The following is a 57,500-nucleotide window of genomic DNA, read 5'->3' as shown; positions in this document are numbered from 1 at the left end:
CGGTGGCCCGGATCACACCCCCGGATCGGCTCCGGGTCGGGTCGGCGCGAGCGTGGATCGGCGTCCGGCCCCCACCGGGGCGGGGCGGTCGTCTATCGTGTGCCCGGGCCGGAGTACTTCGGCGGGCAAAGGGCAGCAGGAGGCTGGCATGCAGGGTGGCTTGACGGTGTCCGTGCACACCCAGGGCACCTCTTCGATCGTCACGGTCGCCGGTGAGATCGATGTGGACAGCGCCGCCGCGGTGCGGGACCGTCTGTTCGAGTGTGTCGATCAGGGCAGTGTGCGTTTGGTGATCGACTGCTCCGAGCTCGACTTTTGCGATTCGACCGGGTTGAACGCGTTCCTCGCCGCCCGACTGCGTGCGCAGGCCGCGGGCGGAGCGGTGCACCTCGTGGGCGTTCAACCGGCCGTTGCGCGGGTATTCGAGATCACCGGTGCGGTACAGGGGTTCACTTTCCACGAGACCCTGGCAGAGGCGGTCGGAGAGTAGCCCGTGACTTCTGGTGTCCTCCAGCGGGATGCGGGCAACTATCACCGCGTAGCAGCGTGAGCGAGGTGAGCCAATAGATGTGCGCCATGCGATCGCAGGCGCCCGGCGACGGGGAGGCCTGTTTCTCCACCCCACCGCTTCGTCAGGTGCGCAGACTGCCGTTCGAGGGTGCGGCGGGGGCGGTGGCGCGCTCGCGGACGTTCATCCGCAACACGCTCCACGCGTACGGATGGAGCGGCTCCGAGGACGAGCAGGTGCTGCTGACCTCCGACGACGTGCTGCTCGTCGCGGTCGAGTTGGTCACCAACGCGTGCCTGCACGCGGGCGGCCCGGTGGAGCTGCGGGTCGTGCGGACCAGCGAACTGCTGAGGATCGAGGTGGACGACCGCAGCGAGGAGCCGCCACAGGCGAGGTCGCCGCACTCCGGAACGCGACCGGGGGGTCACGGACTGCACATCATCCGCCGGTTGACGCTGGACTGGGGCGTGGTCGTGCACCGGGAGCAGGGCAAGACGGTCTGGGTGGACATGCCCGTGCCCGAGGCGATGCGCTGAGCCGACGGGCCGGGGGCGTACCGGGCCGAGGCCGGTCCGGGCGGCCGATACCCTGGAGCACATGTCTGCCTCTTCGGTTCGTGTTCGCTTCGCTCCCTCTCCCACCGGCATGTTCCACGTCGGTGGCGCTCGTTCCGCGCTGTACAACTGGGCCGTGGCGCACAAGGCCGGCGGCGTGTTCGTGTTGCGGATCGAGGACACCGACGAGGCGCGCAACCGGCCGGAGTGGACCGACGGCATCCTGAGCGCGCTCGCGGCGATCGGGATCAGCTCGGCCGACCCGGCCTTCGAGGGCCCCTACTTCCAGTCGCGGAACACGACGCTGCACCGCGAGTCGGCGGTCCGGCTGTTCGAGGCGGGCCGCGCGTACTACTGCGACTGCACCCGCGAGGACCTGGAGGCCCGGACCGGCTCCAAGCACCTGGGCTACGACGGCTTCTGCCGCGAGCGCGGCCTGGCGGCGGGCGACGGGCGCGCGCTGCGCTTTCGTACCCCGGACGAGGGCGTCACGGTGGTGGCCGACCTGGTGCGCGGGGTCACCGAGTTCCCGAACGCCTCGCTCGAGGACTTCGTGATCGCCCGGGGCAACGGCTCGGCGGTGTTCCTGCTGGCGAACGTGGTCGACGATGTCGACCAGAAGATCACCATGGTGATCCGCGGCGAGGAGCACCTGTCCAACGCGGCCAAGCAGCAGCTCCTGTGGGAGGCGCTGGGCGCGACCCCGCCGCAGTGGGCGCACCTGCCGGTGATCGTGAACGAGAAGCGGCAGAAGTTGTCCAAGCGCCGGGACAAGGTGGCGCTCGAGTCCTATCTGGACGAGGGCTACCTGCCCGACGCGCTGGTGAACTACCTGTTCCTGCTCGGGTGGGGCCCCAAGGACGACATCGAGATCCGGCCGTACGCCGAGCTGGAGCAGCTGTTCGACCTGCGCGACGTGAACAAGTCGTCGGCCTTCTTCGACGTGAAGAAGTTGTCCTCGTTCAACGCGGACTACATCCGGGCGCTGGACGCGGACGCCTTCGTGCGCGCCTGCGAGCCGTGGCTGCTCGGGCCGAAGGCGCCGTGGGCGAAGGAGGCGTACGACCCGGCCGTGTTCGCCGAGGTGGCGCCGCTGGTGCAGACCCGGATCACGGTGCTGGACGAGGTGCCGATGTACGTCGACTTCCTGTTCCTGGCCGAGCCGGCCGACGACGAGGCGGCCTGGGCCAAGGCGATGAAGCCGGGCGCGGCCGACGTGCTCACGAGCGCCCGCGACGAACTCTCCCGGGCCGAGTGGAACGTCGACGCGCTCAAGGCCGCGGTCGAGGCCGCCGGCGCCGCCCACGGCCTCAAGCTGTCCAAGTCCCAGGCCCCGGTCCGCGTCGCCGTCACCGGCCGCACCATCGGCCTGCCGCTGTTCGAATCCCTCCAGGTCCTCGGCCGCGACCGGGTCCTGGCCCGCGTCGACCGCGCCCTGAAGCGCCTGGCCGAGGCCGAGTAGCCGCCGGCCCCGAACGGGGCGGGCCCGCACGGCGGACGGCCCCCGCGACCGAAGTCGTGGGGGCCGTCCGGGTGTTCGGGTACGCGGGTCAGCTGATCGAGAGGGTCAGGGTGCTGGTGTAGGTGCCGATGGCCTGGTAGGCCGGGACGGCGAGGGACAGGTCGGCGTCGGCGGAGAACGTGCCGCCCGTGCTGGCCCCGGCCGGGGCCGAGGCCAGGGTGGCGCCGGTGCCGATCGGGCCGGTGCTACCGGGCACCGCGGTGCTCGGCGAGCCGGTGCCGGTGGTCACCTTCGGGGTCCAGGTGAACTTGTCGGCGCCGATCTTGCCGCCGCTGCCGTTGGTGAAGTCGGACACCGAGCCGGTGAGGGTCCACCCGGTGTTGCCGCCGCGGAAGTCCTTCACGGTCACGGTGTTCAGTGCGCCGGTCATGTTCTGCGCCTGGCCGTTGAGCGTGATGTCCGACAGCTTGATGGCGCCGGCTTCCTGGGTGATGGTCAGACCGCCGGCGACGACGTTGCCGGTCACGGTCTGGCTCAGGTCGCGGCCGGGAACGGTGACGCGGAACGGCTTGGTCACCGTGGTGTCTTCCGAGCCCTCGTTCACCTTGATCGCGGTGATGTTGTCCTTGCTCACCACGAGGTCGGTGATGTTGATGGTCCCGTCCGCGGCGGCCTCGGTGTACGCGCTGACGTCGTCGTCCTGGACGTCGCCGGCCATGCCGTACGCCAGGACGTAGTTGCCCGGGGTCCAGCCGGAGCCGGTGATCACCACGGTGGTGCCGACCGGGCCGTGGTCCACGCTGAGCGAGATCTTGCGCTCGACCGCCTTGACCTTGACCACGCCGCTCAGCGCCTCGACGCCGCTGCCCTTGACCTTCACCTTGTAGTCGCCGGCGGCAACGTTGTTGCGGACCGTCACGGTGCCGGCGAGCTTGTTGCCCGAGCCGACGGCGAGGGTGTTGCCGGAGATCTTGGCGGCGTCGCAGGCCGAACCGTCGGCGGCGCACAGTTCCGGAGTCAATGTGCCGGCGGGCCAGTTGTTACCGGCGATGGTGATCTGCCCACCCGCGCTGACCTCGCCCGGGGTCGCGGTGACGGTCGGGTCCGCGGTGCTGGAGCCCTCGACGTTGATCGTGGTGCCGGGGGCGACGGGCGTCACCGGGGTGCACGCCGTGGCGACGTCGCTGCCGAGCCCGGCGTCCACGAACGACGTGTAGTTGCCGGGGGCGAGGTTGAGCGTGCCGGGCTTGGTCAGCGTGATGCTCGTCGTCATGTCCGACAGCTTCAACTCCTCGCCGGGCGCGGCGTCGGGGTTGATGCGCGGACCCTCCACCGGCACGGAGGCGGTCTGCGCGCCGGTGAGCAGGACCTCGCCCTTGGGCAGCGCCTTGTTCTCGCCGACGTGGATGCCGAAGGGGGTGTTGACCGGCACCACGCCGTACTTGAGCCACTTCCACGTCACGGTGACCTGGTCGCCGACCGTGTAGGTCGCCTTCGCGGGGGTGACCTGGATGTCCATCTTGAGGTCACCGTCGGCGATGTCGGCCAGGAACGGGTTGGTGCAGTGCGCGCGGTAGTCGACCGAGGCCGCCGAGGCGGACGGTGCCAGCGCGATCAGACCGGCGGTACCGGCCATCGCCAGCGTGCCGATCAGCGCGGTGCTTCTGCGTGGAGCGATTCTTCGCATTCGGGACACTATTCTCCTCGCCGGGATGGAATATGCCTACCGTCACTGTGGAGCAGAACTTCGACATCCGGGGAGAATGACCTGCGGCGTTTGTCGCCGGCGAGGGCGAGGTCGGCCGAACCCTCGTCCGGAATGTGCGGGGTGCGTGGCGGTGGTCGGCAATAGATGGTCCGACACCGTATTCATCCGGTAATCGCTGACAAAGTCAATAACTGTTCCGCGGGAATCCTGTTGGCACGTGTCAACAAGATCGACTTCCGGCGGAAGCGGGATGGGAATGGCGTATTCCGGTTCCGGAAACGCGGCGGAGGCCGCCGTCCGGGGTGGACGGCGGCCTCCGCGTGTGGTGCGTCGAGCGAGGTGCTTTCCGGTCGGGTCAGGTCACCTTGAACGGGGTCGTGGCCAGCCGGTCGGAGTGGAAGGTCTCCGAGGCGATGATCCCGGTCGTGTTCGACTTGGTGATCAGGATCCAGATGCTGAAGTCGCCGTTGGCGTTGGCCCACGCGCCGGCCCAGTCGCTGGTCTTGGAGTCACCCGCGAGACCGTTGACGTTGACCCACGCGAGCGAGCCGTAACCGTGCCCGGTGACCAGGACGAACGTGCACGGGCTGCCCGAGGTCTTGTCCAGCTCCAGCCAGCGGCGCTGCACGGTGATCGCGGTCAGCGCCGAGTTGCCGCCGCCGTCGCTGAGCTTGAGCTTGTAGGTGCCCTCGCCCACGTTGCCCGCGATCGTCACGTTGCCGGCCAGCGCGCCGTCGGCGGCGATGGTGAGCGGGCCCGAGCTGATCCGGGCGGTGCTGCACGCCGAACCGTCGGCCGCGCACAGCGACGCGGTGGCCGAGCCGTTCGGGGTCCAGTTGTTGCCGGACACCGTCACCGTGCCACCCGCGTGGGTGGACGCCGGCGACGCCGACAGGGTGGCCGGCAGGGCCGCGCCGATGGTGAACGGAGCGCTCACCAGGGTGGTTTCGTCGGTGCCCTCCATCAGGATGATCGAGGTGATCGAGCCCAGGCTCGCGACGAAGTCCGGAATCACGATGGAGCCGTCGGCGGCCGACTGGCCGTAGACCAGCGTGTCGTCGAGCAGGTTCCCGGCCGCGTCCCGACCGTAGGCCAGGATGTAGATGTTCGGGTTGAAGTTCTTGCCGGTGATGGTGACGCCGGTGCCCACCGGACCGCGGTTCGGACTCAGCGAGATGGTCCGGGCGACCGCGTTGATCTTGACCGGGGTGAGCGCCTCGCCGGCGCCGACCTTGACCTTGAGCTTGTAGTTGCCGGTCGGCACGGTCGCGACCGTGTTGATGTTGCCGGACAGCGCGCCGTTGGCCACCACGAGGCTGTTCGCCGCGATCCTGTTGGCGAGACACGCGGCGCCGTTCGCGTCGCACAGCTCGACCGAGGGGGTGCCCGCGGCCCAGTTGGCGCCGGACAGCGCGACCTGCGAACCGGCGTTGAACTCACCGGGGTTCGCGCTCAGTGTGGGGGCGCCCGTCGAGGGACCGTCCACGGTGAGGGTGCGCGAGACCGCGACGGGGTTGATCGGCGAGCACTTGGTCTCGACCTTTTGCCCGACCGCCGTGGTGAAGGTCGAGTAGATGTCGGGGGTGAGGCTGACCTGCCCGGCCTGGGTCAGGGTGAAGGAGCCGACCGGGTTGCTCAGGATCAGGTCTTGGCCGGGCAGCGCCTCGGGGTTGATCTGCGGCCCCTGGATGGCGAAGTTGCCGGTCTGCGCGCCCGTCAACTTCACCGTGCCGACCGGGTAGGTCGAGTCCTTCGGCACCTTCCCGACGACCGGGATCGACGGCGGCGCCTTCGGGTAGAGCTTCCACTGCCACTCGACCGAGACCACGTCGCCCACCTGGTAGGTGCTCTTGGCGGGGGTGACGACCAGGTCGATCTTGACGTTGCCGTCCGGCGGGTTCGAGTACGGGTTGGTGCAGTGCGTCGCGTAGTCGACGGTGTCGGCCTGCGCCGAGGGGGCGATCGCGACGAGCGCGCCGGTGCCGGCGACGGCCGCGGCCGCCGCGATGGCGACCAGTCTGCGGGAAGCGATTCTTCGTATTCGGGACACGGTTCTCCTAGCCGGGTGGGGAAGTGCCGAGTGACGCGTGGTGCGGAGGTCCGGCTCGCCCCGGCGGTGCCCGATGGCTGCCGATTCGCCGATCACCGCCACGTACGTCCGTCGGGTACGGACGTCGGAAGCGATGACCGAGAAGCGTGGAATGGGACGGGGAAGGCGAACTCCGACGTGGTGCTGGTGCCGAAGATCTAGCGAACAAAGCCACAGGAAGCAATGCGCAAATGGTGATCATCTTGGTGTCACGTGTCACCATGATCAACTTTGATAAACCATCGAAGGAAACCCTTTCCAAAGTTGACCGTGTCAATAGGTCGGGCTCTTCGAATGCTGGTTCTTGCCCGGTTAATTCATCTACAAAACCGTATTGACTTCTTCCGCTTACGCAGTTTCACTCATGGCTGTGCCGGAGGGGCCCCGAAGCGGGGCGAAGCGCCCCGACCCGGATCCCGATCACCTCGGCCGTCCCCTGTGGCGGTCGACGTCGGGATGCCCGCCGGCAGCCTCACCGTGTCCGCCTGCGTTCGCAGGCCAGGGAGAACGTGCGCCACCACCAGGTCTCAGGAAATCGACGACAAGGAGCTCCACCATGTCCCGTTCCAAGATCACCACCACCGGTATCGCCTGCGTGACCGTCGCGTTCGCGGCGGCGGTGGCCCTGTCCGGTACGGCGCACGCGGTTCCCGATTCCCGGGGGGTGACGCTGACCTGCCAGGACAGCACTGGTAAGACCTGGGTCACCGGCGGCGCCGGCACCCTGACGTCGAGCGACCCGGGCGGCACCAACCCGCAGAAGATGAAGCTTGCTTCGCCGATGGTGGCGCCGATCGCCATCCCGGCGAACTCGCTGGCCACCGTCATCCGCACGGTCCAGACCGGCGCGGGCGCGGGCACCATCCGCGACTTCGTCGGCACGGTCAACCCGCCGATGAACGCCGGCAACCCGATCACTCTCGGGGCGATCCCGGCCACGGCGCGCCTGGCCGCGGGCACCACCGTGCGTCTGCAGGACACCTCGGCCGGGGCGCCCAGCGCCACCAACTGGTCGATGAAGATCAACACCACCATTTCCGGTTCGTCGGTCGACATCTACTGCGCCGGCAAGCAGGACGCGGCCTCGGGCGACTTCAGCTTCTAATCGCCTCCCCGGTCGGGTGCTCCCGGCGAGCACCCGACCGGGCCGAGGACGCGGGTGTGACGGTCTGCTGCTGCAAAAGCCTGCCCGGGCGGTGTTCGCGCCGCCCGGGCAGGTGTTTTTCGTTTCCCGGGTCCCCGCCCCTTGCGGTGCGACAGAGGCGGGACGGAAATAGTGGGACCGTTTGAATCCGGTGTCACGTGTCACCGGCGGAAAATTCGATAAACCGCGATTCGCATGCAAGAAGCGGGTCGCGTATTCGCGTTCTCCGGGACAAGCCGGTCCGGGTGTGGTCCACGAGTACCCGATCGGCACGAACGTGGCTCCTCGGGCCCGTGTGTGGCTCGGTGCGGCAGGAAGGAATGGACTCGAGGCCGGACGTCCGCCGCCGGGAGGGCGGGATTGCCCGGCCGGCCGCGGGCCGCCCCGCCGATGGCCTCGTCGGAGGCGCTCCGGAAGTCGCCGATTACATGATCGGAAAGCGGTGGATCCGAGGGCCGAAGCCATCCGCGCGGCGCTCCCCTTTTTGTTTTGGATGGGCATTCAAACGACTGGAATCACAGTAAGTAATCGAGCCTGTATAGTGACGCGTGTCACCATGATCAAAATTATGTAATTGATGATCATTGGCAATGGGCGACAGGTCTTGGTCAATATGGTTGGAAGGTAGTCGATGATCACTTGGCAATGCAAAGATGGACAATAGGCATTGACTTCTTTTCGGCATCCCGCTTCACTCTCCCTTGCCGGGGAACCGAACTCGAAGCAATGCGGATCCTTCTGCGGTAACAGCGGCATCGCTGCACCTGTCGATGTCGAGATACCGGCCGGCGGTACCAAAGCCCTGCCCACCGCGGGTGGTCGGGCGGGCGTGTCTTCGTTCGGAAAGCCGTGAAAGGAGCACTACCTTCATGTCTCGTTCCAAGATCGCCTCGGTCGGCATCGCCTGCACGGCGGGTGCCTTCGCGGCCACGATGGCCCTCTCGGGTACCGCCTCGGCCCTGCCGCCGGAGAGTCACACCGTCAGCGGCATGACGTGTGTGGACATTCTCAGCAGCACCGTCTGGGCGTCCGGTGGTACGGGCACCCTTGCCTCCAGTGACCCGGGTGCGCCCAACGCGCAGAAGATGAAACTGACGTCGTCGATGACGGCGCCCGTCTCCATCGCGCCCAACACGCTCACCACCACCATCCTGTTCACCGGCGGGATCACCTTCTCCGGGACGGTCAACCCGCCGATGAACGGGCCGGTCCCGCCCAACCCGGGCAGCCAGATCACCCTCGGCCCGGTCGCCGCCGGCTCCCGGATCGCCTCGGGCACCACGACGAACATGGTCTCGACGTCCGGAACCCCGACCGCCACGAACTACTCGGTGCGCATCCAGGCGTCGTTCTCGGGTCTGCCGCCGGCCGACATCCGTTGCACCGGCAGCCAGGCCGGGACCTTCACGTTCTGATCCGACCGGCTCTCGACCAGGGAGCCGGAGCCCTCGGCTCCGAACGCACCGCGCGCCCGTCGTGGCGGCCTTCGGGTCGCCACGACGGGCGTTGCCCATGTATCGGCACTTCGCCGACCGCCTCGATGATCGGCCGACTGGGGGAAGGACCCCACATGATTCGTTCCAGGCTCGCCACAACCGCCGTCGCGTGCACCGCGGGCGCATGGGCCGCGGTGACCGTGCTGTCCACGTCCGCGTACGCGATTCCGCCGGAGTCGAGGTCGGTCGGCATCAGCTGCGACGACTCCAGTGGAATGGTCTTCGCCGGTCCCGCGTTCGTCTCCGGGGCGCTGACGTCGAGCGCGCCCAGCCCCTCCCTGCCACAGAAGCTCAAACTGGGCCTGACAATCAGCAACCCCGCGAACATCGCGCCCAACTCGGCCACGATGGTGTTCCGCACCGTGCAGACCAGCAGCGGCGGATCGGGCGTCGGGACGGTGTTCGATTTCGCGGGCACGACTCACCCGGCCTGGGGCCCGGTCCCACCGATGGTCATGGGCCCGCTTTCCGCTCCCGTGCGGATCCCCGCCGGCACCGCCCTGCGACTGAAGACCACCACCGGCACGCCGAGTGCCGCGAACTGGTCGATCAAGGTGCACAATCCGGTGGCGGGCAACGACATCTACTGCGTCGGCAGCCAGAACGGCGTTTCGGCGGACTTCACCTTCTGAGCCGGTCGCCGCACAAACGTCGGCCCCGGTATCCACTGCGGATACCGGGGCCGACGTTTGTGCGGCGCGGGCTACTTCACCGTGATGCCCGCCATGCCGAGCTTGTCGAACTTGAAGCTCGTGTCGATCTCGACCGCCGTGATGCCGGTGGTCTTCTTGCTCGTGACCAGGATCCACGAGCTGAACCTGCCGTTGCGGTCGGTCCAGGCCAGGCCGAAGTTGAAGGTCGGGTTCGCGCCCTCCACGCCGGCCAGCGCGATCAGCGTGTTCGGGGTGAAGTTCTCCCCGGACACCTTCACGAACGTCCACGGCCGCACCGTGCTCTTGCTGAGCGTCACCTTGCGCTGCGGGACCGGGACCTCGACCTTCTTCACGGTCAGCGGCGTGGTGGCGGTGCGACCGCCGTCGGTGACCTGGACGCTGTACGCGCCGTCCGCGGTGCCGGGGGCGACCGTCACGCCGCCGGAGAGCACGCCGTCGGCGCCGATACGCAGGCTGTTGGCGGAGATGCCCGCCGGGTTGCACGCGGTGCCGTCCGCGGCGCACAGGGACGGCGTGGGGGTGCCGCCCTTGGTCCAGTTGGTACCGGCGAGCGTGGTCTCCTTGCCGGCCTCCACGGTGCCCGGGGACGCGCTCAGGGTGGCCGTCTCGGGCGTGCTCTGCACGGCGATGCTCTGCACCACGCCGGAGGCGCCGGTGACCGCGCACGGCGTGGTGAAGTTGCCGTACGGCGTCACCGTGGCGGTGGTGGTCTTGGTCGGCGTCAAGTCGACGGTGCCGGTCGCGGTGGCCGGGATCTGGAGCCGGACCGAGAACGGCGGGCTCTGGATCGGCGTGTTCGCAGGGATGTCGATCGTGGTCTCGGCGCCGGCGAGGGTGACCGAGCCGGTCGCGCCGCCGGACAGGGCGAAGTCGATCGACGGCGTCATCTTGATGCCACTGAGCGCGGCGGGGCTGGTCGCCGGGCTCGGGCCGAGGGTGATCTTCAGGTCGACCGTCTCACCGGGCTTGGCGGTGGTCGGGCCGTCCACGGTGACCGACATCGGTCCGGTCTTGTCGCCCTGGCCGAGCGGCAGCGAGCACGTGACGGTCGGCGTCGCGGTGCCGGCGAAGGCGGCGGGGGCGGCGGCGAGGAATCCGGTGATCGCCAGTGTGCCCACGCCGAGTCCGGCGGTCAGGCGCTTGGTGCGCTGCTTCATGAGGTGCGGCTCCCTGTCCTGCGTTCCTTGCCGGCGGCGGGCGTTGGCGTCGCGTCGGCGGCATGGGGGCGGATACGCGCGTGGCTAAGTGGAACGTGTTCCAGAAGTGGGGCGGGTCACATTGATGCGCTTTCGCCTGTCGAAGTCAAGAGGTACGAAAGCCCCCGCCGGCCCTGCGGGAGGTCTTCGGCAGAGCCCTGACCTGCACTGACACGTGTCGTCCGGAAGCGGTGGAACAAGTTCCACTTTCCCCGGTCGCGAGGTGCCCCGGTCCGGACACGCGAACGGGGCGCTCCCGCACCGAAGGTGCGGGAGCGCCCCGCGTGGGGCCGACGTGCCGTCAGGAGACGGTCAGCGTCAGGGTTCCCGTGTACGTCCCGGCCGCCTGGTACGCCGGGACCGCGAGCGACAGGCCCGCGTTCGCGCTGAACACGCCACCGGTCTTGTGCGCCGGATCCGTGGACGCCGCCGAGCTGCACAGCAGCCCGCCGTTGACCGTACCCGCCGAGCCGGTCACGACCTGGCTCGCCGAGTTCGGCTCGGCCGCACACCGCGGTGTCCAGGACAACGCCGAGGCGGGCAGCGAGTAGCCGCCGTCCGCCTTGAAGTCCGAGACGGAGCCGGTGAGTTGCCAACCGAGCGTGCCCTTGCGGGCATCGGTGACGGTGACCGCGTTCAGCGAGCCCGTCATGGTCTGGTCCCGGTTCGCGAACGGCACGTCCGCGAGCAGGACGCCGGTCCCGGCCTGGGTCATCGACAACGTGCCCGGTTCCTCGCCGGGACCGCCGCCCTCGACGGTGAACGGGGCGAGCGCCATCTTGTTGCGGTCGTTCTTCTCCGCCGCCCGGATCTGGGTCGTCCCGGGTTTGGTCACCGTCAGATCGACGGCGAACGTCCCGTCGGGACCCGCGGCGACCTCGGTGCTGTCACCGGTGAGACCCAGGTTCGTGTCCAGGGTCTCCAGCACGACGGCCGCGCCGGGGGTGAAGTTGTGCCCCGTCACGTGCGCCTTCGTGCCCGAGGGGCCACGATCCGGGGTCGCGGTGATCGCCCGGGGCAGGACGACCGCCGAGGTCACCGTGACCGGTTGGGACACCGAGGCGATCCCCACGGTGACCTTCACCAGGTAATTCCCCGGCGGCACCTGCGTACCGAGCGTCGCCTGGGCGGTGAGCGCACCACCCTTGGCCACCGAACCGGTGCCCGCGGTGAACGCGGAACCGACGCAACCCGAACCGTCCTCCTGGCACAGCTGCACCTGAGGATTGCCCTGGCCGGTCGGCCAGTTCTCCCCGGACAGGTTCACCGGATCACCCGGCTTGAGCAGGGTCTGCGCGACCACCAGGCTCGGCTGGGCCGGCGCGCCCACCATGATCGACTGCGAGACGGCCGGCGTGCCGACGGGCGCGCCGCTCGACGCGATGGTGATCACCTTGAGGCCGTATCCCCCGGGCGTCAGGTCGATCCGACCCGCCTTGGTGACCTTGAAGGTGCCCTTCATGTCGTTGACCTTGAGCACGTCGCCGCCCGGGGTGGCCGGGTTGCCCTTGTCGCCGGTGACCTGTACGTCGCCGGTCTGCGCGCCGGAGAGCTTCACGGTGCCGCTGGGCGTCACCGTGTCCTTCAGCGCGACGACCCAGCTCGACGGGTTGCGCGGGTATCCGATCCACTTCCAGCCGACGGTGACCTCGTCGCCGATCTCGTACCACGTCTTGGCCGGGCTCACCGAGAGTGCGACCTCCGGTGACCAGTCGAACGCCGGGCCGTTGCCCCACGCCGGGGTGTAGCGCACGGTGTACTTGACCGGCTCGGAGTGCCGCATCGCGTCCTTGGCGACCGAGACCGGTACCAGGATCGACGTGGCGCCCGAGGCGATCCGCATCTGTCGCACGCCGTCCGACAGACCGGCGGCGACCCGGACCTGGCCCGACAACTTTCCGGAGGCGTCGACGGTGAGGGTGGAGCCCGACGCCCCTTCCGCTGCACAGGCGTTGCCGTTCAGGTCGCACAACTCGACACCGACCGGACCGACGGGCCAGTTCTCCCCGGTCACATCGATGCCCGCGCCCGGCCGGACCACGTTCCAGCCGAACGTCACGGTCGGCGCCTTGACCGCGCCGTCCACCGCGAGCGTCGCGCCCACGCCCGGCGTGCCGTTGGGCGTGCACGGCGTGTCCCAGCTGCCGAACATGTTCGCGGTGCTGGTGTAGCCGCCGGGGGAGAGCTTCAGCTCGCCCGGCTTGGTGATCTTGAGCGTGCCCGTCATGTTCGACAGCCACAACTTCTCGCCGCCGGGGGTCTGCGCGTTCTTCTGCGGACCCTCCATGGCGATCTCGCCGCCCTGCGCACCGGAGATGAGGACCTTGCCGCGCGGCTTGACCGCGTCGGCGTTCACGGTCACCGAGGACGGGTTCTTCGCCGCGTCCTTCCACGTCCAGGTGACGGTGACCTCGTCGCCGACGTTGTACTTCGCCTTGACCGGGGCGACCGTGAGGTCGACCTGGGCGTCGAAGTCGAACGGACCGCCACCGATGCTCGGCGGTACACAGTGCACGTTGTACGTCACCGGAGCCGCGTTCGCGGACTGCGCCCCCGCGCCCACGCCCAGGGCGCCGGCCACGAGGGCGGTGCCCAGTACGCCGGCGACGCGCTTGTTGCGGGATCCGGACCCAGTGCTTTCCCTGGTTCTTGGTCTGAGCATGTGGTGCTGTCCCTCCTCGGGATGCCTGCCTGGCCCGCCGGGGGAGCGAGCAGTCGAACACCACACCGGGACCGGTCCGTCGCCGTCGGTGACCCGCGCGGCGCGGGACGGTCGATTCGGTGCCGTGCGCCGATTTTCGACGTCGGCGGGGTGACACCCGACCCCGCCGCTGTCACCCGGTCTTTCCCTGCGATGAAACCTGTTCCAGAAAACGGCGCCTCCCATTGAGCCCTTGGGCGTTTGCGAAGTCAACAGCGGAACGCGTTCCGACGGCAACGATTTGTGTGCGCCGTCGGCCGGTGTCGTACACGCGGGCCCTATGGGCGAAAAGCGTTGGCGCGTACGGGAAATGGGCGACGGGACGCCCACCGCGCAGTGAGGGATTGCGGTGGGCGCCCCGTGCCGATCAGCCGGGCCGGCCAACCGTGACCGTGATCAGGAAATCGACAGGGTCAGCGTCGCGCTGTAGTCGCCGGCGCCCTGGTAGGCCGGAACCTTCAGGTCGATGTCGGCGTCGGCGGAGAAGGTGCCGCCGGTGTTGGTCGCGCCCTGCGGGACCGAGGCCAGGGTCGCGCCCGAGCCGATGGTGCCCGCGCTGCCCGCGACCGGGGTGCCCTTGGACTTCTCGTCGGCCTTGGCGGCCTTCGGCTTCCAGGAGAAGTGGTCGGCGGGAATGCTCTCGCCGGCCGCGTTCTCGAAGTCGGTGACCGAACCGGTCAGCGTCCACCCGGCGTTGCCGCCGCGCAGGTCGGACACGGTGACCGTGTTGAGCTTGCCGGTCATGGTCTGGTCCTGGGCGCTCACCGAGACGTCGGACATGCGGATGCCGCCCGCCTGCTGGGTGATCGCCAGGGAGCCGGCGGTGATCGTGCCGTCCAGCTTCTGGGTCAGGTCGCCCGGCTGGGTCGGGTCGACCTTCTTGCGGACCAGCAGCTGCGCCTGGCCGCTGTTGCCCTCGGAGTCGGCCACCGCGAGGGTGTGCGCGCCGTTGGCGACGTTGTCGGCGAGCTTGACGTTGCCGGTCAGGTTGCCGGACGCGTCCACCGTGAGGGTGGAGAACGCGATCCCGGCAGCCGCGCCGTCCAGCGTCGCGGTCACCGCGCCGGGGGCGAACTTGCTTCCGGTCAGAGACACTTCGCTACCCGGCTCGACCGCGGTCGAGGGCGCGTTCAGTACCGGCTTGTCGGCCGCGCCGACCTTGAGCGTGGCCGAGGGGGCGACCGTGTTCACCGGGTTGCACTTGGTCTCGGCGTCCAGGCCGAACGCCTTGGTGAAGGTCGAGTACAGGCCCGGGGTCAGCGTCACGTCGCCGGCCTGGGTCAGCTTGACCTTGCCGGTCATGTTGGTGAGCACCAGCTCCTGGCCCGGCAGGGTCTCCGGGTTGATCCGCTGCCCCTCGACCGCGACCGCTCCGGCCGCCGCGCCGCCCAGGGTGACGCTGCCCTTGGGCAGGGTGGAGTCCTTGTCCACCTTGCCGACCACGGGGATCTCCGGCGGCGCCTTCGGGTACGACTTCCAGGTCCAGGTGACGGTGACCTCCTCGCCGACGTCGTAGCGCGCCTTGGCGGGCGTCACCGACAGGTCGATCTTGAGGTCGCCGTCCGGGATCACCAGGTTCGGCACGATCTGGTTGACGCAGTGCGAGGTGTAGGTCACGTCGGCGGCGTTCGCGCCGGGCGCGAGGGCCACCATGCCGACGGTGCCGGCGATCGTCACCACGCCGAGCGAGGCGGCGAGTTGCCTGTTTGCCTTGAACATAGGGTGCGTTCCTTTTCTCGGATACCGCTCTGCCGGCGCCGGGGTGGGCGGGGCAGCCGAAACACCACGTCGCAGGACCGGGCGCGGGGGGCGGGACGCACACGTCCGCGCGGCCTCGACGGCGCATGCGCGTCCGGACGGGTGCCGTCGCGAAGTGCGGCCCCGCCGGTCGGTGGAACGTGTTGCAGAAATGATGCTTGATCATTCCGCTCCACCCGGTGTGCAAAGTCAAGGGATACGGCCGGAAAACCGGAAGGACGCCCTCCCCGTTCGAGCGAGGAGGGCGTCCCGGTGTCCGAGGGTGACTCAGCTCAGACTGAGCGTCAGATTTCCCGTGTAGGCCTCGGAGCGGGTGCCGCCCGGAAGGGACAGGCTCAGCAGGGCGTTGGCCTCGAACGCGCCGCCCGTGACGGCGCCGGTGCTCGGGTTCTGCCGACACAGCACCTCGGCGTCGCCGCCGACCGTGCCGGGCACGCCGGTGCCGACGGCGGCGGGCGGGCCCTCGACGGTGGTGCAGGCCGGGATCCAGGTCAGTCGTCGGGCCGGTACGACCTCACCGCCTTGGCCGATGAAGTCGCTGCTCTGCGCGGTCAGCGTCCAGCCGAGGGTGCTGCCGCGCCGGTCCTGGATGGTGACCGGGTTGAGCCGACCCTCCAACTCCTGTGTCGTGTCGCCGGGTCGGAACTCCGGCATGGTCACACCCGCCGAGTTCTGCCGCATGAACAGCGGCCCGGCGACGGCGTCGGCGGGGGTCTGCGGTACCTGCCCGGCCGGCGGGAGCGGGGGCACTCCGGGCGGGGGCGTGGTGCCCGCGCCCGGGATGCCCGCGCCCGGCGTGGCGCCGGTGCCGCCGAGGGTCGGGTCGCCGATCGCCCCGGCGGTGGGGCCGGTGGGCACGCCGCTCGGGGGCGGGGCGGACGGGGTGCCGCCGGAGCCGGCCGATCCGCCGGCCGACGGGTTGCCGGATCCGCCGGCGCCGCCCGGGCCGCCGGTGCCGGGGCCCGAGGTCGGGGGCGTGCCGACCTGGACGCTCGTCGAGACGGGCAGTCGGTCGGGGTGTACGGGGGTGCAGGGCGAGTCCTGGATCAGGAACTGCTGGAGTACGTACGCCCCGGGGGCCAGGTCGATCCGGCCCTCGGTCGCGAGGGTGAACTTCCCCGTCAGGTCCGCGACCGGCAGGGGTTGCGCGGCGCCGACGCCCGGGTGTCGGGCGGGGCCGGTGAGTTCGATCTCGCCGACCTGGGCGTTGGAGAGCCTGACGGTGGCTTTGGGGGTCTCGACGTCGGGGAGGACCCCGGCCCACGCCCACGGGTTGCGCGGCGGCGCGGCCCAGTGCCAGGTGACGGTGACCTCCTCGCCCACCTTGTAGGTGCCCTGCTTCGGCGGCGACACGGAGAGCTCGACCTTCGGCTTCCAGGTGAAGACGGGTCCGCCGGCGAGTGGTGGTCGGCAACTCACCTCGTGCTCCACGGGTGCCGCCTGTGCCGCGGGTGCGACCGCCGTGAGACCCGCCGCGCCGGCGACGAGGACGACCGCCGCCGGTATCGCGAACAGCCTCCTGCGGGGTGGAACCATGTGCGGGACGCTCCTTTCCGGGCCGACCCCGGGCTCGATCGAACGTGGTCGTCGATGTCCGGGCCGGCTTGAAACGTGTTCCATATATGGGCCAAACGCCCATTGATTCGGCATGCCTGACGTGGTGTCAAGGGATCCGGGCGGGCTGTGTCGCGTTCGGGACGTGCCGGCCCGCGGAGCTGTGCGGCGGCGGAGCGAGGCGCCGAGGGCGGGGTCGGGGTCGGCCCGGCGCAGGGCGGGAAGTCGGCGGGTTCGTAAGGGTTTGGCAAGGCGTGTGTACGCGACACGTGTCGAAAATGTGAGGTCATGTCAACCGTCTTGTCGACAGAGTGATTTCGCAGGTCGCGCGATATGGAACCGTGTCCGACGGATGCAGATTTTCTGCTTTTCGCTGTTGTCCGCTCATGCCACTTGTCGTACCGTCACCCGAAGATCTGACGTGACATCAAGTACTGGAACAGTCTCGATGTCTCCCGGATGCGCCGAGAAAGCCCCGCTCAGGGAAACGCAAGGCGTGTCCCCACCGGTGCTTGCGCGGTCCGGTTTTCCCGCCCGGTCCGCGCCTCGAAAGGGGGAAGTCGGGTGTGGCGACCGCGTGTACCCGATGAGTCGGGGCGCGTGCCGGGCCGGTGCAGGCCGACCCGCCGAAACGGCCCTGCCGATCGCGTGTCGCTCCGGCCGTTTCGATCAGGACTTCTCGACGAGCAAGAGATCCCCCCGAAGGGAGAACCACCGTATGGGCAGGCCCATTAAGCGAACAGCGGGCGGCTTGGCGGCGCTCGCCGTCATGGCGGGCGCCATGATGACTCTCGCGCCGCAGGCCGGCGCCGGGACATCGAACACGACGCTCAAGTGCGACTTCAGCGACCCGACGGTCAAGGCCGCCATGGGCGGCAAGGACTCGGTCACCGGCCCGCAGGCGTTCACCGTCACCGGTCCGGCAGACGGCACCGCCGGCGGCCAGATCAAACTGAACATCGACCCGGGGGTCAGCCCGGCTTCCTCGCCGCTCGGCACCACGGTCAAGATCACCCCGACGGTGACCTTCACCGCCAAGTACGAGGGCGGATCCGCCGTGCTCACCGCCGTGGGCGCGACGTTGGACCTGCCGCTCAAGGCCAACGCCGGGATCGACGTGCCCTCGTTCGCGGCCAACGTCGCGCTGCCCACGAAGGCCGCCGGCAAGGTGGACCTGCTGCCGAAGACCTTCGCGCTGAAGATCGACGTCGCCGATCCGAAGCTGACGCTGAACGTCCCGTGCGCGGTCACCGACGCCAGCCCCCAGCCCGCCTTCTCGGTCACCCTTCCGGCCGCGAGCACCACCGGGGGCAGCACCAGTTCGGGTTCGACCAGTTCGGGTTCGACCAGTTCAGGCTCCACCAGTTCCGGCTCCACCAGCTCCGGCTCGTCCTCGTCGAGTTCCACCAGCTCCACGGGAACCAGCACCTCGGGCACCACCGCCGGCAACGACTCGCTGGCCAAGACCGGTCCGATGGACGACGCGCTCTCGATGGGTCTGCTCGGCGGGACCGTCGGTCTGCTCGGCATCGGTGGCGTTCTGCTCGCGACCCGTCGGGTGCGCTCCTCGCGCAACGCCTGACCCGGACGCGGACGGTCGGCCTCCCGGCTCGGGAGGCCGACCGCGGCGCTTGCCGACGCTATTGACTCCGCGAGGCGATCGCGGGTGAATGGCTCGCCTGAATCTGTAACACGTTTCAGTTCACTGTGTGGGGTCCGTGTCCCGCAGGGGAATCGACGGACAGCGGGACGGCCGCCTCGGCCGTGTGCCACCGATCTCGAGCGAGGCGACCGCCCAGGTACGGCACCGGAGCGCCGGGCTCGTGGCAGTGCAGTGCTCCTCGGCACCCGCTCCGGTGCGGTGTTCGACCGCCCCGCCCCCGGTGGCGGCGGCAACCCCCAGAAGGGAGCAGCACCACATGTTCAAACCCAGCAGGAAGGTCACCGCGTCGTTCGGCGTCGCGATGATCGCGGGTACCGCGGGACTGGTCGCGGGTGCGCCGGCGGCGTCGGCCGCGTCGGTCAACCCGGACCTGACCTGCACCGAGCCGATCCTGCACTGGAACAAGTCCGGCAAGCAGACCTTCGACGTCACGCTCACGCCGGACACCGGTTCGGCACCGGGGACGGTGCAGGCCAAGATCGACGCGGGCGAGAACCCGTTGCGGACGGACACCCCGTTCAACGGCATCGGCTTCGTCGGCCAGTACACCTTCACCCTGAGCACCGGTGGCGAAGTAACCCTGACCGCACCGAAGTTCACCGCCGACATCAGTCCCACGAAGGGCATCGACCCGCCCGAGTTCACCGCCGACCTGGCCATTCCGCAGGCCGCGCCGGGGACCCGGATCGATCTGACGCTCAAGACCTTCGCGGTGGACGTCTACCTGCCCGGCAGCGCGAACAAGATCACCACCGCCACCTGCGCGGTGACCGGGAACAACGGCGTCGTCGCCTCGTACAAGGTCGCCGACGCCCCGCTCGACCCGACCCTGACCACCACCCCGGGACAGGTCAAGCCCGGCGACTCCCTCACCGTCGCCGGGGCGAACTGGCCCGCGGGTACGCCCGCGGTCGCCCTGTGTGACGCGAGCGGCAACGCCTGTGACTCGGCCAAGGTCACCGGCGCGCTCACCGTCACGGACGGCGCGCTGGCCGGTACCGCGACCATCGGCGCGACGGTCGCGGACGGCTCGTACCAGCTCAAGGTCACCGTGGGCGACACGTCCAAGACCTCGAACGTCACGGTCAAGGCGGACGTCCCGAGCAACCCGCGCAAGCTCACCTTGAACCCCACCCACGGGCCGGTCGGCACCAAGGTCACCGTCAACGGCGAGGGCTATACGCCCAACGCCGCCGTGTACGTGGTCCCGACCAACGCCGCCCACCAGCCGGACGTGCCCGGCATGGTGACCGCGACGGCGGGCGCGGACGGGAAGTTCACCGCCGAGGTCACGGTCACCAAGGCAGACACCACGCTGATCGCGGGGTCGGAGGACACCGCCAGCACGCTGTCCGCCGGCGCGCCGTTCACGGTCGACGGGGGCAACCCCCCGGCCGGCACGCTGAAGCAGGACCTCACCGGCTCGATCGCCGGCGGCGGCCTGACGATCTCCCAGGAGAACGGCGGGATCAAACTCTCCGACGTGACCCTCAACGGCACCCAGCAGAACATGACCGGCGCGCTGAACACGGTGACGGTCAAGGACTACCGCGGCGGCGCCACGGGTTGGACGCTGACCGGCGCGGTCACCGACTTCACCAACGGCTCCGGCGGCACCATCGCGGCGGACAAGTTCTCCTGGACACCGAAGATCACCCCGGGCGAGGGCTCGCCCAGCCAGGCCGTGGCCGGCAGCGCGGGTCCGATCGGCACGACCGGCGCCACCCTGGCCTCCGCGCCCAACGCGGCGGTCACCGGCGGTACCTTCGCGGCCGACGCGGGTCTGAGCCTGGCGGTTCCGGCCTACCAGGCGCCCGGCAACTACAGCGCGACGCTCACCCTTTCCATCTCCTGACCGACATCTCCCGCCGGACACCATCGGCGGGAGACCCAGAACGGCCCGGAAACCGGGGGCCCTTGGGGCACGGACACCATCCGTGACCCACGGGCCGCCGGCGGCGGGCCGCTGCGGATCGACGCAGAGCGGAGGGTGGGGCGGGCAGCCGGCCCGTCCCGCCCACACCGCACTCGGACGATCCGCGCACGCGACACCCAGGCACACAGCGCGGGCCCTTCGGATCCGCTCCCGAAGCCGGCCCATTCGATCCGCGGCACACAGACCAGCTGGAGACACCGATGACGGGCACCCCGGCCCCACCGATCCGCCGACAAGGCGGACGTACCCGATCCCTGGCCACCCTGTTCGCGGTGCTGGCCACGCTGTTCGCGTCCCTGACGCTGGTCGCCTCGGCGCCCGCGTCGGCGGCGGGCAACGGCGAGTGGTCGGTCGACCCGTACGTGCCGGACGGCACCAGCCAAAACGCCCGTCGCTACTTCTTCCTCGAAGGCGCCGCCGGCACCACCGTCCCCGACGTGGTGACCCTGCACAACACGAGCCAGGCGCCGCTGACGCTGAAGCTGTTCGGCGCGGACGCGTACAACACCGCGCGCGACGGCGGCTTCGCGCTGCGCACGGTCACCGACAAGCAGAAGGACGTCGGCACCTGGATCCAGGTGGCGCCGGAGAACCAGACGCTGACCCTGCAACCGGGGGAGAAGCGCCAGGTCCCGTTCAACATCGTCATCCCGCCGAACGCCACGCCCGGTGACCACCCCGGCGCCGTGGTCGCACTGAACACCGCGATCGAGGGCACCCAGCAGCAGGGGCAGATCAAGGTCAACATCCAGCGCCAGATCGGCGCCCGGGTGTACCTGCGCGTACAGGGCGACGCGCTGCCCGCGATGGACGTGCAAAAGGTCGAGGTCAAGCGCGACTCCGGCTTCCACGAGTTCTTCGGGTCGAGCAAGGCGACGATCACCTACCGGATCGTCAACCGGGGCAATGTGATCCTGCGGCCCAAATTCGACCTGAAGGTCGAGGGGCTGTTCGGCCGCAAGTTGATGGGCAAGACCGAGGAGGGCATCGAGATCCTGCCCGGCTCGACGGTGGAGAAGGTCGTCGAGTGGAAGGACGCGCCGCGCCTGGACCACGTCACGGTCAAGGTCGGCGCGGTGGCTCCGGACCAAAAGCTCGACGACTCGGCGAGCACCTCGTACACCGCCGCGCCGTGGCCGAGCCTGCTCACGCTGGCCGCGATCCTGATCCTCGCCGGTCTCGGCTGGGGCCTGTGGCGCAACGGACGCAAGGGCAAGGGCGGGGACCCGGCCGAGCCGAACGGGCCGGCGGGGCCGAACGACGATACGACGGTGCTGCCGCCGATTCCGGCCGCGCCCACGGCGTCCGCCGCACCGGGTGTGGCCGGGGCCGCGGCCGAGACGGCGGAGCCGGTCGAACTCGCGAAGGCGGGGGCCGCGGATGTGCCGGAGGCCGCCGCGGGCGAGGGGGCGGCGAACGAGGCCGTCGCGGGCGCGACCGGGGCGGGCGCGGTCGAGGCCGCGCAGGCGGAGGGGGCCGCGGCTGGGGACGAGCCGGACGAGGACGGGTCGGTCGAGGGCAAGGCCGTTGCGGCCGACGCCGGTTCGGACCCGGCGGTGGACGTGAAGGCGGCCGAGGGCACACCGGCCGCGGCGGTTGCGGCCGATTCCTCCAACGACGCGCCTGTCGCGGCCGAGGCGGCGGCTCCCGTCGCGAAGCAGTCCGCCCAGGACGCGGGTGACGCGGCCGAACCCGATGCCGACGCCGGTACGACAGCGACCCGGGAGAACGAGGTTGCGGCCGGCGCGGAACCGGCCGGCTCCGAGGCGGCCCCCGAGACCGGGGCCGAGCCCGCGAAGCAGCCGGCCGCGTCCGGCTCCGCGTCCGCCGCCGAGTCCGTACCCGTCGGGGACCGCGCGGACGCGTCGGTCGCCGAGGGCTCCGCCGACTCCGCGGGGGTCGGCCGTTGATCCTGGCCAACCGGGTCCGTCACGTGGTTCGAGTCGTCCGCCCCCGCGGGGCCGCGCTCGCGCTGATCGCCGTGTTGCTCATGGGCTGCATAGCCCTGGGCGGCACGGCGCCCGCGCGTGCCGCCGACCCCCCGCCGCCGGGAGCGGGACCGAGCGCGTCGATCGACCCGGGCAAGGTCGCGGCCGGGGACAAGGTGTCGGTCGTCGGTGGCGACTGGACCCCCGGATCCCTGGTCCAGGCAAGCATCTGCGGCGAGAACGGCCTGCGCGGCACCGTCAACTGCGCCGCCGCCAGTGCCGCGAGCGGAACGGTCGACCCCGGCGGCAACATCTCGATCACGCTGACCGCCGCCGTCCCGCCGTCCCCGTGTCCGTGCGTGGTCCGGATCGCGGTGATCATGAACGGCCCGCCGAAGGACGCGAGCGTGCCGCTGGAGATCGACGGCGCGCCCTACGCCCCGCTGCCGGTGACGGTCAAGACGCCCGGCCGACTGGTCTTCATCGACAGCGCCATGGTCGGCGAGGACTCGATCTTCACCTGGTTCGGCTCACCGGTGCAGCGCCGGTTCCGGATCGAGGTCGGCAACATGGGCCAGACCGCGATCATCAACCCGACCTTCCGAATCGGCTTCTACGAAGGCGTGTACGCCCCGACCTGGGAGAACTACGAGTCGCACGTCACCATCGCGCCCGGACAGCGCACCACCATCTCGCTCCCGGTGGAGCTGAACCCCCGCCAACACGGCACGTTCAGCTGGCGGGTGACCTACGACAACCAGATCGTGGACGAACAGGCCCTGGAGGTCGGCCGCCCCTGGGGCGTGTACATCTTCGGCGCGCTCCTGGTGATCGTGGTCCCGGTGGCGGCCTGGCGGCTGTTCGTGCGCGTCGTCGAGCTGGTCGGCGAGCAGCGGGCCCGGCGCACCGGTGAGCGCGAGCGCGAAGTGGGCCTGCCCGAGTCCTCGTTGCGCGCGACCAGGGCCGACAAGAACCGCACGTCGGCCGGGGATGCGGCGGATGACGGCGCGTCGGATTCCCGTACGGCGAACCGACGCCCGGCCGGGACCGACGTCGAGCCGGTCGACCTGAGCAAGCGCCCGATGCGCTCGATGGTCGAGACGATGGCGATCGGCGGTCCGCTGTACGCGGATTCCGGGCCCGGCGGCGGCGATCACCCCCGTGCCGGCGAGTCCGGGGGAGGGGATCGATGACCCCGCGACCCGGCAAGGGCGTCGGCGCCCTCGTCGCGATCACGGTCGTGGCGGGCACCGTGCTGGTGTTCCACTACGGTCCCGGCGGCGAGTTCGGGGCGTCGCGTACCGATGTCAGCGACCAGGCCGGACCGGGCGGCGGCGGTACGTTCCGCCCCGTGCCGACCGCCGGCGCGGACACGAACTCCGTCCCGCCGAGCACCGGTTCGACCGGGACGGACCCGTCCGGCGCCGGCCCGGCCGGTGACGGCACGAGCGGCGGCGGGAGCGGCGCGACCGGCGGCACTGGGACCGGAGGCCTCGACTGGGACACCAGGATCGAGCAACCCCGTACCCCCGACCGGGTGGACGGCAACGTCAACCCGGGCCCGCTGGCGGTCAGCACCCCGAACGCCGGGCAGAGCCGGCTCGTCGTGGACCGCAGCACCGGCACCGCCAAGGGCGCGCTGAACCCGATGCTCGTCCAGGACTTCCGCGGTTCGCGCAACGGGTGGACCCTCACCGGCGCGATGTCCGACTTCCGGGCGGAGGACGGTTCCCGGATCGAGGCGCACAACCTCGTCTGGGAGCCGTACTGCACGCCACACCCGGGGCGCGGCCCGTATCCCAGCTCGGCGAAGCCCGGAAACCGGACCCAGTCGAGCCGTACCGCGACCCTCTGCTCCACCTCGTCCTCACCGGGTGTCACAGGGGGTGAATTCGATGTCGGCGCGGATCTGACCCTGCGTCTGCCCGACCGCAACACGTCGGCCGAGAGCTATTCGGCGACTTTGACGCTCACGCTCAGCTGACCGAAACGACGGGGTGGGTCCCGCCCCGACGAAGGGAGCACAACCTGATGAGCAAGGCCAAGACAAGACTCGCCACCGCCGCCGTCGGCGGCATGTTGGTGGCGGGGGGCACGGGCATGATCGTGTTGGCACCCGCGGCACAGGCCGCTCCGGTCAAGGTCAACATGACCTGCAAGATCCCCTATCCGCCGAACTCGCCGGACGTCACCGACGACTTCAACATCTCGTTGGAGATGCCGGCCGCCAAGACCGCGCCGGGCGGCGAGGCCACGGTCAAGGTGAGCATGGGCGCCACTCCGGTCAACGGGCCGGAGACCCTTCCCCAGCCGGTGTCCTTCGCCGCGACGTTCGACGCGAAGGCGTCGGGAGGTTCGACCCAGGACCTCAAGATCGTCGGGGAGGAGGGCAAGATCCAGGTCACCAAGGGCCAGCCGATCACGCTTCCCGACTTCAACGCGAAGATCAAGGTGCCGTCCGACGCCAAGGGCGACATCGACATCACGCCGACCAAGCTGGTGCTGAACGCCGCCGGCATCATCAACGTGCCCTGCACGGTGAACGGCACGCCGAAGCTCGGCACCCTCCCGGTCGACGGCGGCGCCATCCCCTCGACCTCGGCCTCGCCGTCGACCTCCGCCTCGCCGTCGGCGTCCGCGTCCGCGTCGACCTCGACGTCCCCCTCGAACGAGCCGCCCGGTCCGCCGAACGGCAAGGAAGTGAACGTCGACTACACCTGCAAGACGGTGGTCGAGGACTTCCCGGTCGAGATCCCGGACACGACGGCGACCTACGGGGTGACCGTCACCGTGCCCAGCACCGCCTCGAAGGGCGCCAAGCTGGACATCTCGGCCTCGTTCAAGGACAACCTGGTCGGCAAGGCGCCGTCGAGCCTGCCCGGCAGCGACATCGACCTCAAGTTCGTGCCCACGATCACCATCGACGTGGCGCAGGGCTCGACCAAGGCGCCGCTGGAGCTGGTCGGCCCGGAGAAGGCGGTCAAGGTCAACGGGGGCGACCCGCTGAAGGTGGACGGGCCGATCACCGGCAAGTTCGACGTGTGGGGCGGCGGCGACTACACCTTCACGCCGGGCCAGTTGAAGATCGCGACCAAGGCGTCGCTGGGCTCCATCAACGCCAAGTCCACCACCACCTGCACGGTCACCCACACCGACGTCTCGGCCACCCTCAAGGCCAAGGGCGACGCCGGCACCCCGCCGCCCACGCTGACCCAGTCCCCCTCGGGCAACGTCGGTACCAACGGCGGCAGCAGCTCCACCGGCGGCAGCACCGGTGACCTCGCGCACACCGGTGCCTCCGGCGGCGGCATGACCGCGTTCGCGATGGCGGCCGGTACCGCCGTGCTCGCGGCGATCGCGCTGATGTTGTTCGTGCCCTACCGTCGTCGGATCCGCAACCAGGTCTGACGGCCGGTCGGTTCCGGGCACCACGACCGAATCCGGCCCGAACCGAAACCGCATGCGAAGGGTCCCCTTGCCGGTCCTCACCCGGCCGGGGGACCCTTCGGCCGTATCCCGCCCCGCTCCGCCCCGACTCCCGCCCGACTCCCGTTCGTCGCCCACGAGAAGGGACGCGACCCCCGATGGCTCTCTCGGCTTCACGCCCGGCCGGCGCCGCCCTCGCCCTGGCCTGCGCGGTCGGCCCGGTGCTCGCGCTCGCCGCGCCCGCTGCGGCGGAACCGCTGACCGTGCCGGTGCACTGCGTCATCCCGCTGGACCAGCCCGCCGTGGACGGTCCGCAGCAGATCTCCCTCGACGGCCCGACCGATCCGATCCGGCCGGGCGAGAAGGCGCGGATCAAGGTCACCCTCGGCGGCAGCCCCGCCACCAGCCCGCTGCCGTTCCCCGGCACCCCGCTGACCCCGTCGATCCAGCTCGTCCTCTCCGGCGGCGCCGGCGGCGAACTCACGCTCCAGGGACCGAAGATGCGTGTGGACATCCCCGGTACGCCCGCGCTGATCGTGGTGCCGCCGTACGAGGGCGAGATCACCGTGCCGCTCGACGCCAAGGGCGACATCCGGATCGCCCCCGGCAAGATGGTCACCACCACCGCGATCTTCGGCGACCAGATCACCACGTGTTTCCCGACCGCGCCCGCGCCGCCCGCGATGACGCTGCGGGTCGACCTCCAGGGAGCGGCCCCGGACGGACCCTCCGGCGCCCCTGGCGACCCGACGGCCGGAGCACCCCCGGCATCGGGCCAGGCGCCGGCCCAGACCCCGTCGGGGGGTACGCAGGACCCGACCGCGAGTGCGGCGCGCAGCCCCGACGCGATGGTCGAGAGCCGGGGCGGCGACGACGGCGAGATCTCCGGCGGAGCGATCATCTGGATCGTCGCCGGCGGGCTGATCCTGCTGATGGCCGCGTCCACGATGGTGTTCTCCTGGCGTCGCCACAAAGACGACGAATGGTGACGTGAACGCCGCCCTCCGGCACCGGTCCGTCGTCCTTCGGTCGGCGAAAAATGCCCGCCGATCCCGGGCTCCTTCGGCCCGCTCGTACGGAGCTCGTCAACGTGGCGCCCCCGCGTCAGTAACATCAAGGTCATGACCCGCGTACTGCTCGCCGAGGACGACGCATCCATCTCCGAACCACTCGCGCGTGCGTTGCGCCGAGAGGGCTACGAGGTCGAGGTGCGCGAGGACGGCCCAAGCGCTCTCGAATGCGCCGCGCAGAGTGGGGTGGACCTGCTCGTCCTCGACCTCGGTCTGCCCGGCATGGACGGCCTGGAGGTGTGCCGGCGGCTGCGCGCCGAGGGGCACGGCTTCCCGGTGCTCGTCCTGACCGCGCGCGCCGACGAAGTGGACACCGTGGTCGGCCTCGACGCCGGTGCCGACGACTACGTCACCAAGCCCTTCCGGCTCGCCGAACTGCTCGCGCGCGTGCGCGCGCTGCTGCGGCGCGGCGCGGCCGACGTCGGCCAGGGTGTGCACGGCGTGCGGATCGACGTCGACTCGCACCGCGCCTGGATCGGCGAGGAGGAGCTCCAGCTCACCGCCAAGGAGTTCGACCTGCTGCGCGTGCTCGTGCGCGACGCGGGCCGGGTGGTCACCCGCGACCAGCTGATGCGCGAGGTCTGGGACACCACCTGGTGGAGCTCCACCAAGACGCTCGACATGCACATCTCCTGGTTGCGCAAGAAGCTCGGCGACGACGCGGGCAACCCCCGCTACATCACCACCGTGCGCGGCGTGGGCTTCCGCTTCGAGAAGAGCTGAGCCGGAGCCGGGCCGACCTCGCGCGAGCCGACCTCGAAAAGCTGACGGGATCCACCTTGCGTCGCAGGCTCATCAACACCACGCTCGGCGTGGTCCTGGTCGTCGTGGCCGTACTCGGCGTGCCGCTGGCGTTCGTCGAGACGCACGCGATCGAGAACACCGCGGGCGACAGCCTCAAGGCCGAGGCCGCCCGCATCCTGGAGGTCGTCGAGCTGCGGATGGCCTCCGGCGAGCACTCCGACGCCGCGCTGCTGCGCCGCCAGGTCGAGCCGCATCGCTACGCGATCGTGCGGCTGCCGGGCGATCCTCCGCTGGTGATCGGCGACAAGCCGAGCGGCCGGGTGTTCGAGAAGACCATGCCCGGCGAGATGGGCGACTCGGTCACCGTCGGCGAGCCGCGCGAGCGGGTGACCACCAAGATCCGCGAATCGCTGCTGCTGATCCTGGGCGTGGCGCTGCTCGCGGTCGCGGCCGCCGCCGCCCTCGCGGTCTGGCAGGCGCGCCGCCTGGCCCGCCCGCTGACCGACCTGGCCGAGACCGCCGAGCGCCTGGGCTCGGGCGACCCCAGGCCACGGCACCGCCGCTACGGCGTGCCGGAGCTGGACCGCGTCGCCGAGGTGCTGGACCAGAGCGCCGAGCGGATCGCCAGGATGCTCACCGCCGAGCGCCGGCTGGCCGCCGACGCCTCGCATCAGCTGCGCACCCCGCTGACCGCGCTGTCCATGCGCCTCGAGGAGATCATCGCCACCGAGGACCCGGAGATCGTCAAGGAGGAGGCGGCGATCGCGCTCTCCCAGGTCGAGCGGCTGACCGACGTGGTGCAGCGGCTGCTGACCAGCAGTCGGCGCGGCACCGGCGGGCGCGACCCGCGCAACATGTCCGCGGTCACCGTCCGGGTGGACGACGTGATCCAGCAGCAGATCGACGAGTGGCGGCCCAACTTCCGCGAGGCCCGCCGCAGCATCCGGGTCGAGGGCGAGCGCGGGCTGACCGCCGTGGCCACGCCGGGCGCGTTGTCCCAGGTGCTGGCCACGCTGGTGGAGAACACGCTGATGCACGGCGCGGGCGCGGTGAACATCCGGACCCGGATCACCGGGACGTCCGTGGTGGTCGAGGTGGAGGACGAGGGCACGGGCGTGCCCGACGAGCTGGGTGCGCGGGTGTTCGAGCGGGCGGTCAGCGGCCACAACTCGACCGGCCTGGGGCTCGCGGTGGCCCGGGATCTGGCCGAGGCCGACGGGGGGCGGTTGGAGCTGCTCCAGCAGCGGCCGCCGGTGTTCGCGGTGTTCCTGGCGGCCCACCCGGAGGAAGGGCACGGCTGACGGTTCGTCGCGTCGTGGTTGGACGCGGTGCGCGGGGGAGGTGCGGGCCGGTTCAGGCCCGGGAGGTCTTGCTCTCGTCCTCGACCAGCCGCGCGGCCTCGGTGTCCATTCGGGCGCCGGCGGGTCCCGCCGGCCGATCGTCCGCGTCCTCGTCGCCCGGCGGCGCGACCACCCGGACCGGCTTGCGGTCGATGTCGTGGGTGCCGGTGAACACCCACGTGCGATACGACCAGAACCGGAACAGGGTGCCGAGCGGCAGGCCCACCGCGTACTTCGCGATGTTGTCCGCGAGCAGCGAGGTGTGGCCGAGCCAGTAGTGCGAGATCGCCACGGTGCCGGCCTCGATCGCCATGCCGACCCCGCTGAAGACCATGAACAGCACGAACTCGCGCCGACTGTCGTCGGAGGTGCGGTGCCGGAAGGCCCAGTAGCGGTTGCCGAGATAGTTCACCACGATCGCGACCGCCGTCGAGATCACCGACGAGCGCACCGAGGCCAGGCCCAGGTGGTCACGACACAGGTTGAACACGATCACGTTCACGATCACGCCGAACCCGCCGACGGCGCCGAACTTCAGCGTTTCGTGCAGCAGGTGTCCGACCCGGTCGTACCAATTCCGGAGCGCCTTCACGACATGCCACCTTCGGCGACCGGTACGGGGTCCGGCCGTTTGTGCTTGAACACCCATGTGCGGAATGCCCAGAAGCGAAACAGCGTGCCGAGAGCCATACCGACGATGTTCGCCGAGATGTTGTCGGCGAGCTTGCTCTCGTAGCCCATCAGGGTGTGCGACACGAACACGCTCGACGCCTGGATGCCCGCGGCGATCGCGCTGAACACGAAGAAGAGCGTGTACTCGCGCCCGACGCCGGTGCGGTCCCGATGTCGATAGGTCCAGTATCGGTTACCGACGTACGCGACGATCGTCGCCGGGATCGAGGACGTGATCTTCGCGCCGACCCCGCCCATCCCCAGGGACAGGCACAGGTTGAACACGAGGACGTCCACCGCGTAGGCCAGGCCGCCCGCCACGAGGAACTGGGTGACCTCGGAGCGCACCCGGGCGATCCGGCTCGCCGGCGGCCCGGCGGCTCCCTCGGACGGGGCGTCGACGGGCGAAGGCACGGACGCTCCTCTGGCACCACGGGTGCTACCGACTCGACGACTCACTCGACGAGGGTAGCCGTCGCGGCCGTTCGACATCGGCGCCCGGTCTCCCTCCCGTTGCACACTCTTTACCGGAACATCCCGCGTCACGTGTGGCGCGGGTCCCCCGGGGGCGTTCCGAAGCACCGAAGAACTCCGGGGCGGTGCGCGTGGCGCGGCGTCGTGCCGCCGTGACCGGCTTCGCGCCGCCCGGCGCCGCGAGCGTCGGCGGCGGGTCGGTACCCTTCCCCCGTGACGTTCCCAGTCGTCGGCATGGTCGGCGGCGGCCAGCTCGCCCGCATGACGCACCAGGCCGCAATCCCGCTCGGCGCCCGCTTTCGCGTACTCGCCGCATCCCCGTCCGAATCCGCGGCCCAAGTGGTCGGCGACGTCGTGCTCGGCAGCGAGGACGATCTCGCCGACCTGCGCCGCTTCGCGCAGGACTGCGCCGTGGTCACCTTCGACCACGAGCAGGTGCCCACCGCGCTCCTGGAGGCCCTGGAGGCCGACGGGGTCGCCGTGCGGCCGAGTTCGCGCGCCCTCGTGCACGCCCAGGACAAGGGCGTGATGCGGGCCAGGCTGGCCGAGATCGGCGTACCGTGCCCGCGCAACCGGATCGTGGCCGACCCTGCGGAGGTCGCGGCGTTCGCGGCCGAGGTGGGCGGCTGGCCGGTGGTGCTCAAGACCACGCGCGGCGGCTACGACGGCAAGGGTGTGTGGATCGTCCGGGACGAGGACGAGGCGGCCGTGCCGTTCGCGGCCGGGGTGCCGGTGCTGGCCGAGGAGAAGGTGGACTTCACCCGCGAGCTGGCGGCCTGCGTGGTGCGCTCGCCGCACGGCCAGGCGGTGGCCTACCCCGTGGTCGAGTCGATCCAGGTGGACGGGGTCTGCCGCGAGGTGATCGCGCCCGCGCCCGACCTGAGCGAGGAGCGGGCGGTCGAGGCCCAGCGGATCGCGCTGTCCATCGCGGGCGAGCTGGACGTCACCGGGCACCTGGCGGTCGAGCTGTTCGAGACCGCCGACGGCCGGATCCTGGTCAACGAGCTGGCCATGCGTCCGCACAACAGCGGCCACTGGAGCATCGACGGCGCGGTCACCTCGCAGTTCGAGAACCACCTGCGCGCGGTGCTCGACCTGCCGCTGGGCGACCCGCGCGCCCGGGCGCCGTGGACGGTGATGGTCAACGTGCTCGGCGGCGACTACCCCGACATGTACCGCCCGTACCTGCACGTGATGGCCCGCGATCCCGGGGTCAAGGTGCACATGTACGGCAAGGACGTGAAGCCCGGCCGCAAGGTCGGACACGTCACCGTGTGCGGCGACGACCTGGCCGACGTGCGCGAGCGCGCCCGGCACGCCGCCGACTACCTCCGAGGGGACATCACCGAATGAGCACGCAGCCCGTCGTCGGCATCGTCATGGGGTCCGACTCGGACTGGCCGGTGATGGAACTCGCCGCGCAGGTCATGGACGAGTTCGGGATCGGCTACGAGGCCGACGTGGTCTCCGCGCACCGGATGCCGCAGGAGATGATCGCTTACGGCACCGAGGCCGCCGGGCGCGGCCTGAAGGTGATCATCGCCGGCGCGGGCGGCGCCGCGCACCTGCCCGGGATGCTGGCCTCGGTCACCCCGCTGCCGGTGATCGGCGTACCGGTGCCGCTGAAGTACCTGGACGGCATGGACTCGCTGCTGTCCATCGTGCAGATGCCGGCCGGTGTGCCGGTGGCGACCGTCTCGATCGGCGGAGCGCGCAACGCGGGGTTGCTGGCGGTGCGGATCCTGGCCGCGCACGATCCGGCGCTGCTGGCCCGGATGGGCGAGTTCCAGGCGGAGCTGAAGGCGCAGGCGACCGAGAAGGGGCGCAAACTGCGGGAGCGGGTCGGGTCGTAGGGGGCGTTGGCCGGCTGTAGTCGGTCCCGGCCGGGTCGTAGCCGTCCACCGGGGCCGAGCGGGTGCTCGGCCCCGGTGGCTTGCGGCTCAGGCCGGGCCCGTACTCGTACTCGTACTTGTGCTCGTCATGGTGATGCGCTGGAGCTCCACCGCCGAGCAGCGGTCCATCACCATGTCCAGGCCCGCGTCGCGGACCCGCTGGTAGGCGCGCTCGTCGATCACGTCCAACTGGAACCAGACGGCCTTCGCGCCGATCTTGACGGCCTGGTCGGCGATCTCGCCGGCCTGTTCCGAGTTCACGAACACGTCGACCACGTCGACCGGGAACGGGATCTCGGCGAGCGTGGCGTAGCCCGGCTCGCCGTGCACGGTCTCCGCCTTGGGATGCACGGGCACAACGCGCTTTCCCCACTGACGGAGGAACGCGGCTACTCCGTATGCGGCGCGGTGGGAGTTGGTGCTGAGCCCCACCACCGCCCAGGTGTGCGTGTCGAGGATCCGTCGGATCGTGGCCTCGTCGCCGTAAGGCATGCTGATGACCTCGCAGTCTTGTCTCGCTGCTCGCGGTGCCCCCCGACAGACGGACGGCGCGGCGCCGTCGGCCCGGTGAGTGTGCCCCCGGGGCGGGCCGGCTACTCAGGGGCGACCGAGAGCCCGGTACGTCCATCCTGCGCCGCGCCAGCGCACCGGGTCGAGGGCATTGCGCCCGTCGAGTACACGACGTTCGGCGACGATCTCGCCCAGCTCGGCCGGATCCATCTCGCGGAACTCCGCCCACTCGGTCAGATGCAGCACCACATGGGCACCGCGGGCCGCGTCGAAGGCGGTCTCCGCGAAGGCCAGGCCCGGATACATCTTGCGGGCGTTGTCCATCGCCTTGGGGTCGTACACGGTCACCTCGCCGCCCTGGAGTTGCACCTGGGCGGCGACGTTGAGCGCGGGCGAGTCGCGGATGTCGTCGGAGTTCGGCTTGAAGGCCGCGCCGAACACGGCGACCCGACGGCCCAGGAAGCTGCCGTCGCACTGCTCCCGGGCGAGGTCGACCATCCGGAAGCGGCGGCGCATGTTGATCGCGTCCACCTCGCGCAGGAAGGTGAGCGCCTGGTCGGCGCCCAGCTCGCCGGCCCGGGCCATGAAGGCGCGGATGTCCTTGGGCAGGCAACCGCCGCCGAAGCCGAGCCCGGCCTTGAGGAAACGGCCGTTGATCCGGGGGTCGAAGGCGAGCGCCTCGGACAGCTGCTCGACGTCGGCGCCGGCCGCCTCGCAGACCTCGGCCATCGCATTGATGAAGGAGATCTTGGTGGCCAGGAACGAGTTGGCGGCGGTCTTGACCAGCTCCGAGGTGGCGAAGTCGGTCACCACGAGCGGCACACCCTCGTCGAGCAGGGTCGCGTACACCTCGCGCAGCCGGTCCTCGGCCGCCTGCGAGCGCACGCCGATCACGAGCCGGTCCGGGTGCAGGGTGTCCCGGACGGCGAAGCCCTCGCGCAGGAACTCGGGGTTCCAGGCCAGCTCGGCCGCGGCGCCCGCGGGGGCCAGCTCGGCGATCCGGCTCGCCAGCCGATCGGCGGTGCCGACCGGGACGGTGGACTTGCCGACCACCAGGCAGGGCCGCTCCAGGAGCGGGGCGAGCGCGTTCACGGCGGCGTCGATGTAGGACACGTCGGCGGCGAACTCGCCCTTGCGCTGCGGAGTGTTCACGCAGACGAAGTGCACGTCGCCGAACGCGGCCAGCTCGGCGATGTCGGTGGTGAAGCGCAGCCGGCCGGAGGCGACGTGTGGGGCCATCAGCTCCTCCAGGTCCGGCTCCCAGAAGGGGATCCGGCCGCTCGCGAGGGTGGCCACCTTGTCCGGGTCCACGTCCATCCCCAGGACCTCGAAGCCGAGTTCGGCCATGCACGCGGCGTGCGTGGCGCCCAGGTAGCCGGTACCGATGACCGTGATGCGGGGTGCCACGTACGTCACCTGACTTCTTCGTCGGAGGAATGGGTGGGATCCGGATCGAATCTGGATCGTATCGGCCGGGCGCGGGACACCGTCGCCGAACCGTGGCCGTCCCGATGCGAGGGTCGGCGGGGTGCGGCTGAATAATTGTGGACGTCCATGTTGTTTACTGAGCGGTAATAAAACAGGTACCCCCCGCAGCCCGTCGCCCTTCAGTCCCGAGAGGGCACCTTCAGTCCCGAGAGGTAGGCACCCGTGGCCGGACGTAAAGACTTCGACCTGTTCCGCGTCTCCGAGGAGCACGACATGCTCCGCGAGTCGGTCCGCGCGCTCGCCGAGGCGAAGATCGCCCCGTTCGCGGCAGAGGTCGACGAGCAGTCGCGCTTTCCCCGGGAAGCGCTCGACGCGCTCACCGCGAACGACCTCCATGCGGTCCACGTCCCCGAGGAGTACGGCGGCGCGGGCGCCGACGCGCTCGCCACCGTGATCGTGATCGAGGAGGTCGCCCGGGTGTGCGCGTCCTCGTCGCTGATCCCGGCGGTGAACAAGCTCGGCAGCATGCCGGTGATGTTGTCCGGGTCCGAGGACCTGAAGCGGCGCTACCTCGGCGCCGTGGCGCGCGGCGACGGCATGTTCTCCTACTGCCTGTCCGAGCCGGAGGCCGGTTCGGACGCGGCGGCGATGAAGACCCGCGCGGTGCGCGACGGCGACTCGTGGGTGCTCAACGGGGTCAAGCGCTGGATCACCAACGCGGGCGTGTCCGAGTTCTACACGGTGATGGCCGTGACCGACCCGGAAAAGCGCTCCAAGGGCATCTCGGCGTTCGTGGTGGAGAAGTCGGACGAGGGTGTCTCGTTCGGCGCTCCGGAGAAGAAGCTCGGGATCAAGGGCTCGCCGACGCGCGAGGTCTACCTCGACAACGTACGCATCCCGGCCGACCGGATCATCGGTGAGGAGGGCACGGGCTTCGCCACCGCGATGAGGACGCTCGACCACACGCGCGTGACGATCGCGGCGCAGGCGCTGGGCATCGCGCAGGGCGCGCTGGACTACGCCAAGGGGTATGTGCAGGAGCGGAGGCAGTTCGGCAAGCCGATCGCCGACTTCCAGGGCATCCAGTTCATGCTCGCGGACATGGCGATGAAGCTGGAGGCGGCCCGGCAGCTCACCTACGCGGCGGCGGCCAAGTCGGAGCGCGGCGACGCGGACCTGACCTTCCACGGCGCCGCGGCCAAGTGCTTCGCGTCGGACGCGGCGATGGAGATCACGGTCGACGCGGTGCAGTTGCTCGGCGGATACGGCTACACACGTGACTACCCGCTGGAGCGCATGATGCGTGACGCGAAGATCACGCAGATCTACGAGGGCACGAATCAGGTGCAGCGCATCGTGATGGCGAGGAACCTGCCGAAGTAGGCGGTGGCAGCCGGGTCGATCGACGCGTCGTGGCGCACCGTGATCCCCCGCCGAGAGGTGTCGGCGGGGGATCACGGCGGTTCAGGCCCCGGACGTGGCGAGTCGGCGGCAGTTCTGGCCGCTGATCCACAGCGAGCCCTCAACCCAGCCCTGTTCGCACATCCAGGCGTTGCGACTGCCCTGGTCGACCACGACGAAGTGGGAGGCCGGGCCCCAGTGGTCGGTATCGCACGAGGTGGCGTAGAGGTTGGGCAGGTCGGGGGTTACCGAGGCACAGCGGAACAGCTCGCCGGCCCGTGCGGTGGCGGTGGCGGAGGCGGTGCCGGCGGCGATGGTGGCGGTGGCGAGGAGGGCGATGAGCACTCCGGCGACGCGGACGGCGCGTCGCCGGGGGGCGAGTCCGGGGGTGGTCATGTCTTCTCCTTCGTGGGCCTGTCGTGGGGATCGGCCACGTCAATCCCATCCGGATGGTTTCTCCGGAAGGGGCGGATTGCGGTCATATCCTCCGAATGAGTGAACGGGTAAACGACACGGTCCCCCGCCGAGGGCATCTCGGCGGGGGACCGTGTCGTTCGGGGTGGGTGGATGGGCGGTCTTCTCGTCACCCGACGTGGATGGCCGGGGTCGTCGTGGCCCGGTCGGCATCCGGGGCGGCGGTGTTGCCGGCGATGGCGGTCGTGGGCGGGGTGCGGATGACCAGCATGGCGATGATCGCCGAGGCCGCGAGCAGGACCGTCCCCACCGTGAACGCCAGGTGGAAGCCGCCGGTCAGGGCCTCGGCGGCGGACTTGCCCTGCCCCGCGAGGGTGTCGGCGCGGGAGGTGGAGAGGGTGTTCAGGAGCGCTACGCCGAGGGCCCCGCCGATCTGCTGGGTCGTGTTGAACAGGCCGGAGACGACGCCCGCCTCCTCGGGCCGGGCGCCGGACATCGCCAGTGTGGCGAGTGCGGGCAGGACCAGGCCGCCGCCACCGATCAGGACGAACACCGGGAGCAGGTCGATCAGGTACGAGCCGTCGACCGGGACACGGGCCAGGTAGGCCATGCCGGCGGTGAGCATGAGCAGGCCGGCGACCAGCACGTTCCGGGCGCCGAAGCGGCCGATGACACGGGCGGAGACGCCGAGGGAGACGACGCCGATGGCGAGCGCGGTCGGGAACATCGCCCAGCCGGTCTTGGCCGCCCCGAAGCCGAGGACGTGCTGCATGTACAGGACGACCAGCACCTGGAAGCCGAACATGGCCGCGATCGTGAGCACTTGGAGGACGTTCGCGCCGCTCACGTTGCGGGAGCGGAAGGTGCGCAGCGGCAGCAGCGGCGCCGCGACCCGGGCCTGGCGGAGCGTGAACAGCGCCAGCAGCCCGAACGAACCGGCAAGCAGCGCCCAGGTCTTGGCGGATCCCCACCCGTACGCCTCGGCCTTCACGACGGCGTACACCAGCAACATCAGCCCGCCGGTGACCAGGACGGCCCCGACGATGTCGGCCCTGCCGCGAGCGCCGGAGGCGGGGGTGTCGGCATCCAGGACGCGTGTCGCCAGGACCAGCGTGACGACGCCGATCGGGAGGTTGACCAGGAAGATCCAGTGCCAGTTCGCCGCCTCGGTGAGCACGCCGCCGAGCACCAGGCCCAGGGACGCGCCCGCAGCGCCGATGAAGCTGAACGCGCCGATGGCCTTGCCTTGTTCGGCGGGTTCGGGGTAGAGCGTGACGATCATCCCGAGGCTGACGGCGGACGCCATCGCGCCGCCGGCGCCCTGTAGGAACCGTGCCGCGAGCAACATCTCGGGGCTGGTGGCCACGCCGCACAGCAACGAGGCGACGGTGAAGACGGCGAGCCCGGCGAGGAACATGCGCTTGCGCCCGAAGAGGTCGCCGAGTCGTCCGGCGAGGAGCAGCAGGCCGCCGAAGGCGATCATGTAGATGTTCATGACCCAGGCGAGATCGGCCGACGAGAACCCGAGGTCCGCGCCGATCGAGGGGAGCGCGACGGTCACGATCGTGCCGTCCAGGATCACCATCAGCATGCCCGCGCACAGCAGCGTGAGAGCGAGGCTGCGCGGATACGTGCGCGGTTCGCGCGGTGGCGTCTTTGCGGTGACCGGCAGTGCCATGGCTCTGTCTCTCCTCGTATGGTCCGGCGGCCGGGGCGGCTCGACCCGGCTCCGCGCCGGGTGTTCGTCCGGCGGCAAGAGAGACGCTAGCAGATAGTTTCGTTCTAGACGATACGCATCGGACTTATTCTGTACGGGACGGTTAGTAAGTGCTGATCATGGGCGGTCGTGGCGACGAGGGGGCGCCCACCCGGGCGCCCCCTGGCCTGGCGCCGGACGGCCGCGACTAGGAAAGAAGCGCGGTACGTCCTGGAGGCTGCGCGCCTCGAAGTGCGATGCCATGACCAGGAGGAGGTGTTGTCCCCGGGCGCGTCGGGGACGGCAGAGCCTCCGGGATCGATGCGGCCCCGAGAGCCGGGAGAGTACGCGCACGACGAGCCCCGGTCGGCCGGCTTGTCCGGATGGCGCTGTTCGGCCCGACGTCCGGCGATGCGGGAGTCGGCCGTGGGCGAGGAGGCGCCGGTTGAGTCCGGCCCTCGATCGACGCATCGGTCGAGGGTCGGACGTAGTGCGTCTACGGCAGTGGTGTTGGTCCGGTGGCTCGCATTTCCATGCCTCTCGAACGTCGGGTTCGTGGACGCGCTGTTCCGGGTGGGATCAGATGGCGTCCGCAACGGCGTAGTCCGCGCCCGCTTGCCGGCCGGAGCTGTGGGTCGTCACGAAGTTCACGCGGAGTTTCGCCCCGAGTGGGTGCGGATCCGCAACCCGTACGGAATGGCCCCGGGAGACTCCGCTTCCGAGTACCGGTCGATGTGGGCCACCTCGGAGGATGTGGCGATCACGGCCGCGATGAATGCCTCGACATCGCCGGTCCGCACTTTGGCACCGTCGATCTCGGGCGTGGGAGGTGGTGTCATGGGTTCGCCCTCGACCATGTTCTCGGGCAGGTCGTACTGGTCGCCCGGAGCCGACTCCGCGGTGATTCCCAGCTCGACCACGCCCCCGTTGCGAAGGGTCGACAGCAGGCCGTAGGGCCCACGCTTGGGCGAGGCTTGCCGCCCGGCCTCGGTGGGCGTCCGGACCTGGGTCACGCTGCCGGACTCGGCCAGCCGTTGTTGCAGCCAGGGAGTGAACCGGGTTGGGCGCACAGGGTGTCCTTCCGTGGAGCGGGGCAGCAGTCTAAAACCGGCGAGACTAGCCCGAAATTGACAACTGAAAGGTTGGGACATCCGCGTATTGCTCGGCGGAAAAACCGGCCGGCAGCGGCGGGCAGGGGTGCGGTGCGGTTGGGTCCGCCGGAGAGGCTTTCCGAGGGGGTCGGGTGCTTTCGGCGGGGCTTGCGTCTTGGTTGCCGAGGGTCGGGGCGGGTCAGAGTCGCCTGGTTGGCCGCCGCCGGCGTGCGGGGCTCCGAGACCGGGGGCTCCCGACGACACGCGCGCTTTGCTCGGTGGAGAACCGGCCGGCAGCGGCGGGCAGGGAGAGGGGTCGGGTTGAGTGCGCCAGGGCGCCTTCGCGAGTGAATTGGAGTGCTTAGGGAGGGGTTGGGGTTCGAAACCGGATCGCGATGGGTGGTTCGGAGCCTTGAGCGTCGGTGACCTGCGGTTTTGCGTGGTCGGGGCGGAGAATCGCGTGCCGAGTGCCGGTTTCGTGCGTCTGGGGCTCCTCGACGGCGGTGGGGGAGACCGAAACTGCCCGGTCGAGGCGGTTTCGCGTGCTTCGGCCTCACGCAGACCGGCGAGGACGACCGAAACTGCCCGGTGGGGGCCGAAACCGGATCCCGAGGCACCCGAAACGACTCCTCTTCTGCTCCGACCTGCGGTTTTCTCTCACTTCGGCGCTGCAACACCCGACGCCATCCGGTTTCGTGAGCCTTCGTCACTCACATGCCCACCGCACACCGCAACGCCCCGACCCATCGGAAAGGCCCCCGGCGAACCCGACCCGACCCCTCTCCCGCTCCGCCGCTGCCGGCCGGTTTTCCACCGAGCAAAGTGCGCGTGTCGTCGGGAGCCCCCAGTCTCGGCGCCCCGCACGCCGGCGGCGGCCGACCTGTCGACTCTGACCGGCCCCGACCCTCGGCAACCCGGACGCAAGCCTCGCCGGAAGCACCTGACCCACTCGGGAAGGCTCACCGGTCGGCTCAACCGCGCCGCCCTCCCGCTCCGCTGCTGCCTGCCGGTTTTCCACCGGGTAAAGCGGCCTCTCGTCGGGAACCCCGGTCTTGGAGCCCCGCACGCCGGCGGCGGCCCGCCCGGCGACTCTGATCGGCCCCGGACTGGCACCACCCGACCGAGGCGCGACGCCCGCCGCAAGCGCCCGACCCACATGGGAAGGCTCCCCGGCGGACTCGACCCGACCCCTCTCCCCGCCCCCATTGCCGGTCGGTTTTCCGCCGAGTGAAGCGCGCGTCTCGTCGGGAGCCCCGGGCCTCGTAGCCCCGCACGCCGGCGGCGGCCCGCCCGGCGACTCTGGTCCGCCCCGCACCGGCACGCCGCAACCAAAGTGCAACGTCCGGCGGCGCTCTCGGCTTTGCTTCGGTCGATGGAAGGACTTTCTTGTTTGGCCTCGTGTGTGGCTTGAGGGTCGGATGCACGGTGATTCCCGGGTGGAACCACGCCTGCCCCGTTCTGAAGGGGTGAAGGTGTGGTCAGTCGTGGGCGAGGCCGGATTCGATGCGGTCGGCCGGGTTGGGGAGGTGGGCTCGCCAGTCGACGGGGAGGGGGTGGGGTGGTGCGGCGCCGGTCAGGACGCGGATCGCGTTTGCGAGGGCGGGTCTGCGCGTGATCGCGGTGCGCAACCATCCCACGAGTGAGTGGAGTTGGCGGTTGGGACGCCGGTTGGGTGGTTGTGGTCGGTATCGTGCGTATGCCATTGCTGCCCTTCGGGGTTGCGGGTGTCGCAGGTGGGCGGGCGCTGCTTGGAATCGGTCACCCGCCCACCTGCGGGTCAGTCGGATCGGCGGGCTGCCTCTTCGATGTGCCGGACGTCGTAGCGGTCGACGGTCCACTTCGGGGTGCCGTCGAGGGGTTCGACGGTGACCATGCCGACGCCGGTGAGGGTGACCCGGCCGGCCGGGAACTCGTTGCGCTGCTCTTCGTGCGCGTGCTCGACGATGTCGCCTTCGCGCACCAGTGGCAGGCTGATCATGCGAACTCCTCTTGTGGGATCGGTTGTTGGCTTGACGGGTGGGGTGTAGGCCGCGTCCGTCGCCGCGTCGGGTGAGGACGCGGACGTCGTCGGCGCGGGCCGTGAACGATGTGCCGGCGAGCGTGCGGGCGAACACGGTTCGGGTGACGGACGATTCGCAGACCCCGCACAGGCCGCTGAGACCGTCGCGGATCCATGTGCCCTGGGTAGGTCGGCGCCTTGGCGTCGCGGACCCGGGAGTCGATTCGGCTTGTGGCATGCCTCCACTCCTGTCTGCCGATCACCGGCAGCACTCGGCAGCAACCACGGATAGATGGTCACGGACAGTGAAACGTCCGTTACGATCGACACTGACATGCAACATGTGTTGTTGCAACAACAATCACCAGCCTGAGGCCCAGCGTGTCCATCGGACACTTGACCGCTTTGATCGCCCGGCGAGCGCTGATTGCCGAACTTGAGGGAGTGACCCCCGGATGAGACCCGCAGCGAACCAAAAGAAGCTCGGCGAGGAACTACGCCGCTTGCGAGTTGAGCGGGGTCTCACGGTGGATGCGGCCTCGACCAGGGTTGGGTGGGACAAGAGCAAGTTGTCGCGCTTGGAGACGAACAAGACTCTGATCGGCAAGCAGCACGTCGATGCACTTGCGGAGGCCCTTGGCCTGACCTCGGCCATGCGCTTGAGGTTGGATCGCCTCTTGGGCGTTGAGACGGGAGAGTCGGGAATCTGGTGGGGCAGGTATCAGGACGTCCTCACGCCGCAGTACGAAGAGTTGATCCTGTTGGAATCACAAGCCGCGAGCATCGAAGTGGCGGCGATGTTGATCCCGGGTCTTATGCAGGCGCCGGGATACGCGCAGGCAACTTTGCTTCAGAGCGCGTTCGTTCCGGATCCCGAAGACGCAGAAATGCTCTTGGACGTCCGTAGGCGGCGTCAGCAGGTTGTAACGGCGGGCGCGGTGAGTCTTCTGGCCACGTTGTCGGAGTCGGTCCTACTGAACGCCTTCTGTGGTCGCGTAGCCTTGCAACGGCAGTTGCAGTACCTGCTTGACCTCGGCCAACTGCCCAACGTAACCCTACGTATCGTCCCCTACGATGCTCCCGGCGCCGCCTTCACCGGCACAGTGACCTTGTTGGATCCCCAACCGGAAGCAGGCGCGACCGTGGCCTATGTCGAGTACGAAGGCGGATCGCAGCTTCTCAGTGATTCGCGCACCATCAAGCGATATCGCCGCAATCTCGCGTACTTCGGCCAGGCTGCGTGCTCGGAAGCGGAGTCCCGCCGCATGATCTCGGAAAGATTGGAAGACTCTTGAGCAGCATGGATAGCTACGCTTGGCGCAAGTCCGCCCGTAGCCAGAATCAGGAAGCCTGCGTTGAAGTTGCGCCGCTCGAAGCGATGACCGGCATCCGTGACACCAAGGATCGCGGCCGTGGCCACTTGGCCGTCAGCCCCGCTGCGTGGCGTGAGTTGCTTCGGGGGCTTCGGGGCTAGGTCGTGGATGACGGAACTCGCCCTGGATCGCCGGGGCTTGGGGGCGGCGGCCTCGAACCGGGTCGCCGGCTCGGGGTGTTCCTCGCGTACTCGCCCGTGAACGCGGATCGGGCCGTCGGCCTGGATGTCCTGTTGCGCGACGCGGGTGTGCGGACTGCCGTGGATGAGATCCGGGATCTCTCCGACGGGCTGCCCGCCGAGCCGGTGCTTCAGGAGTTGGGGGCCTGCGACCTCGTTCTGCTGGTCTGGTCTCGGGGTGCGGCCGAGGATCCGCACGTGCGGGTGCAGTGCGAATACGCGGCCTCGTTCGGCAAGTCGTGTTTGGTCTGGCCGCTCGACGCGACAGCCCCGCCGGACGGCGGCGGCGTGGAGCGGTTGCCGCCCGGTTGTGACGTCCGGGAAGTGGCTGCCGAGGTCGTGCGGCGGTTGGGGGTTCGATCCCGGGGCCGTTCCGGGGCCGGCGGGGTGGTCGAGCCCGGACCTTGGACGATCGAGAGTGATGCCCGCCTCGGGGAGTTCCTGGCGCTGGAACTCGGCCCCATGGGAAACGGCTCCCGTGACCCCGGTGCGCTGACCGGCACGCACCGGCGGGCGGGCCTGGCGGGCCGGGTCGTCGGGTCTTGGTGGTTCGACGATGCGGCGGGTCGGCTCGACCTGGAGCTGGAGTCGGCCTTCGGGCTGCGGCCGGTGCGCGAGGTGCGGCGGCTGCAACTCCTCGGTGGCGACGGACCGTTCCTGACCGCCGAGGATCTGCACGGCATCGCGGACCCGCGGCGCTACCGGCTCACCCGGGAGTTGCGCGGCTGACACCGTTCGGGTGGGCGCGGCCCACCTGCCGGGTCCAGCGGTGAACTATGGCCACGACCCCTGTGCGGCGGATCGGGCCCACTACATTGTCCGGGACCCGGGACCCGGGACCCGGGACCCGGGACCCGGGACCCGGGACCCGGAAGCCGCGTCGTCATCCGGAGCGTCGATCCCACCGACGCGCAGAGCCGGCTCCCGACTCCGGGCGAGGAACCGGCCCGGCGGCTCGGGGCGGGGTCGGACGTTGAGGGCAAATGTGGTCCGTTCGGAGTCGTTGCGTGCGTGGGGCCTGAGGTATCTGTGTATCTGGCTCGGGTCGTTGTTGGTTCTCGAAATCCCTGTGTGGCTTTGGTACGCCGTCGCTGTCGGTGTCGACCATGTCGGCCTCGACTCGAACGCCATGCCCTCGTTGACCGGGCCGTTCATGGGGCCGTCCACGGTCGACGGCTACGGTGTCGAGTCCGAGGGCCGTGGCCTCTCCTCGCTGGTCGCCCTGATCATGGCCGGGATCGATTTCTACGCCGTGTTCGGCCTCGTCGTCCGGTCGGCCGCCCTGCGATCGCGCGCGTTCACGGCAACGGCGGTGGGGCACACGTTGCTTCTGCTGTGGGCGCTCTTGCTCGTCGCCATCGGCGCCTGGCACTGGGGCGCGACTCTTTGGTACGCGCTCATCGTCGCCTTCTGCTTCGGGATTCGACGTGTTGGGCCGGTGACGAGTCGAAGGCGGGTCAGGTTTCTCGGAGGGTCAGGTCGGCGGCGGTTCGGGTGAGGTGGGTGGTCAGGATCGCGGCCGCGGCCTCGGGGTCGCGGGCCAGGGCCGCCTCCTCCAGGCGGCGGTGTTCGTCGATGCCGTCGCGGTCGGGGTTGCGGTGGGCCGACCAGCGGCGGGCCAACTCGCTTGCGGTCCACATACGGTCGAACGTCTCCAGCAGGACCGGATTGCCGCAACCCTCCAGCAGCGTGCGGTGGAAGAGGCGATGCGCCTCGGCCCAGGCGCTGCTGTAGTACTCGCCCTCCTCGGTGTCGTACGGCTCCGTCCGGGCCAGCCGGTGGTGCGCCGCGCGTACGCGTGCCTCCCAGTCGACGTCGCCGCGTTCGACGGACATGCGCAGCACGACCGGCTCCACGACCCGGCGCGCCTCGGCGATCTCCTGCCAGCGCCGATCCGAGAAGGCCGGTACGGCGAACCCTCGATTGGGCAGCCGGTCCGCCAACCCCTCGCCGACCAGCCGCACCAGCGCCTCGCGGACGACGGCCAGACTCACGCCCTGCGCCCGCGCGAGGTCCTGCGGCTTGAGCGCGTCGCCGGGGGCGTGTACGCCGCGCATGATCGCGTCCCGCAGGTGGGCATGCACCTGCTCGGAAAGCATCTGCTTCGCCGGTGCGGGCGAGGCGGGGAACGGCGTCCGGGTCACGCCGCTCACTATAGACGATCCCGCAGATAATCGATTATCCGTGTTATCGTCGATCCATGAGCATCGATCGCCCCGGCAACCCCCGCAATCCCTTCACCCGCCTCCCCGAGGCCGCCCCGTTCACCGTGACCAGCGCCTCCGTCGCCGACGGCGCTCCCTGGGCGCCCGCGCAGCTGTCGGGCATGTTCGGCATGCCGGACGGCAAGGACCTCTCCCCGCACCTCTCCTGGAGCGGAGCGCCTGAAGGCACCAAGAGCTTCGCCGTCACGATCCACGACCCCGATGCCCCCACCGGCTCCGGTTTCTGGCACTGGGCGGTCGCCGACATCCCCGCCCACGTCACCGAACTGCCCGAAGGCGCGGGCGACGACACCGGCTCGGGCCTGCCCGAAGGCGCCTTCCAACTGCCCAACGACGCCCGCGCGGCCCGCTTCGTCGGCGCCGCCCCGCCGGCCGGGCACGGGCGGCACCGCTACCTCGTGGTCGTACACGCCCTCGACGTCGAGTCCATCGACGTCCCCGTCGACGGCACCCCCGCCCTGCTCGGCTTCACCATGTCCACCCACACCCTCGGCCGGGCGACGCTGACCGCCACGGCGCAAACTCTCGGCGAGGGCGAGGAGTTCGACGCGGACGAAGCCGTCGAACGCGTCGAGGTCTCCCGCCTCGTCCCCGCCTCCGCCGAAGCCGTCTTCGCGGTCCTGACCGACCCGCGGGGCCATGTGGACATCGACGCGTCGGGCATGCTCCTCGACGCCGAGGGCGCCCGGGTGGAACGCCCCGGCGACCGCTTCGTGGTCCACATGGACCGGGAAGCCCTCGGGGACTTCCCCCTGGGCAAGTACGACGTCGAGGTCGTGATCACCAAGCTCGTCCCGAACGAGGAGATCGCCTGGACCGTCGAGGGGCGCATCCGACCGCACGTCCGCCACGTCTACGGCTACCGGTTGGCGCCGGCCGAGGGCGGCACCCTCGTGACGTCCTACTACGACTGGTCGGAACTCGCCGAGGAGTGGAAGCGGCGCCTCACCTTCCCGGTGGTCCCCGAATCGGCGCTCAAGGCCACCCTCGGAATCCTCGAACGCACCGTCCGCCGCCGGGCCGCGGCCTGACCGCGGCCTGACCGCTCCGGCGCACCCGGGAAGCCCGGCTCAGGAACGGCAGAGGGCGGTGGTGACGATGTCGTCGACGCGCTGCCTGGCGGCTTCGTCGCCGAGCTGCACGGTCACCGCCACGTTGGCCGCGCGGCCCGTGTCGGTGGCGCCGCCCCGGGTTTCGTAGCCCGGGAAGCTGCCCCCGTGTCCCCAGTACAGCTCGCTGCCACCGCCGGCACAGGACAGCGGCTTGCTGACCAGGCCCAGGCCGTAGCGGGCGCCGGGGCCGAAGGTCTTCTCGGCCGGGCGGGTGTCGGCGCGCATCTCGGCGAGTTGGGCCGGCTTGAGCAGGTCGCCCTTCAGGAGCTTGCCGTAGAAGCGGTTCAGGTCGGAGTCGGTGGAGACCATCTGGCCCGCCGACCACGCCCACGACGGGTCCATCTCGGTGATGTCGGTCAGCGGCGCGCCCGGCGACTCCCGGTCGTAGCCCCTGGGGTGCGGGCCCCGGATGCTGCTGTCGTGCGGGGCGGGAATGTAGGTGTCGCGCAGGCCGATGCGCTTGATGATGCGTTGATCGAGCTCTCGGGCGATGGGGTGCTTGGTCACCTTCTCGACGAGCATGCCCGCGAGTACGTAGTTCGTGTTGCTGTACTTCCAGCTCTCGCCGGGCGCGAAGTCGGCCGGGTGTCGCAGTGCGATGTCCACCAGCTCGCGCGGCTCGTAGTAGCGCAGTTGCAGGTTGTACTCGGTGTAGTTGGGCAGCCCGCTGGTCTGCTGGAGCAGGTGCCGGACGGTGATGACGTTCCCGTCGATCCGGTCCCCGTGCACCACGCCCGGCAGGTAGGTCTCGATCGGCTCGTCGAGTCGGATCTTGCCCTCGCCGACCAGTTGCAGTACCACCACCGCGGTGAACGCCTTGGTGTTGCTGCCGACCCGGATCCGGCCGTCCCGGGGCACCTTCGCGCCGGTGGCGATGTCGCCCACGCCGGCGGTGTACGTACGGGTGTGCCCGTGCCGGTCCTCGACGCTCGCGAGCGCGCCCGGCGCACCCACCGAGCCGGTGGGCCCGACCAGCGCGTCCAGGCCCCGCTGTACGCCGTCCGGCCGGCCGCCGGCCGACGCTGCGGGCGGCGCCATCACCCCCGCCACGATCAGGCCGGCGGCCAGCGCCGCCACGGCCGAGACCGTGCCGCGCCGGCCGAGCCGGGGTCGTCGGGAAGGGTGGTGGGTGTGCCGTGTCGATGAACGCACGAGTCAACTCCTGTGGGGATGCGGGTCGGTTGCCTGATCCAGGATCCGCGCCCACACCCACCCGGCACGATCCGGCCAACCTCCCGACTCGGGGTCGTGCCACCACCCCGGCCGCCTCTTGCCGTTATATATCGCCGCGCGATATATAACGGTCATGAAGCCACTGAGAGAGCAGAGCTACCTCATCCTGCTCGCACTGGCCCCCGAGCCGCTGTACGGCTACGGAATCATCACCGCGGTCCGCGAACTCTCCGACGAGAGAGTCAAGTTGGGCGCGGGAACCCTGTACGGCGCGCTGGACCGGCTCGCCGGCGACGGCCTGGTCGCACTCGACCGCGAAGAGGTCGTCGGCGGCCGGTTCCGCCGCTACTACACGTTGACCGGCGAGGGCCGCCAAGCCCTCACCGCCGAAACCGCACGACTGGCGGAACTCGCCCACCGAGCCGCGCGCCGGCTCGGTACCCCACCCTTTGTCTTCAACCCGGCGGGATGATGAACGACACGTACGAGAGACACTGTCGCCTGCTGTTGCGCGCCTACCCACCCCGCTACCGGCTCGCCAGGGAGGCCGAACTCCTCGGCACTCTGCTCGACGCCGCCCCGCCCGGCGCGACCCGGCCGTCGGCCGGCGAGGCGTGGGACGTCGTGCGCGGCGGGCTGCTGACCCGGCTGCGGGACCGCCCTCCGCTGCACCACTGGCTCGCCTACCGCCTGTTCGCCAAGCGGGTGCCGGACCGATACCGCATGTGGGTACGGGACGACGCCCTCGGCCGTTTCCACTTCCTCCGCAGGAACTTCTGTGGCCAGCTGGAGGGCATCGTCCTGTTCGTGCTCATAATGGTCATGAGCGGTCTCGGCTCGATCGTTCTCACGGATCCCGAACTCCTGCTTCCACCCCGAACCTGGCAGTGGGTCCTGCTCGCCGTACTCGTACTGGGGACCTTCAACCCCATGTATTCCAGGCGTTATCGCACGCGCACGCTGCACAAGCACTGGTTCGCCGCGGACGGAACCGACCTGATGCCGCCACCGCCCCTGCCCGGCGTCCCGAGCGGGTCCTGACTCCCGAGGGCGCACCGCAGGGCTCAGCCGAGAGCATCGGCCAGGTCTCGGAGGTGACCCGCCACGGGGCCGACGGTCAGCAGGCCGCTCGTGGCGCCGGCCTCCTCGGCCGCCGCCGGCGTGAGGGCGGTGACGGCGCGCGCCATCACCGCCCGATCGCCCACCCCGATCGCCGCCCGCGCGGCCAGGCACCACAGCGCCTCGAACAGCAGCCCCGGCGGCGGATCCGGTACGCCCCGCAGGCGCTGCGCGGCCTCGTCCCGGGCGCCTCGGGCCAGCAGCACCAGCGGTCCGGCCCACGGCTCGTGGGGACCCCAATCGGTGTCGTCGTCGCAGTGCGCCGGCCGGCCGTGCCGCAGCCGCAGGCACAACAACGCCAGCGGCAACAGCCCGTGTTCGAGGCCCGGCATGCCGACCCCGGACAGCCGGCCGGCCGCGTCGCGGTAGGCGGCCTCGGCCTCGTCCGTCCGCTCCGCCGAGCCGGTCGCGGCCAGGCGCAGCGCGCGAAACCATCGCGTGAAGACCTTGGCCAGGGGCAGTTCGTGGCGGTCGGCCAACCGGTCCACCACCAGCGCGCGTTCCTCGGCCGCGGCGAAGTCCGCGAGCGCGGCGCGGCCCTGCATCCGGATCAGCCGGCCGAGCACCACATAGGTGATCAGGCCGTGCCGCTCGGCGAGTTCGGTCAGTTCCGCGCCGATCCGCTCGCGGCGCGGGGACAGGCCCGCCCGCGCGAACGACTGCATGTATACGCCGTTCAGGGCGAACGCCGACAGCGCCGGGTCGTCCAGTCGCCGGGCGAGTTCCGCCGCCTCGCGGGCGGCCCGTGCGGCGCGCGGCGAGCGGGTACCCCGAGACTCCACCGCGATGGTGGCCGACAACCGCGCCCGCGCGGCCTCGTGCTCGCCCGCCGGCAGCGCCCGCAGGGTACGCTCCGCCGCCGCGATCACGTGCGCCGCGTGCTCCGGGTCGTCGACGCGGGTCCAGATCGCCGGGACGTCGTACGCCCCGATCACCCGGGCGGTCAGCTCCGGATCGCCCAGTTCCTCGGCCGCCTCGATGGTCGCCGAGCGGTGCCGGCGGGCCGCCGCCAGGCCGCCTCCGCCGCCCACGGCGAGGTCGCGCGCCAAGCCCACCGACGACGCCAACCGGGCCCGGGAGCCCGGGGCGAGCGTACGGTCGTACTCGGCCGCGACCTCCGCCCACACCCGCCCGGCCGGATCGATCGCGCCGAGCCGATCGTCCTGGGCGAGGATGTCCGCCTCCAGCCGCCGCAACGCCGGCCCGGGGTCCACCCCGAGCCGCTCGACCAACAACCGTCGGGCCCGGCGCAACACCGCGAGCGCGTCGCCTTGGCGCCCGTCCCGATAGAGCCCGAGCGCCAGGAGTCGCCAGCCCTCCTCGCGCCACGGATGCTCGGCCACGTGCCCGTCCAACTCCGCCACCGCCCGCGCGGCCTGCCCCACCGCCAGCCGGGCCGCCCCCCGGCGCTCCACGGCGTGCAGCCGCAGCTCACCGAGCCGGGCCCGCTCGGCCCGGGCCCACCGCTCGCCGGCGAAATCGGCGTACGCGGGCCCGCGCCAGCACTCCAGCGCCGCCGTCAGCCGGGGCAGCGCCTCACTCGGGGGCAGCGCGTCGGCGGCACCCAGCATGTGTTCGAAACGCCCGCCGTCGACCGCGTCCCGATCCGCGCGCAACACGTAGCCCGGCCCGGCGGTGACCAACAAACGGCCCGGAGCACGCGGCGGCCGATCCGGCTCGACGGCCCGCCGCAGCGCGGATACGAACGTGCGCACCGCACCGACCGCGTCCTCGGGCGGATCCGCCCACAGATCCTCGACCAGCCGGGCCACCGGCACCACGCGCCCCCGGTCGACGAGCAGCCGCGCCAGCACCGCGCGGTGCCGGGGTCCCTTCAGGGCGACGAGGTCGCCGGCGGCGTCCCAGGCGACCACGGGACCGAGCACCCCGAACGTGACGCCCGCCGCCATGACCAGCCCTCTCGTGCCTGCCGGAGTCCTGCTCCGGGCGCGCTCCGGGCCCTGTTCCGGGCCCGCTCCCGGCCACGCTAGCGCGCGCTCATCCGATGCTCATCCGCTGCCGCGAGGGTGGGAGCCACCCCTTCGACGAGGACTCGACGAAGAAAACACGAGGAAAAGAGGCCACCCATGGCACCCGCCACCACCGCCGACCGCCATCACCGGATCACCGTCGCGGACGGGGTCGACCTGCACGCCGCCGTCTCCGGCTCGGGCCCCGCGATCGGGCTCCTGCACGGCTTCCCGCAGACCCACCTGATGTGGCGGCACGTCGCCGCGGACCTGGCCGCCGACCACACCGTGATCCGCCCCGACCTGCGCGGCTACGGCGCGAGCGACAAGCCCGTCGACACCGACGGTACGGCCTACGCCAAACGCACGATGGCCGCCGACGTCGTCGCGCTCGCCGCGGCCCTGGGGCACGAGCGGTTCGCGCTGGCCGGGCACGATCGCGGTGCGCTGGTGGCGTTCCGCGCCGGCCTGGACCACCCGGACCGGATCACCCACCTCGCCGCCCTCGACGTACTGCCCACCCTCGACATGTGGGACGTCATGCACGGGGTGACCGCGGCCGCGGGCTTCCACCTGTACCTGATGGCCCAGCCGCCGGGTCTGCCGGAGCGGATGATCGCTGCCGACCCGGACGCCTTCTTCGGCCACTTCCTGGACACCTGGACCGTCGACCAGGGGGCGATCCCGGCCGACGTGCGCGCCGCGTACCTGAGGGCCTGCCGCGAGGCGGTGCCGTCCATCGTCGCCGACTACCGGGCCTCGGCCGGGATCGACGTCGAGCACGACCGGGCCGACCTGGCGGCCGGCAACCGGCTGACGATGCCGGTCACGGTGCTCCAGCAGGACTGGGGCGCGGCTCTCGGCTTCGACGCCGCCGCGCTGTGGTCGGCCTGGGCGCCCGACCTGGCCCACACCACGGTCTCCACCGGCCACTTCATGGCGGAGGAGGCGCCCACCGAGGTCGCCGCCGCGCTGCGGGCGCTCCTGCGGCGCTGACGGCGGGCGGGGCGCTCGGCGGGGCCATCGGGGCGGCCCCGCCCGCACGAAGCCCGTACGAAGCCCGCACGAGAGCCCGCGAAGGATCACCCCCGCGCCCTCACGGCTCCAGCAACGTCACCTCCTCCGCGTGCCGGCGCTGTTGCGCCTCGTCCCAGTCGCCGGTGCAGTAGGCCGAAAGCCGGGCGATCGTGTCGCCCTCGACGTCGGCGCGGATCAACTCCCGGCAGTACCAGTGCTGTTCGTCCTGCTCCCAGCGCTCCTCGACCTCGATCACGAACCCTGTCGGGGTCGGGTCGACCCGATGGCGCGCGACGGTGCCCGGGGCCGGGTGTCCGCCCTTGCGCAGCGCGACCAGGTCCTCGATGCCTCGGGCCTGGAGCCGCCACTGCGGCAGGGACAGGTCGCAGAAGGCGTCCGGGGCGAACAGGCCCTCCGGCGGGGTGCCGGTCTCCAGGAAGGTGATCAGGTTGGCCACGAGTACGTCGTTCATGACCGCGCCTCCGACTTTTCGGCCTGCGCCGTCTTCGTCGCGGCCAGGTTGCGGCCGACGACCGCCATGGTCCGGGCCAGTGCCTCGGTGGGGCTGAACTCCACCAGTTCGGTGCCGGCGAAGATCAGCGGCAGGTGGCCGGGAGCGCCGTAGTAGGCGTCGCCGGCCCGATAGACCTCGTCGTGGTCCGGGTAGCGGAAGACCACCTTTCCGGTGAGCACCACACCCCAGTGCGGGCTCTGGCAGCGGTCGTCGGGCAGTCCGGCGAACAACGCCGCCGGGTCGACGTCGGCCTTGTGGGTCTCGAACCCGACGGTGTAGCCGTCCAGTTCGGCATAGCGGCCTTCGATCACCGGCTCGTCCAGGGTGAACGCGGCCTGTGCTTTCGAGATGCCGGGCACGATGTCCTCCTCGATCGGTTCCGATCCCCTCGTCCGGGGACCCCCGTACGAAGAAGGCGTGCGATCGGGCGGCACGATGTGCGATCGCGCCTTGCAACCCTTCTTCCGCCGTTGTTTTTCCGCGCTCACAGCCGCCATGTGACGGGTTGTTCCGGGTTGTACACGCACAGCGTGCCGGTGTGGATCGTGTTGGCCAGGTGTCGGCCGAGGGGTGGGTGGGCTCGGGTGATGCGGTCGATGGCGGCACGGATGCGGGCGGTGACCGCGGTTCGGGCCCGTTCGGCGGGTGAGCCGGAGCGGCGGACGCGGCCGCCGAGGCCGTACGCGGCGGACAACTGCCCCACCAGCGCGTCGTGTTCGACGGCGATACGGGCCGAACGCTCCGCATCCCCGGCCGCGTCCGCCTCGGCGGCCTCGCCCTCCAGCTCCCGGAGCCGCCGTCGATACGCGGAGCGCGCGGCGGCGTCGATCACCTCGCCGGTGTCGCCCGGGCCGTGCAGCGCGTCGTCGGCCCGCGTGGCGGCCTCGGCGCCGGGGCCGGCGGTGGTGGCCAGGTCGAGTGCGGGCACCGGCGTGCCCGGACGGGCCAGCAGTACGGCGAGGTCGTGCATGCCCTTGCTGTCGGGCAGCATCACCTCACGATCGGCGTAGCCCAGCCGCCACAGGCGGTCCGAGCGGCGGAACACGTTCGGCCGGTCCGTCGCGGCCGGCGCGGTGCCGGCCTCGCGGGCGATCCGGGCGACCAGTGGGGCCGCGCCGATGCCCCGGGCGGCGGCGAGGGCGGCGGCGAAGTGGCGTTCGGCGGCAGCGCGGTCGCCCAGCGTGGTCGCCAACAGGCCGAGGTGTCGGTGTACCGGCCCGCGCACGGCGGCGCCGATGCCCTCGACCACGAACAGGTCCCGGTATGGCGACAGCCACTCGTACAACCGCCGGGCCAACGGGGTCGGGCCGACGAGCGCGATCGTCTCGGCGGCCTGGGCGAGCATCGGCAGCCACTCGCTGTCCCGGGGCGCGTCCGCGAGGAGCGGGCCGGCCGCCGCCAGTCGGCGCTCGGCCTGTTCGGTGTCGCCCAGCTGCGCGGCGACCAGCGCGAGGGACACCTTGGCCCACGCGTCCGGGATCTCGTCGAGGCGTGGTTGCCCGGCGATCAGCTCCGCGATGGCCGTCCGGTCCGCCGACTCGGCCAGCAGACACCAGCGTTGAGTGGCCGCGAGCAGCGCGGCGTTGCCGCTGCCGGCCCGGCGGCCCAGTTCCTCCACCCGATCGACGCAGCGCGCGCAGTCGGCGAACCGGCCCTCCAGGAGCGCCCGCATGCCGCGCCACAGCGGGACGTACCAGGCGTAGAGCGGATGTCGCAGCGCACGTTCGGCGGCGCCGAAGGCCGGCATCTCGGCATCCGCCTCGGCGACCCTGCCGAGTTCGAGCAGGGCCACCATCCGCAGCCGGCGGCCCAGGAGTTCGAGCGCCGGATCGGGCAACCGGCGGGCCGTGTCGATGATTTCGGCGGACCGGGCCAGCCGCTCGGCGCAGTACGCCGGGCCGGCGAGCGCGTCGCACTCGGCGGCGAGCGCGTAGCCCAGGCCGGCCGCGTCACCGCAGGCCCGCGCGAGGCGCACGGCCTCCTCGGCGAGGGCCAGGCGGACGGGCTCGGGCTCGATCAGGGTGACCGCCACGGACAGGCGGGCGGTGACGGCGGCGAGCAGCTCGGGGTGCGCGACGAACGTCGCGGCGCCGGCCGCCGGTTCGGCCCGCCGGTCCGACAGCTGCGTTCTCGCCTCGGTGAGCAGGTCGATCTGTGGGCGGTCGAGCAGGTCGACCTCGATACCGGCCGGGCCGTTGCCGAGGCCGAGAGCGGCGTGCGCGAGGAGGTCGGCGCGCCCGTGCCGGCGGGCCAGGTCGGCGGCGCGCAGGAAGTCGGCGCGTGCCGCCGCGCGTTCGCCCATGCCCAGGTGGGCCGCGCCCAGTTCGATCAGCACCTCGGCGAGTGGGGCGTCCGCCGCGCCGACCGCGCCCAGGGCCGTGACGCATCGTTCGTACCACTGGGCGGCGTCCTCGTACGCGAAGACGCCCGCCGCCTCGTCCCCGGCCCGACGGGCGTACCCGGCCGCCGCCTCGGCGTGTTCCGGGCCGGCGCGCAGCAGGTGGTGGGCGACCTGGGCGGGTCCGACGTCCCGCCCCCGGGCGGCGAATTCGGCCAGGACGTCCCCCGCCCGCTCGTGCCACGCGACCCGCTCCGCCGGGGACAACGCCTCGTACGTCGCCTCCCGCATCAGCTCGTGCCGGAACGCGCCGGACCCGGCCTCGACCAGGGCGAGCAGCCCGGCCGCCGTCGCCTCGGCGAGGACTGTACGCACCTCGCCCAACGGCACCCGCGTGACGCCGGCGAGCGCGTCGAGCCGGAAGTCCGCGCCGAGTGCCGCCGCCGCGCCCAGTACGCGTGCGCACTCCGGCGGCAGCTCGGCCAACCGGACACCGACCGCGTCCCGGACCGAGGCGGGTACCGGTCCGGGGGCGCGGTGGCGCAGCAGCTCGGTGACGAAGAAGGCGTCCCCGCCGGAGCGGGTGTGCAGCGTCCGGACCGCGGCCGGGTCGGGCCGTCCGCCGCCGGCGGCCTCGACCAGCGCGCGTACGTCCGGCTCGGCGAGTGGACCCAGCGGCAGGCAGCGCGCGGTGCGCAGGAGTGCCGAGCGGGCCGCCGACCGTCCGCGCCAGGATGCCTCGTCCTCCCGGAGGGTCACCAGCAGGAGCGCCGCCGTCGTGCGCAGGCTCGGCGCGAGGTCCGGGAGCAGGCGGACCGAGGAGGCGTCGGCCTCGTGGACGTCGTCGACGATCAGGAGGAGCGGGGTGCCTGCGGCGCCGGTTCGGATCAGCCGGGCGAGGTCCCCGGCCAGCCGGAACCGGGCTGCCTCGGGTGCGCTCTCGTGGGTGCCGTGGGTATCGCTCCCCCCGCCGCCGGACACCAGTGCGCGCAACGCCGGCAGTGTCTCGGCCAGGCGGGCACTCGCCGCGTCGCCCGTGACCAGCTCCCGAGCCACCGCCGACCACGGGCGCAGCGGGGCGGAGGCCGTCCCGGGCGGACAGCTCACCCACAGGACGCGAAATCCCCGGGCCCGCCGCGCGACCTCCTCGGCGGCCCTGGTCTTGCCCGCCCCCGCCGCCCCGGTCAGCGCGACCACACCACCGCGCCCCGCGCGGGCATCGGCCAGCGCCGCGTCCGCCTCGGCCAACACCTCGGTGCGTCCGACGAAGGGAAAGCCGGCCATGCTCAGTCCTCCCACCCCTCACCGGGGGCCGGGTCCCGCAAGACCGAGGCCGCGCGTGCTGGTCTCACCACCCCAGCGTGAGATACCCACCCGAACCGGACAACCACCCTGCTCCGGTCGCAGCGTGTCGTCCGCTTCGACTCAGGTCTGCGCGGGCTCCGTCGTCATCACCGTCGTGGTCGCCGCCGGCGTCAGCTCGCCGTCCCGCTCCGTGAACAGGTCGCCCGTCTCCGGGCAGCGCCACGAACCGTCGCCGGTCGGGTTCAGCGGCACGCCCGCGCGGCCCACCCACTTGATGCGGCGGGCCGGTACGCCGGCCATCAGGGCGTAGTCCGGGACGTCGCGGTGGACCACGGCGCCCGCCGCGATCAGGGCCCAGCGGCCGATCGTGACGCCCGCGACGACCACACTCCTGGCACCCACGGCGGCGCCCTGACGGACCGTCACCCCCTGTGCGTGCCAGTCCTGTTCGCCCTTGATTCGGCCGTCGGGGGTGACCGCGCGCGGATAGAGGTCGTTGGTCAGCACCACCGCCGGGCCGATGAAGACGCCGTCCTCCAGGACGGCCGGCTCGTAGACGAGCGCGTGGTTCTGCACCTTGACGTTGGCCCCGACGCGCACCGCGGGGCCGATGTACGCGCCGCGCCCGATCACGCAGTTCGGGCCCAGGACCGCGTCCTCTCGGATCTGGGCGAGGTGCCACACACGGGTGCCCTCACCGATGCTCGCCGAATCGTCCACGTCCGCGCTCGGGTCGATTGCCATTCCCGAACGCTAGTACCCGCCCGCTCGCCACGCCCGGGAAAGGGCTCACTCGGCCGCGACGCCCAGGAAATCGGCGAGGATCCGGGCCGAGCGCCGGCCGTCGTGGTGTTCGGCCACGTAGGCCGGTCCCCGCGCGGCCGTCTCGCGCGCCGCGTCGGGCTCGGCCGCGATCTCCTCCAGGACCTCTGCGAGCGAATCCGGGTCGGCGGCGCGGATCGGCAGGTCGGCCGGCAGGTGCTCGGTCGCCGACTCGTGGAGGTAGCAGATCGTCAGTCGGCCGGCGGCCATGCCCTGACACGACGTCATCCCGTAGGAGCCGCAGGCGAATTGGTCGAGCACGATGTCCGCGTCGGCGAACAGCGCCGGGAGTTCGGCGGCGGGTCGGTTCAGGATGCGGCGGTATTCGATCAGGCCGATGTCGTGCAGTCGGTGCAGCGTCGGCTCGATCCGCGCGGTGCCGCGCAGGAAGGGGCCGGCCATCACGTGCACCACGACCGGCCGTTCGCGGGTGAGCACCGGGGTCTCGGTGCGCCAGTGCGCCGGGTCGAGCGCGGCGGGCAGCCACACCGCGTCCGGCACGTCGGCGATCAGGTCGGGCGTGGCCACGAACGTCGGCACCTCCAGGCCGCGCAGGATCGGCAACAGCCGGTCCACCTTGGCCTGGAGCGCGTGGGTCAGCTCGTAGCGCGGGTCGAACGGGGAGAACTCGACGCGGGCCCGATGCGCCGCCGGATCGCGCACCTCCGAGCCGTACAGGATCAGCCCGAGCGCGATCCCGGCCGCGCGCAGCTCGGCCAGGTCGGTGTCCACCCAGGAGCCGCCGAGTCGGCCGAACGCGGGCATCCCGCACTCGGCGAGCACGTGCGTATAGCGGTCCAGGACCTCGGCGAGCCGGCCCAGCTGCCAGCGGGTGGACAACCAGTCGTCGGTGCCGATCGCCCGATCGGTGGGGTGACCGAGGGTGTTCGCCGAGGCGAGCGCGGCCGACTCGGCACGTACCCCGGGCAGGTGCCGCTCCACCGCGCGGGCCCACGCGTGGCCCTGCCCGGCGGTGTTGGTCGGCCCGATCCCGAGCACGGGGGAGGGCGTCGGGGCCGGCACCGCGTCGGCCGCGAACGCGCGCACGTACGGCTCGTACGCCCGGGCGCAGCGCGCCGCCCACGCCGTCGCGTCGCGCTCGACCTCGGCGCGGTGCCGGTTGCGGATCGCTTCCAGGTCGCGCTGGGCCATCATCCGGCGCAGGCCGCGGATCACCCCGCCGCCGTCCAGCGCCTCGACCGCGGCCCGTGCCGCGGCCAGTTCGGCGGTCCGGGCCGGGTCGACCGGCACCCGCAACGACCGCACCACGCCGGTCTCGGAGACCTCGACGGAGGTGGTCACCGCGACCGTCTCGGCCGGCGCCACGTGCAGCGTGTACAGGCCCTCGACCGGATCGCGCGGCATCTGCTCGCCCACGTCGGTGTGGGTGACGACGACCCGTCGCAGCCGCTCGGGCGGGGTGAATCCACGGTCCTCCGCGGCCTGCCGGGCGTCCGGAATCGCCACACCCGCGGCCACAGCCGAGTCCCTGTCGCTCATCGCCGTCGTCTCCCAAGGCCGTGCCGACTGTTCACAGACTGTCACCGGGGACGAGCGGTGACCAGCGCCGCCACGTTACTTGGCTTTACCGAAAGGACCCGGTTTCCGCTCGGGGACACGGCGCGTCGCCGGCCGGGAGCGACGCGAACGCCATCGGGCGTGAACGTCGAAGGGCCGCGTCGAGCCCTGTCCGTCGGCCCCGAACGTCGTGGGGGGGGGGGGGGGGGGCGGGGGGGGCCCCCCCCCCGGGGCCCCGGCGCCCCCCCCCCCGTGACGAGACAAACAAAATACGGGGTGACGGCGGCACCCGACCCGCCCCCCGGCC

At 71.1% G+C, this 57,500-nt stretch carries 48 protein-coding genes and 1 pseudogene; 27 read left to right on the top strand and 22 right to left on the bottom strand.

Translation table 11 applies throughout. The annotated features are described in order from the left end of the window. Positions 1–148 precede the first annotated feature (148 nt). The 3 genes from ACH4XV_RS45370 (at position 149) to gltX (ending at position 2,524) form a co-directional block, all read left to right on the top strand. On the top strand, positions 149–490 hold the full coding sequence (locus ACH4XV_RS45370) for an STAS domain-containing protein (protein WP_395799944.1): 342 nt from the start codon (positions 149–151) through the stop codon (positions 488–490). An 86-nt stretch (positions 491–576) separates the two neighbouring features. Continuing rightward, positions 577–1,044: an ATP-binding protein gene (locus tag ACH4XV_RS45365; protein ID WP_379999806.1), complete on the top strand. Its 468-nt coding sequence runs from the start codon at positions 577–579 to the stop codon at positions 1,042–1,044. Positions 1,045–1,153: 109 nt separating this feature from the next. Further along, on the top strand, positions 1,154–2,524 hold the full coding sequence (gene gltX / locus ACH4XV_RS45360) for a glutamate--tRNA ligase (protein ID WP_395799968.1): 1,371 nt from the start codon (positions 1,154–1,156) through the stop codon (positions 2,522–2,524). Between the two features lie 88 nt (positions 2,525–2,612). On the opposite strand, the gene ACH4XV_RS45355 is transcribed toward gltX, so the two are convergent. Next, positions 2,613–4,211, bottom strand: a complete 1,599-nt coding sequence (locus ACH4XV_RS45355) for a hypothetical protein (RefSeq protein ID WP_395799942.1) — start codon at positions 4,209–4,211, stop codon at positions 2,613–2,615. 376 nt (positions 4,212–4,587) lie between these two features. Next, positions 4,588–6,282: a hypothetical protein gene (locus ACH4XV_RS45350; protein WP_395799940.1), complete on the bottom strand. Its 1,695-nt coding sequence runs from the start codon at positions 6,280–6,282 to the stop codon at positions 4,588–4,590. Positions 6,283–6,877: 595 nt separating this feature from the next. Between ACH4XV_RS45350 and ACH4XV_RS45345 the strand changes: the two genes are divergently transcribed. The 3 genes from ACH4XV_RS45345 to ACH4XV_RS45335 all read left to right on the top strand — a co-directional run bounded on the left by ACH4XV_RS45345 (position 6,878) and on the right by ACH4XV_RS45335 (position 9,593). After that, positions 6,878–7,426 (top strand): hypothetical protein, encoded by a 549-nt coding sequence (locus tag ACH4XV_RS45345; protein ID WP_380042974.1) that lies wholly within the window; start codon positions 6,878–6,880, stop codon positions 7,424–7,426. A gap of 908 nt (positions 7,427–8,334) precedes the next feature. After that, positions 8,335–8,880, top strand: a complete 546-nt coding sequence (locus ACH4XV_RS45340) for a hypothetical protein (RefSeq protein WP_395799938.1) — start codon at positions 8,335–8,337, stop codon at positions 8,878–8,880. 155 nt (positions 8,881–9,035) lie between these two features. Further along, positions 9,036–9,593: a hypothetical protein gene (locus tag ACH4XV_RS45335; RefSeq protein WP_395799936.1), complete on the top strand. Its 558-nt coding sequence runs from the start codon at positions 9,036–9,038 to the stop codon at positions 9,591–9,593. Positions 9,594–9,664: 71 nt separating this feature from the next. Here ACH4XV_RS45335 and ACH4XV_RS45330 read toward each other — a convergent pair whose 3' ends face one another. The 4 genes from ACH4XV_RS45330 to ACH4XV_RS45315 all read right to left on the bottom strand — a co-directional run bounded on the left by ACH4XV_RS45330 (position 9,665) and on the right by ACH4XV_RS45315 (position 16,826). Next, positions 9,665–10,792 carry a hypothetical protein gene (locus tag ACH4XV_RS45330; RefSeq protein ID WP_395799934.1) on the bottom strand — a complete coding sequence of 376 codons (1,128 nt, stop codon included), beginning with the start codon at positions 10,790–10,792 and terminating at the stop codon, positions 9,665–9,667. Between the two features lie 340 nt (positions 10,793–11,132). Further along, a complete protein-coding gene (locus ACH4XV_RS45325; RefSeq protein ID WP_395799932.1) occupies positions 11,133–13,493 on the bottom strand; it encodes a hypothetical protein in 2,361 nt (786 codons plus the stop codon). A gap of 435 nt (positions 13,494–13,928) precedes the next feature. Continuing rightward, positions 13,929–15,251, bottom strand: a complete 1,323-nt coding sequence (locus ACH4XV_RS45320) for a WxL domain-containing protein (protein WP_395799930.1) — start codon at positions 15,249–15,251, stop codon at positions 13,929–13,931. A 306-nt stretch (positions 15,252–15,557) separates the two neighbouring features. After that, positions 15,558–16,826 (bottom strand): hypothetical protein, encoded by a 1,269-nt coding sequence (locus ACH4XV_RS45315; RefSeq protein WP_395799928.1) that lies wholly within the window; start codon positions 16,824–16,826, stop codon positions 15,558–15,560. Positions 16,827–17,562: 736 nt separating this feature from the next. Here ACH4XV_RS45315 and ACH4XV_RS45310 point away from each other — a divergent pair. The 9 genes from ACH4XV_RS45310 (at position 17,563) to ACH4XV_RS45270 (ending at position 28,912) form a co-directional block, all read left to right on the top strand. Continuing rightward, on the top strand, positions 17,563–18,426 hold the full coding sequence (locus ACH4XV_RS45310) for a hypothetical protein (protein WP_395799926.1): 864 nt from the start codon (positions 17,563–17,565) through the stop codon (positions 18,424–18,426). A gap of 337 nt (positions 18,427–18,763) precedes the next feature. Continuing rightward, a complete protein-coding gene (locus ACH4XV_RS45305) occupies positions 18,764–20,362 on the top strand; it encodes a hypothetical protein (protein WP_395799924.1) in 1,599 nt (532 codons plus the stop codon). Between the two features lie 281 nt (positions 20,363–20,643). Next, positions 20,644–22,353: a WxL protein peptidoglycan domain-containing protein gene (locus ACH4XV_RS45300; RefSeq protein WP_395799923.1), complete on the top strand. Its 1,710-nt coding sequence runs from the start codon at positions 20,644–20,646 to the stop codon at positions 22,351–22,353. A gap of 23 nt (positions 22,354–22,376) precedes the next feature. Continuing rightward, positions 22,377–23,564 (top strand): hypothetical protein, encoded by a 1,188-nt coding sequence (locus ACH4XV_RS45295; protein ID WP_395799921.1) that lies wholly within the window; start codon positions 22,377–22,379, stop codon positions 23,562–23,564. Next, the gene (locus ACH4XV_RS45290) at positions 23,561–24,355 is read left to right on the top strand and encodes a hypothetical protein (RefSeq protein ID WP_395799919.1); all 795 of its coding nucleotides are present in this window, start codon (positions 23,561–23,563) and stop codon (positions 24,353–24,355) included. The genes ACH4XV_RS45295 and ACH4XV_RS45290 overlap by 4 nt, the downstream gene beginning before the upstream one ends. 47 nt (positions 24,356–24,402) lie before the next feature. After that, entirely contained in the window at positions 24,403–25,779 is a 1,377-nt protein-coding gene (locus ACH4XV_RS45285) for a hypothetical protein (protein WP_395799917.1), read from the top strand. Positions 25,780–25,955: 176 nt separating this feature from the next. After that, positions 25,956–26,786 carry a hypothetical protein gene (locus ACH4XV_RS45280; RefSeq protein WP_395799915.1) on the top strand — a complete coding sequence of 277 codons (831 nt, stop codon included), beginning with the start codon at positions 25,956–25,958 and terminating at the stop codon, positions 26,784–26,786. Positions 26,787–26,918: 132 nt separating this feature from the next. Next, the gene (locus ACH4XV_RS45275) at positions 26,919–27,590 is read left to right on the top strand and encodes a response regulator transcription factor (RefSeq protein WP_020556678.1); all 672 of its coding nucleotides are present in this window, start codon (positions 26,919–26,921) and stop codon (positions 27,588–27,590) included. A 56-nt stretch (positions 27,591–27,646) separates the two neighbouring features. Then, entirely contained in the window at positions 27,647–28,912 is a 1,266-nt protein-coding gene (locus ACH4XV_RS45270) for an ATP-binding protein (protein WP_395799913.1), read from the top strand. A 52-nt stretch (positions 28,913–28,964) separates the two neighbouring features. Here ACH4XV_RS45270 and ACH4XV_RS45265 read toward each other — a convergent pair whose 3' ends face one another. Together ACH4XV_RS45265 and ACH4XV_RS45260 are read right to left on the bottom strand one after the other, a co-directional pair. After that, positions 28,965–29,543 carry a GtrA family protein gene (locus tag ACH4XV_RS45265; RefSeq protein ID WP_395799911.1) on the bottom strand — a complete coding sequence of 193 codons (579 nt, stop codon included), beginning with the start codon at positions 29,541–29,543 and terminating at the stop codon, positions 28,965–28,967. Next, complete coding sequence (locus tag ACH4XV_RS45260) at positions 29,540–30,037, bottom strand: GtrA family protein (protein ID WP_379999849.1); 498 nt, start codon at positions 30,035–30,037, stop codon at positions 29,540–29,542. Before ACH4XV_RS45260 ends, ACH4XV_RS45265 begins: the two co-directional genes overlap by 4 nt. Before the next feature lie 273 nt (positions 30,038–30,310). Between ACH4XV_RS45260 and ACH4XV_RS45255 the strand changes: the two genes are divergently transcribed. Together ACH4XV_RS45255 and purE are read left to right on the top strand one after the other, a co-directional pair. Then, positions 30,311–31,450, top strand: coding sequence for a 5-(carboxyamino)imidazole ribonucleotide synthase (locus ACH4XV_RS45255; RefSeq protein WP_379999852.1), 1,140 nt, complete (start codon positions 30,311–30,313; stop codon positions 31,448–31,450). After that, entirely contained in the window at positions 31,447–31,950 is a 504-nt protein-coding gene (gene purE, locus ACH4XV_RS45250; RefSeq protein WP_379999855.1) for a 5-(carboxyamino)imidazole ribonucleotide mutase, read from the top strand. Before ACH4XV_RS45255 ends, purE begins: the two co-directional genes overlap by 4 nt. Positions 31,951–32,037: 87 nt before the next feature. Here the strand turns inward: purE and ACH4XV_RS45245 are convergent, their stop codons facing one another. Both ACH4XV_RS45245 and ACH4XV_RS45240 read right to left on the bottom strand, forming a co-directional pair. Continuing rightward, complete coding sequence (locus tag ACH4XV_RS45245) at positions 32,038–32,481, bottom strand: CoA-binding protein (RefSeq protein ID WP_395799908.1); 444 nt, start codon at positions 32,479–32,481, stop codon at positions 32,038–32,040. A gap of 105 nt (positions 32,482–32,586) precedes the next feature. Then, positions 32,587–33,906 (bottom strand): UDP-glucose dehydrogenase family protein, encoded by a 1,320-nt coding sequence (locus tag ACH4XV_RS45240; RefSeq protein WP_395799906.1) that lies wholly within the window; start codon positions 33,904–33,906, stop codon positions 32,587–32,589. A 243-nt stretch (positions 33,907–34,149) separates the two neighbouring features. Here ACH4XV_RS45240 and ACH4XV_RS45235 point away from each other — a divergent pair, with 243 nt between their 5' ends. After that, positions 34,150–35,310, top strand: coding sequence for an acyl-CoA dehydrogenase (locus tag ACH4XV_RS45235; RefSeq protein WP_395799904.1), 1,161 nt, complete (start codon positions 34,150–34,152; stop codon positions 35,308–35,310). 81 nt (positions 35,311–35,391) lie between these two features. Here ACH4XV_RS45235 and ACH4XV_RS45230 read toward each other — a convergent pair whose 3' ends face one another. The 4 genes from ACH4XV_RS45230 to ACH4XV_RS45215 form a co-directional block, all read right to left on the bottom strand. Next, positions 35,392–35,724, bottom strand: a complete 333-nt coding sequence (locus ACH4XV_RS45230; RefSeq protein ID WP_395799902.1) for a hypothetical protein — start codon at positions 35,722–35,724, stop codon at positions 35,392–35,394. Positions 35,725–35,911: 187 nt separating this feature from the next. Continuing rightward, positions 35,912–37,420 (bottom strand): MFS transporter, encoded by a 1,509-nt coding sequence (locus tag ACH4XV_RS45225; RefSeq protein WP_395799900.1) that lies wholly within the window; start codon positions 37,418–37,420, stop codon positions 35,912–35,914. A 665-nt stretch (positions 37,421–38,085) separates the two neighbouring features. Beyond that, positions 38,086–38,508, bottom strand: a complete 423-nt coding sequence (locus tag ACH4XV_RS45220; protein WP_395799898.1) for a hypothetical protein — start codon at positions 38,506–38,508, stop codon at positions 38,086–38,088. Between the two features lie 1,798 nt (positions 38,509–40,306). Then, positions 40,307–40,507: a hypothetical protein gene (locus tag ACH4XV_RS45215; RefSeq protein WP_395799896.1), complete on the bottom strand. Its 201-nt coding sequence runs from the start codon at positions 40,505–40,507 to the stop codon at positions 40,307–40,309. A gap of 476 nt (positions 40,508–40,983) precedes the next feature. Between ACH4XV_RS45215 and ACH4XV_RS45210 the strand changes: the two genes are divergently transcribed. The 4 genes from ACH4XV_RS45210 to ACH4XV_RS45195 all read left to right on the top strand — a co-directional run bounded on the left by ACH4XV_RS45210 (position 40,984) and on the right by ACH4XV_RS45195 (position 43,578). Beyond that, positions 40,984–41,823: a helix-turn-helix domain-containing protein gene (locus tag ACH4XV_RS45210; protein WP_379999871.1), complete on the top strand. Its 840-nt coding sequence runs from the start codon at positions 40,984–40,986 to the stop codon at positions 41,821–41,823. Positions 41,824–41,828: 5 nt separating this feature from the next. Continuing rightward, a complete protein-coding gene (locus ACH4XV_RS45205; RefSeq protein WP_380000038.1) occupies positions 41,829–42,002 on the top strand; it encodes a DUF397 domain-containing protein in 174 nt (57 codons plus the stop codon). 96 nt (positions 42,003–42,098) lie between these two features. Then, positions 42,099–42,809, top strand: a complete 711-nt coding sequence (locus tag ACH4XV_RS45200) for a hypothetical protein (protein WP_395799894.1) — start codon at positions 42,099–42,101, stop codon at positions 42,807–42,809. Between the two features lie 322 nt (positions 42,810–43,131). Continuing rightward, complete coding sequence (locus ACH4XV_RS45195; protein ID WP_395799892.1) at positions 43,132–43,578, top strand: hypothetical protein; 447 nt, start codon at positions 43,132–43,134, stop codon at positions 43,576–43,578. Here ACH4XV_RS45195 and ACH4XV_RS45190 read toward each other — a convergent pair. Continuing rightward, positions 43,538–44,179 (bottom strand): GntR family transcriptional regulator, encoded by a 642-nt coding sequence (locus tag ACH4XV_RS45190; protein ID WP_395799966.1) that lies wholly within the window; start codon positions 44,177–44,179, stop codon positions 43,538–43,540. The genes ACH4XV_RS45195 and ACH4XV_RS45190 overlap by 41 nt on opposite strands. Before the next feature lie 101 nt (positions 44,180–44,280). Here ACH4XV_RS45190 and ACH4XV_RS45185 point away from each other — a divergent pair. Continuing rightward, positions 44,281–44,829, top strand: a pseudogene (locus ACH4XV_RS45185) (YbhB/YbcL family Raf kinase inhibitor-like protein); the annotation flags it as partial. Next, a complete protein-coding gene (locus ACH4XV_RS45180) occupies positions 44,809–45,336 on the top strand; it encodes an SRPBCC family protein (RefSeq protein WP_395799964.1) in 528 nt (175 codons plus the stop codon). The pseudogene ACH4XV_RS45185 and the gene ACH4XV_RS45180, both read left to right, overlap by 21 nt. A 39-nt stretch (positions 45,337–45,375) precedes the next feature. Here ACH4XV_RS45180 and ACH4XV_RS45175 read toward each other — a convergent pair whose 3' ends face one another. Further along, positions 45,376–46,569 (bottom strand): serine hydrolase domain-containing protein, encoded by a 1,194-nt coding sequence (locus ACH4XV_RS45175; RefSeq protein ID WP_395799890.1) that lies wholly within the window; start codon positions 46,567–46,569, stop codon positions 45,376–45,378. A 154-nt stretch (positions 46,570–46,723) separates the two neighbouring features. On the opposite strand from ACH4XV_RS45175, the gene ACH4XV_RS45170 reads away from it, so the two are divergent. Together ACH4XV_RS45170 and ACH4XV_RS45165 are read left to right on the top strand one after the other, a co-directional pair. Beyond that, entirely contained in the window at positions 46,724–47,062 is a 339-nt protein-coding gene (locus ACH4XV_RS45170; RefSeq protein WP_379999878.1) for a PadR family transcriptional regulator, read from the top strand. After that, positions 47,059–47,631, top strand: coding sequence for a hypothetical protein (locus ACH4XV_RS45165; protein ID WP_395799888.1), 573 nt, complete (start codon positions 47,059–47,061; stop codon positions 47,629–47,631). The genes ACH4XV_RS45170 and ACH4XV_RS45165 overlap by 4 nt, the downstream gene beginning before the upstream one ends. A 23-nt stretch (positions 47,632–47,654) precedes the next feature. On the opposite strand, the gene ACH4XV_RS45160 is transcribed toward ACH4XV_RS45165, so the two are convergent. Then, positions 47,655–49,619, bottom strand: a complete 1,965-nt coding sequence (locus tag ACH4XV_RS45160) for a BTAD domain-containing putative transcriptional regulator (protein ID WP_395799886.1) — start codon at positions 49,617–49,619, stop codon at positions 47,655–47,657. A 177-nt stretch (positions 49,620–49,796) separates the two neighbouring features. On the opposite strand from ACH4XV_RS45160, the gene ACH4XV_RS45155 reads away from it, so the two are divergent. Beyond that, positions 49,797–50,675 carry an alpha/beta hydrolase gene (locus ACH4XV_RS45155; RefSeq protein WP_395799884.1) on the top strand — a complete coding sequence of 293 codons (879 nt, stop codon included), beginning with the start codon at positions 49,797–49,799 and terminating at the stop codon, positions 50,673–50,675. Positions 50,676–50,775: 100 nt separating this feature from the next. On the opposite strand, the gene ACH4XV_RS45150 is transcribed toward ACH4XV_RS45155, so the two are convergent. The 5 genes from ACH4XV_RS45150 to ACH4XV_RS45130 all read right to left on the bottom strand — a co-directional run bounded on the left by ACH4XV_RS45150 (position 50,776) and on the right by ACH4XV_RS45130 (position 57,175). Further along, positions 50,776–51,168 (bottom strand): hypothetical protein, encoded by a 393-nt coding sequence (locus ACH4XV_RS45150; protein WP_395799882.1) that lies wholly within the window; start codon positions 51,166–51,168, stop codon positions 50,776–50,778. Then, positions 51,165–51,569 (bottom strand): hypothetical protein, encoded by a 405-nt coding sequence (locus ACH4XV_RS45145; protein ID WP_379999888.1) that lies wholly within the window; start codon positions 51,567–51,569, stop codon positions 51,165–51,167. Before ACH4XV_RS45145 ends, ACH4XV_RS45150 begins: the two co-directional genes overlap by 4 nt. Positions 51,570–51,694: 125 nt before the next feature. Further along, entirely contained in the window at positions 51,695–54,832 is a 3,138-nt protein-coding gene (locus ACH4XV_RS45140; protein ID WP_395799880.1) for an ATP-binding protein, read from the bottom strand. A gap of 141 nt (positions 54,833–54,973) precedes the next feature. Continuing rightward, positions 54,974–55,597 carry an acyltransferase gene (locus tag ACH4XV_RS45135; RefSeq protein ID WP_395799878.1) on the bottom strand — a complete coding sequence of 208 codons (624 nt, stop codon included), beginning with the start codon at positions 55,595–55,597 and terminating at the stop codon, positions 54,974–54,976. A gap of 45 nt (positions 55,598–55,642) precedes the next feature. Then, positions 55,643–57,175: a glycosyltransferase gene (locus tag ACH4XV_RS45130; protein WP_395799876.1), complete on the bottom strand. Its 1,533-nt coding sequence runs from the start codon at positions 57,173–57,175 to the stop codon at positions 55,643–55,645. Between the last annotated feature and the right edge of the window lie 325 nt (positions 57,176–57,500).

Source organism: Embleya sp. NPDC020630 (assembly GCF_044334985.1).
In the GTDB taxonomy this organism is placed as follows: Bacteria; Actinomycetota; Actinomycetes; order Streptomycetales; family Streptomycetaceae; genus Embleya.
This window is presented reverse-complemented; position numbering and strand designations above follow the sequence as displayed.

Excerpts from the sequence above, each read along its gene's own strand:
- ACH4XV_RS45370 (WP_395799944.1), top strand. The coding sequence starts at position 149 with ATGCAGGGTGGCTTGACGGTGTCCGTGCACACCCAGGGCACCTCTTCG.
- ACH4XV_RS45365 (WP_379999806.1), top strand. The coding sequence starts at position 577 with ATGCGATCGCAGGCGCCCGGCGACGGGGAGGCCTGTTTCTCCACCCCA.
- gltX (WP_395799968.1), top strand. The coding sequence starts at position 1,154 with ATGTTCCACGTCGGTGGCGCTCGTTCCGCGCTGTACAACTGGGCCGTG.
- ACH4XV_RS45355 (WP_395799942.1), bottom strand. The coding sequence starts at position 4,211 with ATGCGAAGAATCGCTCCACGCAGAAGCACCGCGCTGATCGGCACGCTG.
- ACH4XV_RS45345 (WP_380042974.1), top strand. The coding sequence starts at position 6,878 with ATGTCCCGTTCCAAGATCACCACCACCGGTATCGCCTGCGTGACCGTC.
- ACH4XV_RS45340 (WP_395799938.1), top strand. The coding sequence starts at position 8,335 with ATGTCTCGTTCCAAGATCGCCTCGGTCGGCATCGCCTGCACGGCGGGT.
- ACH4XV_RS45335 (WP_395799936.1), top strand. The coding sequence starts at position 9,036 with ATGATTCGTTCCAGGCTCGCCACAACCGCCGTCGCGTGCACCGCGGGC.
- ACH4XV_RS45330 (WP_395799934.1), bottom strand. The coding sequence starts at position 10,792 with ATGAAGCAGCGCACCAAGCGCCTGACCGCCGGACTCGGCGTGGGCACA.
- ACH4XV_RS45325 (WP_395799932.1), bottom strand. The coding sequence starts at position 13,493 with ATGCTCAGACCAAGAACCAGGGAAAGCACTGGGTCCGGATCCCGCAAC.
- ACH4XV_RS45320 (WP_395799930.1), bottom strand. The coding sequence starts at position 15,251 with ATGTTCAAGGCAAACAGGCAACTCGCCGCCTCGCTCGGCGTGGTGACG.
- ACH4XV_RS45315 (WP_395799928.1), bottom strand. The coding sequence starts at position 16,826 with ATGGTTCCACCCCGCAGGAGGCTGTTCGCGATACCGGCGGCGGTCGTC.
- ACH4XV_RS45310 (WP_395799926.1), top strand. The coding sequence starts at position 17,563 with ATGGGCAGGCCCATTAAGCGAACAGCGGGCGGCTTGGCGGCGCTCGCC.
- ACH4XV_RS45305 (WP_395799924.1), top strand. The coding sequence starts at position 18,764 with ATGTTCAAACCCAGCAGGAAGGTCACCGCGTCGTTCGGCGTCGCGATG.
- ACH4XV_RS45300 (WP_395799923.1), top strand. The coding sequence starts at position 20,644 with ATGACGGGCACCCCGGCCCCACCGATCCGCCGACAAGGCGGACGTACC.
- ACH4XV_RS45290 (WP_395799919.1), top strand. The coding sequence starts at position 23,561 with ATGACCCCGCGACCCGGCAAGGGCGTCGGCGCCCTCGTCGCGATCACG.
- ACH4XV_RS45285 (WP_395799917.1), top strand. The coding sequence starts at position 24,403 with ATGAGCAAGGCCAAGACAAGACTCGCCACCGCCGCCGTCGGCGGCATG.
- ACH4XV_RS45280 (WP_395799915.1), top strand. The coding sequence starts at position 25,956 with ATGGCTCTCTCGGCTTCACGCCCGGCCGGCGCCGCCCTCGCCCTGGCC.
- ACH4XV_RS45275 (WP_020556678.1), top strand. The coding sequence starts at position 26,919 with ATGACCCGCGTACTGCTCGCCGAGGACGACGCATCCATCTCCGAACCA.
- purE (WP_379999855.1), top strand. The coding sequence starts at position 31,447 with ATGAGCACGCAGCCCGTCGTCGGCATCGTCATGGGGTCCGACTCGGAC.
- ACH4XV_RS45245 (WP_395799908.1), bottom strand. The coding sequence starts at position 32,481 with ATGCCTTACGGCGACGAGGCCACGATCCGACGGATCCTCGACACGCAC.
- ACH4XV_RS45230 (WP_395799902.1), bottom strand. The coding sequence starts at position 35,724 with ATGACCACCCCCGGACTCGCCCCCCGGCGACGCGCCGTCCGCGTCGCC.
- ACH4XV_RS45225 (WP_395799900.1), bottom strand. The coding sequence starts at position 37,420 with ATGGCACTGCCGGTCACCGCAAAGACGCCACCGCGCGAACCGCGCACG.
- ACH4XV_RS45215 (WP_395799896.1), bottom strand. The coding sequence starts at position 40,507 with ATGATCAGCCTGCCACTGGTGCGCGAAGGCGACATCGTCGAGCACGCG.
- ACH4XV_RS45210 (WP_379999871.1), top strand. The coding sequence starts at position 40,984 with ATGAGACCCGCAGCGAACCAAAAGAAGCTCGGCGAGGAACTACGCCGC.
- ACH4XV_RS45205 (WP_380000038.1), top strand. The coding sequence starts at position 41,829 with ATGGATAGCTACGCTTGGCGCAAGTCCGCCCGTAGCCAGAATCAGGAA.
- ACH4XV_RS45190 (WP_395799966.1), bottom strand. The coding sequence starts at position 44,179 with ATGCTTTCCGAGCAGGTGCATGCCCACCTGCGGGACGCGATCATGCGC.
- ACH4XV_RS45170 (WP_379999878.1), top strand. The coding sequence starts at position 46,724 with ATGAAGCCACTGAGAGAGCAGAGCTACCTCATCCTGCTCGCACTGGCC.
- ACH4XV_RS45165 (WP_395799888.1), top strand. The coding sequence starts at position 47,059 with ATGATGAACGACACGTACGAGAGACACTGTCGCCTGCTGTTGCGCGCC.
- ACH4XV_RS45160 (WP_395799886.1), bottom strand. The coding sequence starts at position 49,619 with ATGGCGGCGGGCGTCACGTTCGGGGTGCTCGGTCCCGTGGTCGCCTGG.
- ACH4XV_RS45155 (WP_395799884.1), top strand. The coding sequence starts at position 49,797 with ATGGCACCCGCCACCACCGCCGACCGCCATCACCGGATCACCGTCGCG.
- ACH4XV_RS45150 (WP_395799882.1), bottom strand. The coding sequence starts at position 51,168 with ATGAACGACGTACTCGTGGCCAACCTGATCACCTTCCTGGAGACCGGC.
- ACH4XV_RS45140 (WP_395799880.1), bottom strand. The coding sequence starts at position 54,832 with ATGGCCGGCTTTCCCTTCGTCGGACGCACCGAGGTGTTGGCCGAGGCG.
- ACH4XV_RS45135 (WP_395799878.1), bottom strand. The coding sequence starts at position 55,597 with ATGGCAATCGACCCGAGCGCGGACGTGGACGATTCGGCGAGCATCGGT.
- ACH4XV_RS45130 (WP_395799876.1), bottom strand. The coding sequence starts at position 57,175 with ATGAGCGACAGGGACTCGGCTGTGGCCGCGGGTGTGGCGATTCCGGAC.